Origin of the sequence: Rhodococcus sp. C3V, from assembly GCF_029269915.1 — a bacterium.
In the GTDB taxonomy this organism is placed as follows: domain Bacteria; phylum Actinomycetota; class Actinomycetes; order Mycobacteriales; family Mycobacteriaceae; genus Rhodococcus_F; species Rhodococcus_F qingshengii.
On the sequence record NZ_JARJBE010000002.1, the window covers coordinates 172,462 to 229,896 of the forward strand.

Annotated in this window: 56 protein-coding genes (2 of these 56 cut by a window edge); 26 read left to right on the forward strand and 30 right to left on the reverse strand. The window is 62.5% G+C overall.

Going from position 1 to position 57,435, the window contains the following annotated elements:
* Positions 1-870 carry the 5' portion of a DMT family transporter gene (locus P3G66_RS05785; protein ID WP_007735024.1) on the reverse strand. The gene continues 87 nt to the left of window position 1, outside the view, so only the first 870 of its 957 coding nucleotides appear in the window; it begins with the start codon at positions 868-870; the stop codon falls past the left edge of the window.
* Positions 871-961: 91 nt separating this feature from the next.
* Positions 962-2,197 (reverse strand): aromatic acid/H+ symport family MFS transporter, encoded by a 1,236-nt coding sequence (locus P3G66_RS05790; protein ID WP_276116404.1) that lies wholly within the window; start codon positions 2,195-2,197, stop codon positions 962-964.
* A 216-nt stretch (positions 2,198-2,413) separates the two neighbouring features.
* Between P3G66_RS05790 and P3G66_RS05795 the strand changes: the two genes are divergently transcribed.
* Complete coding sequence (locus tag P3G66_RS05795) at positions 2,414-2,839, forward strand: pyridoxamine 5'-phosphate oxidase family protein (RefSeq protein WP_003942732.1); 426 nt, start codon at positions 2,414-2,416, stop codon at positions 2,837-2,839.
* 75 nt (positions 2,840-2,914) lie between these two features.
* Here P3G66_RS05795 and P3G66_RS05800 read toward each other — a convergent pair whose 3' ends face one another.
* The 5 genes from P3G66_RS05800 to P3G66_RS05820 all read right to left on the reverse strand — a co-directional run bounded on the left by P3G66_RS05800 (position 2,915) and on the right by P3G66_RS05820 (position 8,658).
* The gene (locus P3G66_RS05800) at positions 2,915-3,694 is read right to left on the reverse strand and encodes a ketosteroid isomerase family protein (RefSeq protein ID WP_030535621.1); all 780 of its coding nucleotides are present in this window, start codon (positions 3,692-3,694) and stop codon (positions 2,915-2,917) included.
* On the reverse strand, positions 3,691-5,421 hold the full coding sequence (locus tag P3G66_RS05805; RefSeq protein WP_007735018.1) for an acyl-CoA dehydrogenase family protein: 1,731 nt from the start codon (positions 5,419-5,421) through the stop codon (positions 3,691-3,693). Before P3G66_RS05805 ends, P3G66_RS05800 begins: the two co-directional genes overlap by 4 nt.
* Before the next feature lie 58 nt (positions 5,422-5,479).
* Positions 5,480-6,139 (reverse strand): rhomboid-like protein, encoded by a 660-nt coding sequence (locus P3G66_RS05810; RefSeq protein ID WP_003942804.1) that lies wholly within the window; start codon positions 6,137-6,139, stop codon positions 5,480-5,482.
* A gap of 22 nt (positions 6,140-6,161) precedes the next feature.
* Positions 6,162-6,833, reverse strand: a complete 672-nt coding sequence (locus tag P3G66_RS05815) for an O-methyltransferase (RefSeq protein WP_276116305.1) — start codon at positions 6,831-6,833, stop codon at positions 6,162-6,164.
* Positions 6,834-6,912: 79 nt separating this feature from the next.
* Positions 6,913-8,658 (reverse strand): proline--tRNA ligase, encoded by a 1,746-nt coding sequence (locus tag P3G66_RS05820; RefSeq protein WP_054188575.1) that lies wholly within the window; start codon positions 8,656-8,658, stop codon positions 6,913-6,915.
* A gap of 55 nt (positions 8,659-8,713) precedes the next feature.
* Here P3G66_RS05820 and yaaA point away from each other — a divergent pair, with 55 nt between their 5' ends.
* The gene (gene yaaA / locus P3G66_RS05825) at positions 8,714-9,457 is read left to right on the forward strand and encodes a peroxide stress protein YaaA (RefSeq protein WP_007735009.1); all 744 of its coding nucleotides are present in this window, start codon (positions 8,714-8,716) and stop codon (positions 9,455-9,457) included.
* 12 nt (positions 9,458-9,469) lie between these two features.
* Here yaaA and P3G66_RS05830 read toward each other — a convergent pair whose 3' ends face one another.
* The 10 genes from P3G66_RS05830 to mqo form a co-directional block, all read right to left on the reverse strand.
* Positions 9,470-10,978 (reverse strand): protein adenylyltransferase SelO, encoded by a 1,509-nt coding sequence (locus P3G66_RS05830; RefSeq protein ID WP_165638318.1) that lies wholly within the window; start codon positions 10,976-10,978, stop codon positions 9,470-9,472.
* A gap of 35 nt (positions 10,979-11,013) precedes the next feature.
* Positions 11,014-11,442, reverse strand: a complete 429-nt coding sequence (locus P3G66_RS05835; RefSeq protein WP_007735005.1) for a CBS domain-containing protein — start codon at positions 11,440-11,442, stop codon at positions 11,014-11,016.
* A gap of 80 nt (positions 11,443-11,522) precedes the next feature.
* Positions 11,523-12,923: an MFS transporter gene (locus P3G66_RS05840; RefSeq protein ID WP_228402275.1), complete on the reverse strand. Its 1,401-nt coding sequence runs from the start codon at positions 12,921-12,923 to the stop codon at positions 11,523-11,525.
* Positions 12,924-13,030: 107 nt separating this feature from the next.
* Positions 13,031-14,257: a uroporphyrinogen-III C-methyltransferase gene (cobA, locus tag P3G66_RS05845; protein WP_007735001.1), complete on the reverse strand. Its 1,227-nt coding sequence runs from the start codon at positions 14,255-14,257 to the stop codon at positions 13,031-13,033.
* Positions 14,254-14,637: a cobalamin biosynthesis protein gene (locus tag P3G66_RS05850; RefSeq protein WP_082920707.1), complete on the reverse strand. Its 384-nt coding sequence runs from the start codon at positions 14,635-14,637 to the stop codon at positions 14,254-14,256. The genes cobA and P3G66_RS05850 overlap by 4 nt, the downstream gene beginning before the upstream one ends.
* 13 nt (positions 14,638-14,650) lie before the next feature.
* Positions 14,651-16,027 (reverse strand): cobyrinate a,c-diamide synthase, encoded by a 1,377-nt coding sequence (locus tag P3G66_RS05855; protein ID WP_064444481.1) that lies wholly within the window; start codon positions 16,025-16,027, stop codon positions 14,651-14,653.
* A complete protein-coding gene (gene cobO, locus P3G66_RS05860) occupies positions 16,021-16,635 on the reverse strand; it encodes a cob(I)yrinic acid a,c-diamide adenosyltransferase (RefSeq protein ID WP_003942784.1) in 615 nt (204 codons plus the stop codon). The genes P3G66_RS05855 and cobO overlap by 7 nt, the downstream gene beginning before the upstream one ends.
* Positions 16,636-16,656: 21 nt before the next feature.
* Positions 16,657-18,618: a magnesium chelatase subunit D family protein gene (locus P3G66_RS05865; protein ID WP_064444666.1), complete on the reverse strand. Its 1,962-nt coding sequence runs from the start codon at positions 18,616-18,618 to the stop codon at positions 16,657-16,659.
* 224 nt (positions 18,619-18,842) lie between these two features.
* Entirely contained in the window at positions 18,843-19,319 is a 477-nt protein-coding gene (locus tag P3G66_RS05870) for a GNAT family N-acetyltransferase (RefSeq protein WP_064444665.1), read from the reverse strand.
* Between the two features lie 11 nt (positions 19,320-19,330).
* Positions 19,331-20,869, reverse strand: coding sequence for a malate dehydrogenase (quinone) (gene mqo, locus P3G66_RS05875; RefSeq protein ID WP_003942820.1), 1,539 nt, complete (start codon positions 20,867-20,869; stop codon positions 19,331-19,333).
* A gap of 146 nt (positions 20,870-21,015) precedes the next feature.
* Between mqo and P3G66_RS05880 the strand changes: the two genes are divergently transcribed.
* Together P3G66_RS05880 and mtr are read left to right on the forward strand one after the other, a co-directional pair.
* On the forward strand, positions 21,016-22,065 hold the full coding sequence (locus P3G66_RS05880; protein ID WP_030535628.1) for an alpha/beta hydrolase: 1,050 nt from the start codon (positions 21,016-21,018) through the stop codon (positions 22,063-22,065).
* A complete protein-coding gene (gene mtr, locus P3G66_RS05885; protein WP_054828013.1) occupies positions 22,062-23,438 on the forward strand; it encodes a mycothione reductase in 1,377 nt (458 codons plus the stop codon). Before P3G66_RS05880 ends, mtr begins: the two co-directional genes overlap by 4 nt.
* A gap of 77 nt (positions 23,439-23,515) precedes the next feature.
* Here mtr and P3G66_RS05890 read toward each other — a convergent pair whose 3' ends face one another.
* Together P3G66_RS05890 and P3G66_RS05895 are read right to left on the reverse strand one after the other, a co-directional pair.
* Positions 23,516-24,061 (reverse strand): hypothetical protein, encoded by a 546-nt coding sequence (locus P3G66_RS05890; RefSeq protein WP_003942671.1) that lies wholly within the window; start codon positions 24,059-24,061, stop codon positions 23,516-23,518.
* A 209-nt stretch (positions 24,062-24,270) separates the two neighbouring features.
* Positions 24,271-24,732: a PPOX class F420-dependent oxidoreductase gene (locus P3G66_RS05895; RefSeq protein ID WP_073512279.1), complete on the reverse strand. Its 462-nt coding sequence runs from the start codon at positions 24,730-24,732 to the stop codon at positions 24,271-24,273.
* 121 nt (positions 24,733-24,853) lie between these two features.
* Here P3G66_RS05895 and P3G66_RS05900 point away from each other — a divergent pair, with 121 nt between their 5' ends.
* Positions 24,854-25,723, forward strand: a complete 870-nt coding sequence (locus tag P3G66_RS05900) for a PhzF family phenazine biosynthesis protein (protein WP_232319098.1) — start codon at positions 24,854-24,856, stop codon at positions 25,721-25,723.
* Positions 25,724-25,811: 88 nt separating this feature from the next.
* Complete coding sequence (locus tag P3G66_RS05905; RefSeq protein WP_054188580.1) at positions 25,812-26,237, forward strand: DUF6069 family protein; 426 nt, start codon at positions 25,812-25,814, stop codon at positions 26,235-26,237.
* Here the strand turns inward: P3G66_RS05905 and P3G66_RS05910 are convergent.
* The 5 genes from P3G66_RS05910 to P3G66_RS05930 all read right to left on the reverse strand — a co-directional run bounded on the left by P3G66_RS05910 (position 26,234) and on the right by P3G66_RS05930 (position 30,924).
* The gene (locus P3G66_RS05910; protein WP_054188597.1) at positions 26,234-27,067 is read right to left on the reverse strand and encodes a GAF and ANTAR domain-containing protein; all 834 of its coding nucleotides are present in this window, start codon (positions 27,065-27,067) and stop codon (positions 26,234-26,236) included. The genes P3G66_RS05905 and P3G66_RS05910 overlap by 4 nt on opposite strands.
* A 76-nt stretch (positions 27,068-27,143) precedes the next feature.
* On the reverse strand, positions 27,144-27,713 hold the full coding sequence (locus P3G66_RS05915; RefSeq protein ID WP_007734974.1) for a sigma-70 family RNA polymerase sigma factor: 570 nt from the start codon (positions 27,711-27,713) through the stop codon (positions 27,144-27,146).
* A gap of 84 nt (positions 27,714-27,797) precedes the next feature.
* Entirely contained in the window at positions 27,798-29,309 is a 1,512-nt protein-coding gene (locus tag P3G66_RS05920; RefSeq protein WP_276116306.1) for a cobyric acid synthase, read from the reverse strand.
* Positions 29,310-29,317: 8 nt separating this feature from the next.
* Positions 29,318-30,175 (reverse strand): type I methionyl aminopeptidase, encoded by an 858-nt coding sequence (gene map, locus P3G66_RS05925; RefSeq protein WP_007734970.1) that lies wholly within the window; start codon positions 30,173-30,175, stop codon positions 29,318-29,320.
* 29 nt (positions 30,176-30,204) lie between these two features.
* A complete protein-coding gene (locus P3G66_RS05930) occupies positions 30,205-30,924 on the reverse strand; it encodes a transglutaminase domain-containing protein (RefSeq protein ID WP_065455632.1) in 720 nt (239 codons plus the stop codon).
* A 53-nt stretch (positions 30,925-30,977) separates the two neighbouring features.
* Between P3G66_RS05930 and P3G66_RS05935 the strand changes: the two genes are divergently transcribed.
* From P3G66_RS05935 to P3G66_RS05950, 4 genes are all read left to right on the forward strand, one after another.
* Entirely contained in the window at positions 30,978-31,328 is a 351-nt protein-coding gene (locus P3G66_RS05935) for an SMR family transporter (RefSeq protein ID WP_003942817.1), read from the forward strand.
* Positions 31,325-31,651, forward strand: coding sequence for an SMR family transporter (locus P3G66_RS05940; protein ID WP_003942819.1), 327 nt, complete (start codon positions 31,325-31,327; stop codon positions 31,649-31,651). Before P3G66_RS05935 ends, P3G66_RS05940 begins: the two co-directional genes overlap by 4 nt.
* Before the next feature lie 55 nt (positions 31,652-31,706).
* On the forward strand, positions 31,707-32,543 hold the full coding sequence (locus P3G66_RS05945) for an AraC family transcriptional regulator (RefSeq protein WP_058038643.1): 837 nt from the start codon (positions 31,707-31,709) through the stop codon (positions 32,541-32,543).
* A gap of 142 nt (positions 32,544-32,685) precedes the next feature.
* On the forward strand, positions 32,686-33,762 hold the full coding sequence (locus P3G66_RS05950) for an iron-siderophore ABC transporter substrate-binding protein (protein WP_223304443.1): 1,077 nt from the start codon (positions 32,686-32,688) through the stop codon (positions 33,760-33,762).
* Positions 33,763-33,779: 17 nt separating this feature from the next.
* On the opposite strand, the gene P3G66_RS05955 is transcribed toward P3G66_RS05950, so the two are convergent.
* The gene (locus P3G66_RS05955) at positions 33,780-34,373 is read right to left on the reverse strand and encodes a GNAT family protein (protein ID WP_050656477.1); all 594 of its coding nucleotides are present in this window, start codon (positions 34,371-34,373) and stop codon (positions 33,780-33,782) included.
* Positions 34,374-34,535: 162 nt separating this feature from the next.
* Between P3G66_RS05955 and P3G66_RS05960 the strand changes: the two genes are divergently transcribed.
* Both P3G66_RS05960 and P3G66_RS05965 read left to right on the forward strand, forming a co-directional pair.
* Positions 34,536-34,934, forward strand: coding sequence for a hypothetical protein (locus tag P3G66_RS05960; RefSeq protein WP_007734954.1), 399 nt, complete (start codon positions 34,536-34,538; stop codon positions 34,932-34,934).
* A gap of 75 nt (positions 34,935-35,009) precedes the next feature.
* Complete coding sequence (locus P3G66_RS05965) at positions 35,010-36,455, forward strand: hypothetical protein (protein ID WP_276116307.1); 1,446 nt, start codon at positions 35,010-35,012, stop codon at positions 36,453-36,455.
* Here P3G66_RS05965 and P3G66_RS05970 read toward each other — a convergent pair.
* A complete protein-coding gene (locus P3G66_RS05970; RefSeq protein ID WP_003942794.1) occupies positions 36,433-36,810 on the reverse strand; it encodes an SHOCT domain-containing protein in 378 nt (125 codons plus the stop codon). The two genes, P3G66_RS05965 and P3G66_RS05970, sit on opposite strands and share 23 nt — an antisense overlap.
* 133 nt (positions 36,811-36,943) lie before the next feature.
* Complete coding sequence (locus P3G66_RS05975) at positions 36,944-37,195, reverse strand: hypothetical protein (RefSeq protein ID WP_007734945.1); 252 nt, start codon at positions 37,193-37,195, stop codon at positions 36,944-36,946.
* A 191-nt stretch (positions 37,196-37,386) separates the two neighbouring features.
* On the opposite strand from P3G66_RS05975, the gene ppk2 reads away from it, so the two are divergent.
* From ppk2 to P3G66_RS05995, 4 genes are read left to right on the forward strand one after another with little or no spacing between them, the layout of a single operon-like run.
* Entirely contained in the window at positions 37,387-38,217 is an 831-nt protein-coding gene (gene ppk2, locus P3G66_RS05980; protein WP_228402274.1) for a polyphosphate kinase 2, read from the forward strand.
* Between the two features lie 27 nt (positions 38,218-38,244).
* Complete coding sequence (locus tag P3G66_RS05985) at positions 38,245-40,986, forward strand: cation-translocating P-type ATPase (RefSeq protein WP_276116309.1); 2,742 nt, start codon at positions 38,245-38,247, stop codon at positions 40,984-40,986.
* Positions 40,987-41,003: 17 nt separating this feature from the next.
* Positions 41,004-42,698, forward strand: a complete 1,695-nt coding sequence (locus P3G66_RS05990) for a SulP family inorganic anion transporter (RefSeq protein ID WP_162113629.1) — start codon at positions 41,004-41,006, stop codon at positions 42,696-42,698.
* 48 nt (positions 42,699-42,746) lie between these two features.
* Positions 42,747-43,712 (forward strand): endonuclease/exonuclease/phosphatase family protein, encoded by a 966-nt coding sequence (locus tag P3G66_RS05995; RefSeq protein ID WP_047271332.1) that lies wholly within the window; start codon positions 42,747-42,749, stop codon positions 43,710-43,712.
* 36 nt (positions 43,713-43,748) lie between these two features.
* Here P3G66_RS05995 and P3G66_RS06000 read toward each other — a convergent pair whose 3' ends face one another.
* A complete protein-coding gene (locus P3G66_RS06000; protein ID WP_270922995.1) occupies positions 43,749-44,747 on the reverse strand; it encodes an Lrp/AsnC family transcriptional regulator in 999 nt (332 codons plus the stop codon).
* Between the two features lie 214 nt (positions 44,748-44,961).
* Here P3G66_RS06000 and P3G66_RS06005 point away from each other — a divergent pair, with 214 nt between their 5' ends.
* From P3G66_RS06005 to P3G66_RS06035, 7 genes are all read left to right on the forward strand, one after another.
* Positions 44,962-46,227: a DUF3100 domain-containing protein gene (locus P3G66_RS06005; RefSeq protein WP_276116310.1), complete on the forward strand. Its 1,266-nt coding sequence runs from the start codon at positions 44,962-44,964 to the stop codon at positions 46,225-46,227.
* 52 nt (positions 46,228-46,279) lie between these two features.
* Positions 46,280-47,494, forward strand: coding sequence for an amidohydrolase (locus tag P3G66_RS06010; RefSeq protein ID WP_047271326.1), 1,215 nt, complete (start codon positions 46,280-46,282; stop codon positions 47,492-47,494).
* On the forward strand, positions 47,491-48,849 hold the full coding sequence (locus tag P3G66_RS06015) for an L-serine ammonia-lyase (protein ID WP_276116311.1): 1,359 nt from the start codon (positions 47,491-47,493) through the stop codon (positions 48,847-48,849). Before P3G66_RS06010 ends, P3G66_RS06015 begins: the two co-directional genes overlap by 4 nt.
* A 126-nt stretch (positions 48,850-48,975) precedes the next feature.
* On the forward strand, positions 48,976-49,881 hold the full coding sequence (locus tag P3G66_RS06020; protein ID WP_207623864.1) for a hypothetical protein: 906 nt from the start codon (positions 48,976-48,978) through the stop codon (positions 49,879-49,881).
* Between the two features lie 126 nt (positions 49,882-50,007).
* Positions 50,008-51,153, forward strand: coding sequence for a serine hydrolase domain-containing protein (locus tag P3G66_RS06025; protein WP_047271320.1), 1,146 nt, complete (start codon positions 50,008-50,010; stop codon positions 51,151-51,153).
* A 306-nt stretch (positions 51,154-51,459) separates the two neighbouring features.
* The gene (locus P3G66_RS06030) at positions 51,460-52,146 is read left to right on the forward strand and encodes a TetR/AcrR family transcriptional regulator C-terminal domain-containing protein (RefSeq protein ID WP_276116312.1); all 687 of its coding nucleotides are present in this window, start codon (positions 51,460-51,462) and stop codon (positions 52,144-52,146) included.
* A gap of 9 nt (positions 52,147-52,155) precedes the next feature.
* Positions 52,156-53,283 carry an NAD(P)/FAD-dependent oxidoreductase gene (locus P3G66_RS06035; protein ID WP_228402198.1) on the forward strand — a complete coding sequence of 376 codons (1,128 nt, stop codon included), beginning with the start codon at positions 52,156-52,158 and terminating at the stop codon, positions 53,281-53,283.
* A gap of 15 nt (positions 53,284-53,298) precedes the next feature.
* Here P3G66_RS06035 and P3G66_RS06040 read toward each other — a convergent pair whose 3' ends face one another.
* Positions 53,299-54,150: an SDR family oxidoreductase gene (locus P3G66_RS06040; protein WP_058226315.1), complete on the reverse strand. Its 852-nt coding sequence runs from the start codon at positions 54,148-54,150 to the stop codon at positions 53,299-53,301.
* A gap of 102 nt (positions 54,151-54,252) precedes the next feature.
* Entirely contained in the window at positions 54,253-54,996 is a 744-nt protein-coding gene (locus P3G66_RS06045; protein WP_007734901.1) for a GntR family transcriptional regulator, read from the reverse strand.
* A gap of 96 nt (positions 54,997-55,092) precedes the next feature.
* Between P3G66_RS06045 and P3G66_RS06050 the strand changes: the two genes are divergently transcribed.
* The 3 genes in view from P3G66_RS06050 to P3G66_RS06060 are tightly spaced (at most 25 nt apart) and all read left to right on the forward strand, a layout consistent with a single transcriptional unit that may run on beyond the window.
* The gene (locus P3G66_RS06050) at positions 55,093-56,220 is read left to right on the forward strand and encodes a TIGR03364 family FAD-dependent oxidoreductase (RefSeq protein WP_007734899.1); all 1,128 of its coding nucleotides are present in this window, start codon (positions 55,093-55,095) and stop codon (positions 56,218-56,220) included.
* A 25-nt stretch (positions 56,221-56,245) separates the two neighbouring features.
* The gene (locus P3G66_RS06055; protein ID WP_020907384.1) at positions 56,246-56,923 is read left to right on the forward strand and encodes a phosphonatase-like hydrolase; all 678 of its coding nucleotides are present in this window, start codon (positions 56,246-56,248) and stop codon (positions 56,921-56,923) included.
* Positions 56,924-56,948: 25 nt separating this feature from the next.
* Positions 56,949-57,435, forward strand: partial view of a 2-aminoethylphosphonate ABC transporter substrate-binding protein gene (locus P3G66_RS06060; RefSeq protein ID WP_003942754.1) — the start only. Its footprint extends 563 nt past the window's final position; only the first 487 of its 1,050 coding nucleotides appear in the window; it begins with the start codon at positions 56,949-56,951; its stop codon lies beyond the right edge, outside the window.

Consider the following 57,435-nt stretch of genomic DNA (forward strand, 5'->3'; position numbering starts at 1 on the left):
TGCCACTCGCGCCTTCAGGGCAAGCCAGGCACACCCGATGACGACGACACCGCCGGCCACGATCGAGGGTGACAACGTCTCACCGAGTATCAGCGCCGACCAGGCAATGCTGAGCACCGGTTGAACCAACTGTGTTTGGCTCACAGTGGAAATGGGACCGATCGCCAGACCCCGGTACCAAGGAAAGAACCCGAGAAACATACTCACGCATCCCAGGTAGGCAAACGAAAGCCACGAATTCACATCGGCAGAGACCGGAGCCTGGGCCATGGACGCCACCGTCAACGCAATCGTGACCGGCAGTCCGAGAATCAATGCCCAGGCAATCGTCTGCCACGACCCGATCTCGCGGGCCAGCAACGCACCTTCCGAATATGCCAGCGCTGCACACACCACCGCGGCGAACAGAAGAAGATCAGCGAGATGAAACGAGCCGAGTCCGCCGTTTGCAATCGCCACGAACCCTACGACCGATACCGCGCCGGCGGCGCTTGCCCACCAGAATCCCTTACTGGGACGCTCTTTTCCTCGGACGACCGCAAATACCGCGGTCGCAGCGGGAAGTAGCCCGATCACGACTGCCGCGTGACTCGCCGGCGATGTCTGCAACGCAAACGTGGTGAACAGTGAAAACCCCAGTACCGCACCAACAGTCACGAGTGCGATGCGCAACCACTGCCGAAGCGTCGGAAGCGTCGCGCGAGTAACCGACAGCATCACAATCGCAAGGGCCCCGGCAACGACGGCGCGGCCCGCACCGACGAACAGGGGGTCGAGATCCGCGACGGCGACCCTCGTGAGCGGAACGGTGAACGAGAACGCCAGCACACCGAGCAAGCCCCACCACAAACCGGATCGAGACGATGGCATCGGTAGCGGTTCCTGCGGCGCGACGATAGCGCTACTCTTCATTCTCATGTTTTACGATAGCAGTAGCACGCCAACCAGCGAAACTGGTATTTCAGGTGCGCACCCGTGTGCAGGAGATAGAAATTGCTCCGAGCAGTCCGACGAGCGCGAAAGCGTAGAAGCCCCACGGCACGGCGTAACCCGCACCCAGGAGGACTCCGCCCAGGATCGGGCCACAGATCGCACCGACCCGGCCGACACCTGCCGACCATCCGAGCGCGGTCGCGCGAATCTGAGGTGGGTGATTGGCGCTCGTGAAGGCGTAGACCAGTACCTGCGCACTGAACACGAAGCATCCGGCGAGGAAGACCATCACGTAGATTCCGAACGACACCTTCATACTCAGAAGCGCCAGGAACAGTGCAGCTCCGGCGAACCACACGATGGCTGCAGTCCGCGGGCCGATCTTGTTCGCGACGCCCCCGGCGATCAACAGCCCGACGACGGCGCCGGCATTGAGGATCAGAAGGAACGTCAACGACGCCCCGAGGTTGTAACCGGCCTCACGCATGATCGTCGGAAGCCACGTGTTCAATCCGTAGACGAGCAGCAAGCCCATGAAACTGGTGATCCAGATGGCGATGCTGTTGCGCAAGAACTTCGAAGAGAACAGTGCGCGAACGGGATTGGCGGCTTCGGCGCGCTCAACTTCGGACGTGGGCGCAATCTCGAGTTCGACTCCGTAACGGGCAGCGATTTCCTCGGCTTCGGCACGCTTTCCGTGAGCGAGAAGGTACGACGGGGATTCCGGCAGATACCGCAACATGAGTGGAATCAGGGCGACGGCAGGAAGTGCGCCCACAACGAACATCGCTCGCCAACCGAAAGGTTCGATCACGACGAGCGCCAGCGCGGCGGTGGCAACGGCGCCGACGTGGTAGCCGGTCATCAGCATGGTCGACGCAGATCCACCGCCTTGTTTCTTCGAGAATTCGTTGACCAGAGCCAATGCCGTCGGTAGGGCGCCACCCAGCCCCACACCGGCAAGGAAGCGCAGCAGCCCGAAGATGAACGGATTGGGCGCAATTGCGCACAACAGAGTCAGAATCGAGAATGCGGCAACGGCGTACAGCAGCGCGCGGCGTCGACCGATGACGTCAGTGAGAGTGCCGATGACGAGGGCGCCGATGGTCATGCCGATGAGCCCGAAGGTCGAGATCATCGTAATCGTGCCGGTACTCAAACCCCACGCGTCGTAGTCGAGAAGCGAAGGAATGACCGCGCCGAGTACGACCAGGTCGAATCCGTCCAGAAGCACAGCGATCCAACACAACGGTGCTACCCACATTGCGGCACGCGCCCCAGGCGAACCGGTGATTGAACTCGACTGCGTATGTGCGGTCATCGGATCCTCGACATTCACTGCTTGTGGGCGTTCGCGACCGGTTGGGATCCAGTAGTTCGGATCGAAACGTGTTCGCATTGCGAACGCCTGTTCATAATGAGCACATCGATTGTGTACGGAGTCACAACGCCATGTCAAACGTCGCGGTAATCTCGAGGAATGGCACTCTCCGAAAATGAGCGTGAACAGTTCCTGGCCGAACCCCACATCGGGGCGCTGTCCGTGGCGGACGGCACCGAGCGCGGTCCGTTGACCGTCCCGATCTGGTACCTGTACTCACCCGGTGGCAAACCATGGATCCTCACGGGCAAGGATTCGCGAAAGGCACGACTCATCGAGTCGGCCGGGCATTTCTCGTTGATGGCCGAAAGGCTCGATCCGACAATCCGTTACGTCAGCGTCAGCGGATCCGTCGACAAGATCGTTCCGGGCACCGACGAGATGCTGGTCGAAGTCTCGCGGCGTTACCTGGCCCCGGACAAGGTCGACGGGTATCTCGAATTCGCGCGATCGCAGTTGGGCGAACAGGTAGCGATCTACATGAATCCGCAGCACTGGCTGTCTGCCGATCTCGGGGCGATCTGACAATTCTCAGAAAAGCGAAGGCTCGGCGCGCCGGAGTGGCGCGCCGAGCCTGACCTGCATGTGGAGGGCTCTATGTCAGCTCTCGGTGAAGAAACGCACCCGATTGAGTCGATGACCGCTCGCCTCGAAGCCGAACAATGCGATGGCCGGTTCCCCGCACACGATGACGCTCGCCGTCACGGTGCGACCGGCAACCAGCATCTTGCTCTTCGTCACGCCGGTGAGCAGAGCGTTGACATCAGCGTTGGACAACTGCGTCCCCGCCGGAAGCTCGACGGGTACCGGCGGCGTTCGGCCGACAGCGGCCGCATCGAGGAACCGCGACGCTGCCTTCTTGCCTTTGTCTCCGACGCCGAAGATGCCGCGCGAGAACCCGAGCGCCCCGCCGATCCCCTGGTTCGAGAGCAACTGCGGCGTCAACTTCGCGGCCGCCTTCACCCCCGCCACACCAGCAGTCGCGAGCTGGCTCAACATCGTCGCCAATTCCCAATGCGCGTAGAGGGTTCCGATCCGCAAGGAATCGGGCTCCCCCACCAAGTCGTAGCGCAAGTGCATCGGAACGTCGAGAACGACTCCGGTCGACATCTCGGTAGCGAGGCTCAGATCGCGCCACACCGTCCGGCCGCACACGATGTCGCGCTCGACATGGAAGGTGATCGAATTGGGGGCGATGAACGTGTCGTAGAAACTCTCGATCGCCGCCTGACCGTTGTGCGGACGTGAACCTACAGGGTCGTTGACCTGTCCGTCGCCGGCAAACAGGGCCACCCAGGTCGAGCGGTCATGCGCGCCGACGGCTTTCGGGGATCCCTCCACGACGGCCATCAACTGCTCGCGCGTCACCGGCGCGGTCATGCGCGCATCTCGTATGCACCGTCGTACGCCTTGACCTGCTGCCACACCCGGTCGAAGCGTTCACTGTCGACAACAGGCTTTCGCACCGCGGCCAGGGCCCACTTCTGCTGCTCGGGTGTCGACGACGGCTTTCCGTGCAGTGCGATCGCGTATCCCGAGAAGTCACGAATCTGGAAGTCGAAGATCTGATCGACAACGTCGGCGTCGAGCCCGCTGATCTCGGCCTGTTCGAGAATCAGATGACCGTAGACGACGAGAGAGAACAGGTGCCCGACGTTGAGCATGAAATCGAGATCCTTCTGCTGCTGCGCGTCCGGCGCTGCAGCAGTGAGCAATTCGGTGAGCGCGATCGCCTGCTCGTAAAAACGGGCGACGTTCGGAATCGAAGAGTGCTTCTCGTAGACGGGCTTCCACTCGTGGAACTGGATCTTCGCAGCGCCGCGGGTAGGCCCCTGGTTCCAGAAGAACTCGTCGTCGGCGGCGTCGTCGCGCGTGACGATCTCCGGGAACTGCGCCGAGTTGAACAGATAGTTCGGCAAGAACTTGAGAATCAGGCCGACGTTGACGTGGACGGTGCCCTCGAGCTTGGGCAGCGTGCCGATCATCTGCGCTGCTTCGCGGAAGTACGTGGACTTCTCGTATCCCTTGGCTGCGATCACATCGTGCAGCAACCCGACCACCTTCTCACCTTCGGAGGTGACCTTGGCCTTGGTCATGGGATTGAACAGCAGGTAGCGACGGTCCTCGAGGCTGGCGCTGCGGAAGTAGTCGACCGCCCGCGCACTGAACTGCTTCATCGCGATCAGACGTGAGTACGCGTCGACGAAGGCGGCGCGAACGTGGGCGAAGTCCGTGACGGGATTGCCGTACAGAATTCGATTCTGCGCGTGAGTGATTGCCTCGAAGAACGCATGCTCGGTGATGCCGATGGAGCCGGTGCAGAGGTTGAACTTTCCGACGTTGACCGTGTTGAGCGCGGCCTCGAATGCGGCGACGCCGGTGTGCAGAATGTCTTCCTCGCGCACCGGGTAATCGTCGAGGCGGAAATTGCTGACATACATCTGCCCGCGCAGGACGTTGTCCACGAGCTGATAGTTCGGATGTGCACTGTCGGCGACAAAGAACACGTAGCCTTCGGGGCCCTCGACGTCGGTACGACGCCCGAACACAGACACCATTCCGGCTACGTTGCCGTTTCCGATGTAGTACTTCTCGCCGCTCGCGCGGAAGGCGACGTCGCCGTCGGTGGGAGTGAGGAGCATGTCGGTGGAGTACACGTCGGCGCCGTGGTCGCGCTCGGACAGCCCGAACGCCATGACACCACCGTCGGCAAGTTCCTGCGCTGCACGCTTCTTCGCAGCGTCGTTGTCACTCATCCAGATCGGTCCGAGTCCGAGGATCGTGACCTGCCACGCGTACCAGTACGCCAGCCCGTAGAAACCGAAGATCTCGCTCAGAGCTGCGTTGCGGGCACCGTCCCAACGACGGTTCTCGTCACCGTCGGCGAATGCCGCCGGAGTCTGGAACGTCGCGAACAACTTCTCCTTGCCGACGAATTCGAGAAAGTCGGAGACCCACACGGCGTCGAGGTCGTCCTGAAGAAGTTGCTTCTTGCCGCGGCTCTCGAACCATTCGATGGTGGCTCGCAGCAAACGGCGGGTCTCCGGATCGAACTGAGCGGGGTCGTAAGTATGGGGGTTGAAGAGCAATCCATCGGTGCCAGACACGTCATTACCTTTCGTCGATGACGCTAAACTACCAGCGGGTAACTTTCCGCGGTGCGATTCATGGAAGACCTGCGATTCTTCGCGAATGCCACAGGTCCATCGGATTCCACGTGCCGGCCCGAGCGCGCGTGATCGGGTAGCACGCCAACCCGAGCAACAACGCAGACATGTGGCCGATGGCGGTGAAATTGGTGGCGAAAATCAGAGGTACACCATAGAAGAGCAGCAACCCCGCGAGATAGACGTATCGCCACGGATCGACGATTCGATATACCAGAATCCCCATGACGCCGGCCAGACCGTAACTCACACCCACGTCGAGAGTGTTGACCGCCGACTCCGCCACGTATCCGTGCCGAATACCTTCGTACAGAACACCTTCGCTGATGTACGTGGCTCCGACGTGGGCAATGACGACAACACACAACCACCGCCACGTCCCGAGCCAACGCTCAGCCGTTGCATGAAAGATGGTGAAGAGAACCAGGTATCCCAACCAACCGCCACCTTCGAGCCAGAAGGCACTCGAGAACAGGACTCGTAGCGGGTCTTCGGCCAGGTGATGCAGATTGGTCGAGCGCTTGCCGAGAAAACGCTCCTCGACATTGTCAGGCAGATGCCGCAGGAACAGTGTGGTGAACAGCAGGGCCAGCAACCAGACGTAGGTACCGGGAGCACTGCGCACCCATCGCCATGCCGCCTTTGCTGCCCCCAGCATCCTCACCGCTTCGAGTCTGCGCTCACTCGTTCACTACTGCAACGGCAAACCCGTCCCATCCCTTCGAACCCACGGTTTGAATGGCGGTGCCGTCGAGTTTCGGCTCGGCCGCGATCATCTCCAACACCGCTCGACTCGCTTTGACGCGCTCGTCGTCGATATCCGGGTTGGACACGTGTCCCCCACGCACCACGTTGTCCACGATGATGACGGTTCCGGGATGCGAAAGGGCCAACGCCCACCGCACGTACTCGGTGTTGTTCTCCTTGTCGGCGTCGATGAAGACCAAGTCGAAAGGTCCCAACTCTTCTTTCGCGATCAACGGGAGACTGTCGAGCGCAGCGCCGACGCGGATGTCGACACGGTCAGCCAAGCCGGCGCGCTCGATATTCGCCCGAGCGACATCCGCATGGGTGGGATCGAATTCCAGCGTGATGACCTGGCCCGAGGGGCCGACCGCGCGAGCGAGCCAGATCGTGCTGTATCCGCCGAGCGTTCCGATCTCGAGAACATTGCGCGCCAGGCACATTCGCGCCAGAAGATTGAGGAGCTTGCCCTGGTTCGGCGCCACGTCGATGGGCGGGAGACCGGCCTCGGAGTTGGCGGCGAGTGCCGCGTCGAGAACCGGATCTTCACCTACCAACGTGGAGACAAGGTAACCGTCGACTTCTGCCCAATCCGGTTCGCGTTCCATAGCCACGATTGTGGCAGAAAAGAAGGGCCGCCGCAGACACCTCGGAAGGTGGCTGCGGCGGCCCAGACGACTATTCGAATCAGCCGCGAACTGCGCTGATGATCTCCTCGATCGCCGAGTCGGCGTCGATCTCACGGCTCTCGCCGGTGAAGCGGTCGCGAATTTCGACCTTGCCGTCGGCCCAACCGCGTCCGACGACAACGATCAGTGGAACGCCGATCAGCTCGGAGTCCTTGAACTTCACGCCCGGCGATGCCTTGCGGTCGTCGAGGATTACTTCGAGTCCGGCACGGTCGAGTTGCGCGGCGAGGCCTTCGGCGCCTTCGCGCGCGGTCTCGTCCTTGTTCGCGATGACGAGGTAGACGTCGGCCGGTGAAACCTCGGCAGGCCAGCGCAGGCCCTTTTCGTCGTGATGCTGCTCGGCAATGACGGCCACCAGACGCGAGACGCCGACGCCGTACGAACCCATGGTCGGGCGGACGGGCTTGCCGTTCTCGGCGAGGACGTCGACGGTGAAGACGTCGGTGTACTTGCGGCCGAGCTGGAAAACGTGCCCGATCTCGATACCGCGAGCCGAGACCAGCGTGCCGGCTCCATCGGGAGAGGCGTCGCCGTCACGAACCTCGGCGGCTTCGATGGTTCCGTCAGGGGTGAAGTCGCGACCGGCAACGAGGCCGACCACGTGCTTGCCGTCTTCGTCGGCGCCGGTAATCCAGCTGGTGCCGTCGACGACGCGCGGATCGACAAGATAGCGAACGCCGTTGGCCTGCAGAGCCTTCGGGCCGATGTAACCCTTGGCCAGGAACGGGTTGTTCTTGAAGTCGGTCTCGGTGATCATCACGAACTCGGCCGGCTCGAGCGAAGCTTCGAGGCGCTTTTCGTCGACCTCACGGTCGCCGGGGATGCCGATACCGAGCAGTTCCCACTCGCCGCCGGGCAGGCGGGTCTTGACCATGATGTTCTTGAGTGTGTCGGCGGCGGTGACGGTACGGCCGAGATCAGCGCCGTTCGCCCAGTCCACCAGGGTGTCGATGGTGGGTGTGTTCGCGGTGTCGTACACCTTGGCTTCGGGCAGCCCGTCGAACGGAATCGAATCGGGAACAACAGTCTTGACGGCCTCGACGTTGGCGGCGTAGCCGGATTCGAGGCAGCGGACGTAGGTGTCTTCGCCGATCTCGCTCTCGGCAAGGAACTCCTCGGACGCGCTGCCGCCCATCGCACCGGAGGTGGCCGAGACGATGACGTACTTGACGCCCAGACGCGTGAAGATCTTCTCGTAGGCGCCGCGATGCGCCTGGTACGACTCCGTCAGGCCTTCGTCGGTCAGGTCGAAGGAGTAGGAATCCTTCATCAAGAACTCGCGGCCGCGCAGAATGCCGGCACGCGGACGCTCTTCGTCGCGGTACTTGGTCTGCACCTGGTACAGGGTGACCGGGAAGTCCTTGTAGGAGTTGTACTCACCCTTGACCGTCAGAGCAAAGAGCTCCTCGTGGGTCGGGCCGAGCATGTAGTCGTTGCCCTTGCGGTCCTTGAGGCGGAACAGGTTGGGGCCGTACTCGGTCCAGCGGTTCGACGCTTCGTAGGGATCGCGCGGGAGCAGCGCAGGCAGCAGGATTTCCTGTCCGCCAATTGCATTCATTTCTTCACGGACGACACGCTCTACCTCGCGCAGCACCCGCAATCCCAGCGGCAACCACGAGTAGACGCCTGGAGCGATACGACGCACGTAGCCGGCACGAACCAGCAGTTTGTGGCTGGCAACTTCGGCGTCCGAGGGATCGTCACGCAGGGTACGCAGGAACAGGTGGGACAGACGGGTAATCACGAGGTGTAAGGATAGTCGCCGCAGTCGGCCGAGCGGGCCTCGGTACGGTTACAGCGTGCTTGTACTGCTGCCTCCCTCAGAAACCAAGTCCGACGGCGGCAAGGATGCGCCCCTCGATCTGGCCGAACTGTCGATGCCCCAGTTGACCGAAACGCGCGAATTGCTGGTTCAGACGCTGGTCGATCTGGCCGCTGACGTCGAGGCGTCATGCGAAGCGCTCGGGCTCGGCCCGACGCAAGCAGACGAAGTGGAGCGCAATGCCAAGCTGTGGGTGTCCGCGACGCGGCCCGCACTGCAGCGCTACACCGGCGTGCTCTTCGACGCCCTCGACGCAAAGTCGTTCACTCGCGCCCAGAAGGCCAAGGCTCTCGATCGGATCGCGATCGGCTCCGCTCTGTTCGGTGCAGTCCGTGCGGGAGATCTGATCCCCGCCTACCGCCTTTCCGGCGGGTCCAAGCTGCCCGGGATGGGCACGCTCCGCTCACTATGGAAGCCGGAGTTGCCGAAGGCCTTGGCGGCCGAAGCCGACGGCCTTGTCATCGATCTACGGTCCGGCACCTACCAAGACCTCGGACCGGTTCCAGACGCACTGATCGCAACGGTCCTCACCGAGAAGCCGGACGGCACCCGCACTGTCGTCAGTCACTTCAACAAGCACCACAAGGGTCTGCTCGCCCGTGCGCTGGTGGTCTCGCGTGCCGAACCGACCGACATCAAGGGTGTCGCGCGGGTGGCGTCGAAGGCCGGCCTGCGGGTGGAAATCGCGTCGGAGCGTGAACTGATCATCCTGACGGATTGATGGCTTCGTCTGTCAAGTGCCGCAGAAGGTTTGGAACGTCTCGCTGAAAGACCGCGGAGCCGCCTCGGTGTAGTCAGCCCACTCGTCGCGTCGGTCGAATGGATGCGTGACAACCTCCAGCAGCTTCTCGAATGGAGCGAGGTCGCCGTCGGTCGCGGCGCGCAGGGCAGCGTCGAGCCGATGATTACGCGGAATGTACAGCGGGTTGACGCGATCCATCGCGCTCGCGGTCTCCGCGGCCCCTTGTCCGTTTTCGGTCAGGGCTCCCTGCCACCGCTGCAACCAGGGCGCGATGTGCTCCCGTGGCACGAGTTGGTCGAGAGGCGCCGAATTTCCGCGCAATTCGTCTGCGAGTGCGCGGAAACTGCCTGTCCAATCAGCTCCGTGTTCCGCCAACAACGTCAGCAGATCGTCGACGAGCGCCCGATCGACAAACGGCTGGGCCAGACCGATCTTTGCCGCGAGACCGGCCGCATAGTGTCCCTCGTAGCGCTCGTCGAAGGTCTCGAGAACTGCCGACGCCGCGGAAATCGCATTGTCGGGTGCGGAATCGATCAGCGGCAACAGTGTTTCTGCCAAGCGCGCCAGATTCCACTTCAGTACAGCGGGCTGATTGCCGAACGCATAGCGGCCCCCGTGGTCGATCGAGCTGAACACTGCCGCCGGATCGAATGCGTCGAGGAAGGCGCACGGACCGTAATCGATGGTCTCTCCCGAAATTGTCGTGTTGTCGGTGTTCATGACCCCGTGCACGAAACCGATGAGCATCCACCTCGCCACCAGTGACGCCTGCGCCTCGACGACCGCCTCGAGGAACCTCAGATAGCGATTGTGTGTACCCGTTGACGGAAGTTCGGTCAGCTCCGGGTAGTGCCGGGCGATCGCGTAGTCGGTGAGCGGCTGCAAGACCTCGCCCTGCCGGGCCGCGAACTCGAAGGTCCCAACGCGTAGGTGACTCGACGCGATCCGTGCAAGCACGGCACCGGGTTCTGCGCCGTTGCGGCGAACGTCTCGGCCCGTCGCCACCACCGACAGCGCGCGCGTAGTGGGGACACCGAGGGCATTCATCGCCTCGCTGACGAGATATTCGCGCAGCATCGGCCCTACGACCGCATACCCGTCGCCGCCCCGAGAGAACGGTGTGCGCCCGGAGCCTTTCAGATGCAAGTCCACTCGCTGCCCGGCACTGCTGACGAGTTCGCCGAGTAACAACGCCCGACCGTCTCCGAGAATTGGTGCATACCCACCGAACTGATGACCCGCATACGCCATCGCCACCGGTGTGGCCCCGTCCGGCACCGTCGACCCGGACAGGACGCCGATCCCGTCCACACTTCGCAGCGCTGCTACGTCCAATCTCAACGACGCAGCCAGCTGCTCGTTCACCACGAGCAACTGCGGGTCAGGGGCGGCAGCACCTTGCCACGGCACCGTCAGAGCGCCGAGTTCGTCGGCGAACGTGCTCTCGAGGCCGGCCACGATGGTGACCGTGTCTGCTGTGGATTCCTGGAATGCGGCCATCACACGAGAGTAGTCACCGTGCGACAACCTATCGATCAGCCCTGATCGATGTACGACTCGAGCTGATCGCGTTCGCTCTTGAGCTCGTCGATGCGGCTCTTCACCACGTCACCGATACTGACGATGCCGAGGAGGTTGCCGTCCTCGATCACCGGCAGATGCCGGATTCGACGCTCGGTCATGATCGCGGCAATGCTGTCCACTGCGTCTGCCGGAACGCACGTGTACATCAGAGCGGTCATGACCTCGGAAACCTGGATCCCGAGAAGGTCCGGGCCACGCTCGTGCAGGCGTCGAACGACATCGCGTTCGGAAATGATGCCGACCACCGCATCGTCGTCGACCACCACCATGGCTCCGATGTTGTGGCGGGCAAGATCGCACAGCAGCCCGTTGACCGTCGTGTGGGCGTCGATCGTGACGATGCTGTTGCCCTTGTTTCGCAATATGTCCGCGATCCGCATCACGGCACCCCGATCCGTCGAGACTCTCGGCACGTCCTGCAACGATCGTATCGGCTAGCGAAGCGGAAAAACAGGACTGATCAGGCGATTCCCTGAGCTGCCTTCTCCGCAGCCTGAGCCTGGGCTACCTGAGAAGGTGTGAACCTGATGCACAGCGCCGCGATACCGGCGAACACGGCGCAGACCGCGCAGCCCACAAGTGCGAAGGTGTACCCCTCTCCGAGTGCGATCAATTGCGCCGGATTCATGTCCGCTGCCTTGCCCGAAGTGCCGCCGAGCGAGAGCGTCTTGGACGTCGCCATTGCACCGATCACCGACAGCGCCAATGGTCCACCGAGCGTCTGGGCAACTTGGGAGATTGCGGTCAGCGGGCCGATCTCGGTCTCCGGGACACCGGCGATCGCGCACAGTGGCAAGGGCACCATCGCGAGGCCGATACCGAATCCGATCCCGATCACGGGCACGAACAAGTTGGCCAGGTAGGTGGAGTCGGAATCGAGAGTAGAGCCGTAGAGGAGTCCGACGATCATGATCACGACGCCGGTGAGGACCAGCCAGCGGGGTTGAACCTTCACGGCGAGCTTGGAAGCAACCGACGCGGCGGCGCCCAATCCGAACGCGAACGGAATGAACGCGATACCGGCACGCAACGGCGAATACTGCATGATGTCCTGCACGAACAGTGCGACGAAGGCCGTCATGCTGAACATCGCGCCACCGACGAAGAAGATGGCGAGGAACGTCGCGACACGGTTGCGATCGGCGAACAACGAGAAGGGCAAGAGCGGGTTGTCTGCAGTTCGCTCGACAAAGAGGAAGGCGGCGAGGGCGACCAATCCGGCCGCCAATGCACCGATGACGGCGATGCTCCCCCATCCCATTTCCGGGCCTTCGGTGAGAGCAAAAACAACACCGGTACAACCGAGGGTCGCGAGGATCGCGCCGGGGACATCCAAAGCCAGACGCGTCTGATTCGTCTCGCGAAGGGCGCGGAACGCCATGCCGACGAGCGCGATGCCGATCGGGACGTTGATGAGGAAGATCAGACGCCACGACACCTCGGTCAATGCGCCGCCGATGATCAGACCGGCGATCGATCCGACGCCCGTCATGGCGGCAAAAATCGCGATGGCCTGATTACGAGCCGGACCCGCGGCGAAAGTCGTGGCAACAAGGGCGAAGGCAGTGGGCGACGCCACGGCTGCGCCGACACCTTGAAGCGCCCGCGCTGCGATCAACATGCCCTCGTTCAGGGCGAGTCCACAGAGCAACGACGCCACCGTGAACAGCGAGACTCCCGCGATGAACATCTTCTTGCGTCCGAACGCGTCGCCGAGCCGACCACCGAGGAGCATGAGCCCACCAAACGCAAGCGCGTAGGAGGTCAACACCCAGTTGCGGCCGCTGTCGCTCAGCCCGAGGTCGGCCTGCAATGGCGCCAGAGCGAGGTTCGCGACAGTACCGTCGAGCACCACCATCATCTGCAAACCACTCAGGACGATGATGGCAAGCCCGATGACTCGAGTCGCTACCGGGGCATTCGCCGAAGCGGTTTCAGATGTTGGGGAGTCAGACACAAGACTTCACGTTACCCAGCGTCGACGGAAAAGCCCGCGACCGGCCCGATCACGATGATCGCCGGAGGCTTGATCTCCTCGTCCTTGACGCGCTGAGCAACGGTCGCCAGATCGGCCCGAAGTTCACGCTGAGTGCGCAGCGTGCCCTCTTGGATGACGGTGACCGGCGTGGTTGCCGGGCGTCCACCGTCGACGAGTGCCTTCGCGAACTGATCGATGCGCTCGACCGCCATGAGCAGCACGATCGTGCCGCGCAACTTGGCCAGCGCCGACCAGTCGACCAGCGAATCCGGATGATCCGGAGCCACGTGCCCACTGACGACGACGAACTCGTGGGTGACGCCGCGGTGGGTGACCGGGATGCCTGCGGCCGACGGGACCGAGATCGCGCTCGTGATTCCGGGCACTACGGTCACCGGAACGCCGGCAGCGGCACACGCTTCGAGTTCTTCGTATCCCCGTCCGAAGACGTACGGGTCCCCGCCCTTGAGGCGGACCACGAACTTGCCTGCCTTCGCGTTGTCGATCAGCGCGGCGTTGATGGCCTCCTGAGCCATGGCACGGCCGTACGGGATCTTCGCGGCGTCGATCACCTCTACGTCCGGACCCAGTTCGGCGAGCAACTCCGGCGGAGCCAATCGGTCGGCCACGACGACGTCGGCGCGGGCGAGCAAACGGCGTCCGCGCACGGTGATCAGATCGGGATCACCGGGGCCACCACCGACGAGAGCAACACCCGCAGCGGCAGGCTCGGCCGTATCGGCGAGCACGCCCGACTGAAGACCCTCGACGACGGCGGTGCGGACCGCTGCCGAACGACGGTGATCGCCGCCCGCCAGAATTCCGATGCTCATACCGTCGTACTCGGCGCTCGCGGGAGTGACGGCGGTGCCGTGCTTCGCGTTGTCGGCGCGCACGCAGAAGATGTGGCGACGCTCCGCTTCGGCGACGATCGCCGCATTGGTTTCCGGCTCGTCGGTCGAGGCGATGGCGTACCACGCACCTTCGAGGTCGCCGTCGGCGTACGGACGCTCTTCGACCGTGATCTGACCGGCAGTGGCCATACCTTCGACGGCTGGAGTGAACGCGCGACTGATGACGTGAACGCGGGCACCAGAGGCGACCAGCAGTCCGAGTCGGCGCTGAGCCACAGTGCCGCCACCGAACACGACCACGCGTCGATCGGTCAGGTTGAGGCCGACCAGGTAGTTGGTCTCGTCTGCGGTGGACTCGCTCACTCGCACTCCGTTTCGTTGTCAGAATTGGTCAAGCTGGAGGGAACTTTACGGGCCGCGGCCACGGTCACTCCATCCCTGGCAGTCTTGGCCAGCACAAGTCGGCCGCCCCCGGACGCGAGGATCGCAGCCGCTTCCGCGACGCTTGCCGTTCCGACGGCGTTCTCGACGCGAGGCGATGGTGACGGAACTTGAACTCGCGCAAGTACGTCCGGGGCGAAACTCACAATCGGGACGTTCAGTTCAAGGGCCGCTGTCAGAAGAGCCGAAGACTCAGCTTTTGCCGCCACAGTGGCGAGTACCACGATCTTCCCTTGCGCCGCGGGCACAGCCTTCACCGCAGCGACGATGTCCTTCGCGGTGACACTCGTCGTGAATCCCACGCCTATACAGAGGTCATCGCCGTGCGGCATCGACGAACTTCGCGATCGATTCGGGCTGCCCCACCGGATGAGTGTGCAGATACGACGCGTGGACGCCACCGCGAACAAACCCTTCGCGGACACTGCCGCCGTCCCAGGGCCGCCACCCCCACGCACTTCCGCAACCGTCCGCGTCTGCCGAGACGAGAGACGTTCGGTGGAACTCGTGACCGGTGACGCGGGAGCCTGCGTCGAAGAGGCTGGAGTCGCTGATCGCGACTGCTTCGCGATACCCGAGGGTCAGGCGTTTCCCGAACGTCGCATCCACTCCGACCACACCGGCCATGCTGTGACCGTCCAAGCTGCGAGCGAGGTAGAGCAGGCCCGCACACTCTGCATGAATCGGTGCACCGCCGTCCGCCAGATCGCGAACCTGCTGCAGCAGAACGGTATTGGCCGCAAGGTCTACCGCGTGTTCTTCCGGGAAGCCACCGGGAAGGACCAGAGCGGCAGTTCCCGCAGGAAGCTCGTCCCGCAACGGGTCGAACACCTGCACGTCCGCGCCGGCGGCAGTCAACAGCTCCCGGTGCTCGGCATAGCCGAAGGTGAAGGCCGGGCCACCCGCCATGGCAACCACAGGCCGAGACTCTGCGTGTGCGCCGACCTCGGCAACCGGATCCCATGCAGCTGCACTCACGTTCGAGGCGGCCAGTGCGCGAACAGCACCCAGATCGACGTGCGAGGCAATCAAGTCGGACATCGCGTCCACTGCGGCCACAGCGGCGGCGCCGTGCTCGGCCGCCGGAATCAGGCCGAGGTGCCGGGAGGGAACTTCGAGTTCCGTCAACCGTGGCACAACTCCGAGCACTGCGACGCCGACCTTGTCGCACGCATGACGCAACACCTGCTCGTGACGAGCGCTCCCGACGCGATTGAGAATGACGCCGCCGATGCGCACACCTGCGTCGTAGGTCGCGAAGCCGTGGAGTACGGCGGCCAGACTCTGACTGTGCCCACGGGCGTCGATCACGAGGACTACCGGCGAACCGAGGATCGACGCGACCTGCGCCGTCGATCCCTCCGCCGACGGCTGCGAGTTTGCCTCGTCGATCTTCCCGTCGAACAGACCCATGACGCCTTCGACCACGGCGATGTCGCAACCAGCGGTTCCATGCCGGTAGAGCGGTCCGATGCGATCCGGGCCCACCAGAACAGTGTCGAGGTTGCGTCCGGGCCGCCCTGCCGCGAGTCCGTGATAACCCGGGTCGATGTAGTCCGGCCCCACCTTGAAGGGCGCAACGCTGCTACCGGACCGTCGCAGCGCGCCGATCAATCCCGTTGCCACCGTAGTCTTTCCGCTACCCGAGGCAGGAGCGGCGATCACCACGGCCGGAGTGGAAGGACTTACCATTCGATGCCCCGTTGGCCCTTTCGGCCGGCATCCATCGGGTGCTTGATCTTGGTCATCTCGGTCACGAGGTCGGCGGCGTCGATCAACGCCTGCGGGGCGTCGCGTCCCGTGATGACAACGTGCTGGTTGCCCGGACGATCACGCAGTGTCTGCACGACCTCGTCGACGTCGACCCAGCCCCACTTGAGCGGATAGGTGAACTCGTCGAGGACATAGAATCGATGTTCCTCGCTCGCAAGCCTTCTCGCGATCTCCTGCCAACCCTCCGCAGCGGCAGCAGCATGATCTTCCTCGCTACCGGCCTTGCGTGTCCATGACCAACCTTCGCCCATCTTGTGCCACTGCACCGGCCCACCGACGCCGGTTTCGTCGTGCAGGTTTCCGAGCGCGCGGAACGCGGCTTCCTCTCCGACCTTCCACTTGGCACTCTTCACGAACTGGAACACGCCGATGTCGAACCCCTGATTCCAGGCACGCAGCGCCATGCCGAAAGCGGCGGTGGACTTACCCTTTCCCGGGCCGGTGTGCACGGCAAGTACCGGCGCGTTACGACGCTGACGCGTGGTCAGACCGTCGTCGGGAACTGTCTCGGGAACACCCTTGGGCATCGTGAACTCCTGAACTGGGATCTAGGCTGCGGCGCGGACGACACCCGCGACCTGCTGCGCTGACAATTCGGCGAGGCGGACGTATCCGCCACGTAGTTCTCGCGCCAACTCCGCCGCCAGCCCCAGACGCACGAGGCCGGTCTCGCAGTCGACGACGATGGACGCGACGGACGCGTCGGCGAGAAGATGCGCGGCGACGCGGGCGCGGTGCAGCGCGTCCTTGCCGCCGGTTGCCCGGCCGTCGGTGAGTGTGACGACGAGGGCGCGACGCTGCGGGTCACGAAGTCGTTCACGCAGAACCACTTCGCGAGCACGCAGGAATCCCTCTGCGAGTGGGGATTTGCCGCCGGTACGCATCGACTGCAAGCGACGGACAGCGATGTCCACCGAAGATGTCGGCGGCAGTACGAGCTCCGCTTCACGACCACGGACAGTGATGACGGCGACCTTGTCGCGGCGCTGATAGGCGTCGCGGAGCAACGAGACAACCGCACCGGTGACCGCGGAGAGGCGGTCGCGTGCTGCCATCGACCCCGACGCGTCGACAACGAAAACGATCAGATTGCCTTCTCGCCCTTCACGTATCGCGCCGCGGAGGTCAGCCGGTGCCAGCCGCAACCGTCCAGCAGTGCGACCACGGGCAACTTGAGACTCGGCTGCGGCAAAGACCGTGCTCGTCAGATGCAATCCGTGCCCACGCTCCCGCGTGGACCGCACAACTCGTCCACGGGACGACATGGACCGCGAGCGTCGTCCCGGTGCACCTTCACCGACTCCCGGAACTTCGAGGAGCTTGGCCTTGAATTCGCCGGCCGGTGGAGCCGAGGGACGATCGGTGGCGCGCACTCCCCCACCAGGTCCGTCAGGGTCGTCCGGGCCGTCGTCGTCAGGCCCGTCGTCGTCCGGCCCTTCGTCTCCGGGACCGCCGTCATCGGAGCCGCCATCTTCCGGGCCACGGTCTTCGGGATTCTCGGGAGGTTCGGGCTCTCCGTCGCGCGCGTCGTCCTCTACCTGCGACTGAGCATCCTGATCGGCCTGCTCGAGCGCATCGTCCAACTGCTGCTGATCCAAGCCGGGCTCGTCGAACGGATCGCGGCGGCGGCGATGCGGCAGCGTCAGTTCCGCCGCTACTCGTACGTCCTCCGCAGTGACTTCACTGTCGCCGCGCCAGGCAGCGTGGGCCGTCGCGGTGCGCGCCAGCACCAAGTCCGCGCGCATACCGTCGACGTCGAACGACGCACACAGCGAGGCGATACGACGCAGTTCGCGGTTGCTCAGCTCGACCGAGTCCAATTTCTCACGCGCCGTGAGGATTTCGGACGCCAACTCCTCATCGGCGGATACGTACCGAGCGACAAATGCATCGGGGTCACGCTCGTAGTCGAGTCGGCGACGCACCACTTCCATGCGAATGTCGACGTCGCGGGAAGCGGCGACGTCGACAGCCAGACCGAAACGGTCCAGAAGTTGCGGACGCAGTTCTCCCTCTTCGGGATTCATCGTGCCGACGAGTACGAACTTGGCCGGATGCGAATGGGAGATGCCGTCACGCTCGATGTGAACCCGGCCCATCGCCGCGGCGTCGAGAAGCACGTCGACCAGGTGGTCGTGAAGCAGATTCACCTCGTCGACGTACAGAACACCCTGGTGAGCAGCGGCGAGCAGTCCAGGTTGGAATGCGCGCTCACCGTCACGCAGAACCTTCTCCAGGTCGATCGAACCGATCACCCGGTCTTCGGTGGCGCCCACGGGCAGTTCGACCAAGCGGGCCGGTCGTCTCGTTCCGGCGTCGTCGACCGCGGGCAGCAGCGCAGTCAGCGCGCGCACGACCGTCGACTTGGCAGTTCCCTTCTCACCGCGGACCAGGACCCCACCGATCCCTGGATGCACCGCACACAGGATCAGCGCCAATCGCAATTGATCCTGGCCGACCACAGCACTGAACGGGAAGCCCGCCACTGGTCGATCTTCTTCACTTCGCACGTCGATATCCCTCCACCTCTCGGTTTCCTCGCCGAGAATTTGGCTGCACTCGAATGTCGCGGCAACCTGGCTGAGATCTCCCGGTTTATCGGTAGAGGAGAGATCTTTCACAGTGGCGGGACCGCGCCTGGATCGAACAGGACTTCCCCGCGAACATTCGGTATCGAAAAAACCCTAGTCGGCTCGCTTTCCCACGAGCCGACCAGGGTCAATTCTCCGACAAACTAGCTGACGGCCACGAAAGGCTCTCCCCCACCACGACGCATCGGGGTGTGCGGGATGCCGTCTTCGATGAACTCTTCGCCGTCAGCCTTGAATCCGTGCTTGGCGTACATCTCGACCAAGTAGGTCTGGGCGTTGATCCGACACGGCGCTTCGCCGACCTCGGCCAGTGAGGCCTGCAGGAGGCGGGTCGTGTGGCCCTGGCCGCGAGCCTGACGCGACGTGCACAGGCGTCCGATTCGGAAGCTCTTGTTTCCGTCGTCGTGCTCTTCGAGCAGCCGGAGCGTGCACACCACCTGGCCGTCCTGCTCGAGCCAGAAGTGGCGTGTTTCCGTCAGCAGGTCCCGCCCGTCCAACTCGGGATACGGGCAAGCCTGCTCGACGACAAAGACCTCCACTCGAAGCTTCAACAACTCGTAGAACGTCTTGTTGTCGAGATCGAGTGCCCATGAACGCTTCAAAGCTGCTGTTGCCGTCATGGGTTGGACTATCACACAGTCGCGGCGGTATCCGCGACCGGAGCCGATTCGGAAGCACCGGCGGAATCGAGCTCGAGAACCTTCGAGGACCAATCCCAGACCTGGTTGAACAGGCCTTCGTTGTCGGTGAGCTTGACGCCGATGGACGGAACCATCTCGCGGAGCTTGCCCTTCCAACCCTGGAACTCGGTCGGGAAGCAGCGCTCGAGTACGTCCAGCATCGCCGGGACGGCCGTGGACGCACCGGGCGAAGCACCGAGCAGGCCGGCGATGGAACCGTCCTCAGCGGCGACCACAGCGGTACCGAATTCGAGGACACCACCCTTGCCCTTGGCACGGCGGATCACCTGGACGCGCTGGCCCGCGGTGATGAGTTCCCAGTCCTGGGCCTGCGCCTTGGGCGCGAACTCACGCAGATCCCAGATGCGACCGGCTTCGTTCTTGGCAAGCTCGCTGACCAGGTACTTGACCAGGCCGAGCTCGCTGACACCGACACCGAGCATCGAGAGGATGTTGTTCGGCTTGACCGAGCCGGGCAGGTCCGTGACGCGACCCTGCTTGAGGAACTTCGGCGACCAACCAGCGTAGGGACCGAACAGCAGACCCGGCTTGTTGCCGATGACACGGGTGTCCAGGTGAGGCACCGACATGGGCGGGGCGCCAACGGCAGCCTTGCCGTAGACCTTGGCGCTGTGCTGGTCGATGAGTTCGGGGTTGGTGCATCGCAGGAAGGCACCGCTGACCGGGAAGCCACCGAAGCCCTTGGCTTCCTTGATGCCCGACTTCTGCAGCAGGTGCAGGGCGCCGCCACCGGCACCGACGAACACGAAGCGCGAGCGAACGGTGCGCTTTTCACCGGTGCGACGGTTGGTGACCTTGACGGTCCAGGACTTGTCCGAGTTCTGGGTCAGGTTGGTGACCTCGTGGCCGAAGTACATCTTGCCGCCGGTCTTGCCGATGTAGCCGATGAGCTGCTTGGTGAGCGCTCCGAAATCGACGTCGGTGCCGTCCTGGCTCCAGTTCAGGGCGATGGGATCGGAGAAGTCGCGTCCCTTGGCCATGAGCGGCAAACGCTTGCTGAACTCGGCCGGATCGTCGATGTACTCCATACCGCGGAAGAGCGTGTGGCCGGCAAGTGCGTCGTAACGAGCACGGAGGTACTTGGCGTTGGCCTCACCGTGAACGAAGCTCACGTGCGCGATGGGGTTGATGAATTCCTTGGGCTGTGTCAGGACGCCCTGCTCTACCGCGTGTGCCCAGAACTGGCGTGACACCTGGAACTGCTCGTTGACGTTGACGGCCTTCTTGATGTCGACCGTGCCGTCCGAGTTCTCAGGTGTGTAATTGAGCTCACACAGGGCTGAGTGGCCGGTTCCCGCGTTGTTCCAGGGGTCGCTGCTCTCGGCTGCGACGGCATCGAGCCGCTCGAAGGTCGAGATCGACCAGTCGGGCTGCAGCTGGCGCAGCAATGCACCCAGCGTGGCGCTCATGATGCCTGCGCCCACGAGCACTACATCCGTCTTCGTCTCTACCGCGTTCTGATTCGACACTGGAGAATCGACTTCCTTGTCATTAGCCGTGCGCGCATCCGCCTGCTGTGTTACGCCGAATAGGTTACCCGTGCGTACACGCGCGGTTCACCACCCCCAATTGTGCTCTACAACGCGCACTCGAAACGACGATTAGATTGTGATTTGTGACTACTTGGGTTCCAGACGTCCTCGGTGACGGATATCAGCAGCTGACGATCCCGCTCGGAACGGATCCGGACGGCGAAGGCGAGGTGGACGCAACACTGGTCCGCTACCAACCGCAGAAGGAGGCGGTGAAGACACACCGTGCCGTTTTGTACGTGCACGGCTTCACCGATTACTTCTTCCAGAAGCACCTCGCCGAGCACTTTGCCGAGCAGGGTTACGCCTTCTTCGCACTCGACCTGCGTAAGTGCGGCCGCTCCCTCAAACCGGGGCACACAGCTCATTACGTCTCCGACCTTGCGCTCTACGACGCCGAACTGAACGAAGCGCTGCGCATCGTCCGCAGCGAGACCGAGGGCAGCGAGGTGCTGCTCATGGCGCACTCCACCGGCGGTCTGATCGTTCCGCTCTGGCTGAACCGTTTGCAGCGCAAGCCCGGTGGCAGCGACGGCGCCGGAATCTGCGGGCTGGTACTCAACAGCCCCTGGTTCGACCTTCAGGGTCCCTCAGTGGTGCGCAACGTCGGTACTACGGCGATCGATGCGCTCGGACGGGTATCGGCGAAGACGGTGATCCCGGGAACTGGATTACCGACTTACGGTTCCAGTCTTCATGTTTCGGCCAACGGCGTCTGGGATTACAACCTCGACTGGAAGCCACTGGCCGGCTGCCCCGTTACCTTCGGCTGGATGCGGGCCGTCCGAGCGGGTCACGCAAAACTTCACCGCGGCCTCGACATCGGAGTGCCCGCGCTGATTCTGCGCTCGAAGAAGTCACAGTTCGCGAAGGCGTACAACCCGAGCGTCGACCTCGCCGATTCCGTGCTCGACGTCAAGCAGATCGCACGTTGGGCCGGTTGCCTCGGCGATCGCACCACCATCGTCCCGATCGACGGCGCCCGTCACGACGTGTTCCTTTCGACCGAGAAGCCCTTGGCCACAGCCTTTTCCGAACTCGACCTGTGGTTGGAGTGGCTCGACGGCCACCTCACGCCGGCCGCAGAAAATTCGGCAAGCACAGCAAGCAACACACAGGAGATCGCGCAGTGACGCACTACGACCTTGCAATCATCGGCAGCGGATCCGGAAACTCGCTGCCAGACGAGCGGTTCGACGGCAAGAAGATCGCAATCCTCGAAGAGGGCACCTTCGGCGGAACGTGCCTCAATGTCGGGTGTATCCCGACCAAGATGTTCGTCTACGCCGCCGAGGTGGCACGCACCGTCACCACTGCCGAGAAGTACGGCGTCGACGCCACGCTCGACGGCGTTCGTTGGTCCGACATCGTCAAGCGTGTCTTCGGCCGCATCGATCCCATTTCTGCAGGTGGTGAGCGGTACCGCAGCGAAGACAGTCCCAACACCACCGTCTACCGCGGCCACGCCACGTTCACCGGCGACAAGACGATCGACACCGGAACCGGCGAGACGATCACCGCTGACCAGGTGGTCATCGCAGCCGGTTCGCGTCCGATCATCCCGGACGAGATCGCGTCGAGTGGTGTGAAGTACTACACCAACGAAGACATCATGCGACTGCCCGAACTTCCCGAGCACCTCGTGATCGTCGGCTCCGGATTCATCGCCACCGAGTTCGCACACGTGTTCTCCGCGTTGGGTTCTCGCGTGTCGATCATCGGTCGCAGCCAGCGACTGCTGCGGCACCTCGACGACGAGATCTCCGAGCGCTTCACCGAGTTGGCCGAACAGAAGTGGGACGTCCATCTGGGCTCCCCCCTCACGTCGGTAGGCGGCGACGGCGACAACATCGCCGTCGAACTGGCAAACGGCACAGTCGTTTCCGGTGACGTTCTCCTCGTCGCGGTCGGTCGTCAGCCGAACGGTGACCTACTCGGTCTCGACAAGGCCGGCGTCGAACTCGACGACAAGGGCTCGATCGTGGTCGACGAATACCAACGCACCACCGCCGAGGGCGTCTTCGCACTCGGTGACGTCTCCTCGCCGTACCAGCTCAAGCACGTCGCCAACCATGAAGCGCGCGTTGTTCAACACAACCTGCTCCAGGACGCGTGGAAGGACACGTCCGGGCTTCGCAGCACCGATCACCGCTTCGTGCCGGCAGCCGTATTCACCGACCCGCAGATCGCCGACGTCGGAATGACGGAGAAGCAGGCTCGCGACGCCGGACTCGACATCACCGTCAAGGTGCAGGCTTACGGCGACGTCGCTTACGGCTGGGCGATGGAGGATCAGGAGGGCATCTGCAAGGTGATCGCCGAGCGCGGCACCGGACGCATCCTCGGCGCCCACGTCATGGGTACGCAGGCTCCGACCGTCATCCAGCCGCTCATTCAGGCGATGAGCTTCGGTTTGTCAGCTCAGGACATGGCGCGCGGCCAGTACTGGATCCACCCGGCCCTGGCCGAAGTGGTCGAGAACGCGCTGCTCGGCCTCGACATCTGAGCCCCGCAGCCCTTATGACGCCGAAAAAGCGGGCACTCCTCGCAATGGGAGCGCCCGCCTTTTCGTAGGTCAGAGTTTCACCAGGGGCTGGTACGCAGCACGATCTCGGTTGCGAGTTCGGCCGGTGCCGACTTGACGACGTCGTCGACACCCGGAAGTTCCGTCACGCGGAAGTCGGAGTACACGAAACGACCGCTGGCGTCGGCGATGGCCCGACCTCCACTGCCTACGACTACGGTGGTCGGAACCTCGACCGGCGGTACGCCGGCAATATCGCTGGCCGACGGATGTCCACGGTCCACGGCGATCAAACTCGCGAAGCGGCCGAACTGACGTGCAGCCAACAGCCACGCGAGATCGGCGCCCTCCCGGTGACCGACCAGGTTCACCCAGGCGATGTTCAACTCGTCCAGAAGTACCACTGCCGAGGTCTCGTCGAGATTCTCGATCGATTCCACCGCGACGGTCCGCAGATCCGAATGGTGCAGTCGCTCGCACACATCGTCGTACAAGTCGACGGGGTCGCCCTTGCCGGGAAGCAGGAGTACCGCATGCTTGCTGACCGGCCCGTCGATCCGAACGGTGCACGAACCACTGCCCACCGCTACTCGAGTCAATTCCATGTCTGGAAACGGTACGCGATCCACACAGTGGAGGACCCTGGAGTCGACAGAAGTATGACCACTCATACATTCACGCGCCGCTACGAGCCCGAATTGTTCGCTCTGTACCGCCTCCACTCGGAGCGAAAGTGGCTTTCGGCGCATCTGAGGCGACGGGCGTACCGTTCGCTCGAAAGTGGGGGTGGGCCGAACTCCAGTGGGGCGCGGGTCTAGGTACCGGACGGTTTGGGGAGCCTCGTCATTCCGTAGACGTGATCAGCGCGCACCGTGAGGATCTGTCGACGCTCTGCCACCATCGCTTCGCGGTACTCCTCCCAATCGGGATGCTCCTGGCCGCTGATGTCCCGGTACAGCTCGACCAGGGCGTCCGACACTTCGTCGTGAGGATCGGCCGCTGCGGGTGTCACCACAGCAAGTCCTTCGATCACGGCGTAGCTCCAGAAGTCGGGCGCGCTGACGTGGAGGGAAACCCGCGGATCACGGATCGCATTTTTACTCTTGGCGCGATCGGCTGTGATGGACACGGAAGCCGTCTTCGACTCGTCATCCCAGCGGTAAATGATGTTGGACAACTGTGGGCGGCCGTCACGCTTGACGGTTGCCAACACACCTTGTTTTCCCTCGGCCACGAGTGCGAACAACGCGTCGTCGGTGTCTGTGTCATTGCTCATGTCTGCACCAACGACGCCGTGCGGCCGGTTTGTTCCGGAGGCAGTCCAGTTCGAAGATCGCGGACCGCAATCGCGCAATGTCTCTTCCCCCGATGGACGACAGCGGACAAAGATGGTCGACATGGCAACTTCTCGCGACATCCTCCGGCTGACTGCGTTCAGTTCGGATCCGGCCGGCGGTAATCCGGCCGGCGTAGTGCTCGACGCGCGCGGACTCGACGACTCCGAATTACAATCTGTTGCAGCCGAAATCGGGTATGCCGAGACGGCGTTCCTCATCGAACCGGTGCTCGGAGGCAACCCGCGCCACAGCCGGATCCGGTACTTCTCCCCTATCGCCGAAGTACCGTTCTGCGGTCATGCCACTATTGCGACGGCCATCGCTCTCACCGAGCGAGACGGTGAGGGAACCTTCACATTCGAAACACCGATCGGACCGGTATCCATCGACACGGCGACCGACGAGGACGGAAGGTCCACCGCGACCTTCACCAGCGTCGAACCGTCGGTCTCGCCGATCGATCACGCCGTGCTGACAGCGCTGCTCGGGCTCATCGGCGTCGATTCGTCTGCGCTCGACGCGCGGTATCCCGCAATGCTTTCGTACGCCGGCAACACTCACCCGATCGTCGTACTTCGTGATCAGTCGACATTCGACGAGTTCACCTTCGATCCATCCGCAATGCGAATTCTGATGGACGCGCAGGGGTGGGCCGGCACGGTGACGATCCTGCATCCCCTCGACGACAACACCTTCGAAGCCCGAAATCTGTTTCCGGTGGGAAACATCGTCGAGGATCCCGCAACCGGGTCCGCAGCGGCATCGACCGGCGGTTACCTGCGCAAACTCGAACCCGCGGCCACTCCGCGGCGGATCACCATCCACCAGGGCCGACACGTCGGGCGTCCCAGTGTGCTCGAAGTCGACATCCCAGTCGACGGCGGTATCTCGGTCACCGGCACCGCAGTGCCCGTCGTCGACGGGCAATAGTCAACCTCAGCGATGAGTTTCTCCCCGCCGGCGGGTCTATTCACCAGAGCGACGTCACAAGACCATCGCATCGAGCCGGGAGAACACCATGTCTGCAATCACGTCAACCGCACACAACCTCCACCTCACCAAGCCACGTGCCGTACTCGGCGCCACGGTAATTGCTCTCGTCGTCAATCTGATCCTGTGGTTGATCGGCCTCGCATTGGGCGGATCCTTCGAGATGACAGATCAGGGAAAGCCGGCGAGCGTCGCGCCTGGTGGGGTCATCACATTGACGGTGGTGCCACTGCTGGTCGGTTTGTCGCTCGCAATGTTGATCTCACTGAAGTGGGAGCCGATCATCCGCATCGCCCAGATCGTGGGTGCAGTCGTGGCGCTCGGCACCATCGCTTTGACCATTGCCGCGGACTTCGACGCCGCCAGCACGGTCACGCTCGCGCTGATGCACGTGGTTGTCGCCGCGAGCGTGGTCGTCGCGCTCGAGGCCGTACGTCGGTCTCCGTCGAACTAGACCGCGGTGGGCGGCGCGGAATACGTCTCGACGATCTCGGCTGCCACGTCACGCAACTTGGTGTTCGTGGTCTGAGACTGCCTGCGCAGCATGTGAAATGCGGTGTCGGCATCGATCCGATGGATGGCCATCAGCATGCCTTTGGCCTGTTCGATCGGCGCCCGAGTCTCGAGCGCGCGTTGCAAGGCGTCAGCTACCGCCTTGGCAGATTTGAAACGGGAGAAGTCTCCGATCGCGCGTGAGACTGTTGTCGTGAGAATCTCCATGACTTCCGCATCGACGCTGTCGAAGGCCGCTGGGGCACGTCCGTACAGGTTGAACGAACCGAGTCGCTGATCCGGCGTGAAGAGCGGCGCCGCGAGAAAGGACTTGATCCCTTCGTCCTTCGCGGCAGCCGCGAACCGCGGCCAGCGTTCTGCGCTGGTCTCGGCATCAACGACTACGGTTTCACCGGTTCGAGCCGCGTGCAGACATGGTCCGTCGCCGGCGTCGTATTGCTCGATGTCGACGCGCAGGGTCCGCGAATCGGTATGAACGGCGGTGTAGGTCTGCCCGGCAAGATCGATGGTGACGCCGATGCTGTCGGCGCCGTCGATGGCGTCGTTCGCGATTTCGACGGCGCGCTGGAGCAGAACCACGAGTTCGTCCTCGTCGCCGATACTTCCCCCGAGCGCTGCCAGCAACTCTCTGACTGCACGTGCCGTCAGCCGAGTTTCCGCAGCCTCGACGGCGACGTCAGCACCCGTTGCCGTCGCATCGTCCGGCAGTACCGACGGCACCGAATCCTCGGTTCTCGGGTCGAAGCCTCTGGGGTCGAAAGCGGTATCCACGACGAAGCATTCTTCCAGCTTCACGAGCACCAAGGAGAGTGAGTTCGGTGACAGAACCCGGCAAACCGCCGAGTCGTCATCGCCATCGATCGAGTGCGACACCGAGATTCCGCCTCGCCCGAGTGTGCTGGCCACGAACCGCGTCCGGACTCAGTTCCAGGACAACAGCGATCTGTGGATACGTCATGCCCTCCACTTCTCGCAAGACCCAGGCAGCACGCTGACGCAGTGGCAGGCGATCGAGTTCGGATTCCAGGGCGTCGAGAAATGCTGTGCCGCAGACTTCTTCGCTCGGATCACGCAAACGGGGATCAGCTTCTTCCCGGAGTTCGTCCATATCGGCGGCGCAGGAGCCGACTTTTCGATAGAAATCCGAGATCTTGCGAGAACAGATCGCGAACAACCAGGTCTTGGTGCTCGAGCGCCGCTGAAACCCCGGAAGTTGGCGCCACGCAGCGACGCAGGTTTCCTGGACGATGTCGTCGACGTCACTCTCGCTCGCGAGCAGTCGACGGGCAAATCGATACAAGTGCGGGCCGTATCGGCGGACGATGACGTCGAAGGCCGCGTGATCGCCGAGCATTGCCGAGTCGACCAGCACCTCGTCACTGAAGTCGGTCAGCAAGCCGTCGAATTGATCTGTCACCGCGCACACTCCTACTAGGGAGCCGTCGCGGGAGTGAGGCCTGGCTATTCTACCGCGTCCACGTCGACACCCGCAGGAGCGCTCTCAGGCTTCGAGTGCGGAAGCAATGACGGGGAGCCCGATAGGCGCCCCACCGTTGATCAGTTTCTCGAGTAGATCCTGATCGAGGTGCTGCTCGACGAGATCAGCGAGAAGGTCGAGTTGTTGTTCTCGCACCGCGGCAACCGCGGTGTCGGGTGCAGCAACAAAACCGGGAACCGCGAGCTCACGCAGCAGGCTGCGCCGAAAGTCGTCACTTTCCAGGAGACCGTGCCAGTGTGTCCCTCGAACAGGCCCTCGCACACTGCCTTCCGGCATACCGCTCGAGTCCGCCAGCAATGGGTGGTCCCCGTTGCGCACGACGCGTCCGTGATGAATCTCGTACCCGGACACCGAGATACCGTCTGCCGTACCGGTCATCTGCGCCAGCACCTTGTCCGGAGCGAACTCGACATCGAGGTCCAGCAGACCCAGTCCCGCGGTGGTCCCTGATCCTGATTCGACGTCGTCGACGATGGAATTACCCAGCATCTGGTAACCGCCGCAGATTCCCAGGACTGCTTGCCCGCGACCTGCTCGCGCGACGATCTCGTCGGCCAGGCCGGTACTTCGCAACCACTCGAGGTCACTCACGGTGGACTTACTACCGGGGATCACCACGAGGTCCGCGTCGCGAATTCGCGACGGATCGGTCACCCACGAAACTGCCACGCCCGGTTCACATGCCAGTGCCTCGACGTCCGTGGAGTTGGAGATGCGCGGGAGCCGAACCGCAGCAACGGTGAGCCAGGCCGAACCGACGGGTGGGCCCGGGCGCCCTACCGGGGCATTGCCGGTGACGCCAAGCGAATCCTCGGCGTCGAGCCAAAGATCGTCGGCAAACGGGATCACTCCGAGAGTGGGTCGACCGGTGAGGGCGCGCAGTTGTTCCAGTCCGGGTTCCAACAGTGCAACGTCACCGCGGAATTTGTTGATCACAAATCCCGCGATCAATGCCTGGTCGCTCGGCGAGAGCACAGCAACGGTCCCGAACAGATGGGCCAGGACGCCGCCGCGATCGATGTCACCGACGACGACGACCGGAATCCGCGCAGCCTCAGCCAATCCCATGTTGGCAAGATCCGTTGCGCGCAAGTTGATTTCGGCCGGTGAACCGGCGCCTTCACAGATCACGACGTCGAACTCGGATCGAAGCGATTCGAGATCTTCGGCCACGACGGCGCGAAGCCACTGCCGATGCTGCATGTAGTCGCGAGCACCCACTGTGGTCATCGCCTTGCCCCGAACGACCAGTTGCGAAGTGCGGTCACTTCCAGGCTTGAGCAGCACGGGATTGAATCGAACACTCGGCTCCAGACCGCATGCCCGCGCCTGAAGTGCCTGCGCACGGCCGATCTCTCCGCCGTCCAGCGTGACCACGGAGTTGTTCGACATGTTCTGCGCCTTGAACGGCGCCACTCGGACGCCTCGACGCGCCAACATGCGACACAATCCGGCCACCAGAACGCTCTTGCCTGCGTCGGACGTTGTGCCGGCTACCAGCAGAGCGCCGCGCATCTCCGAACTCAAGGCAGGGTGAGAATCTCTGCACCGGTCTCGGTGACCACCAAGGTGTGCTCGAACTGCGCCGTCCACTTACGGTCCTTGGTGACGACGGTCCAGCCGTCCTCCCAGATCTCGTAGTCGATACCACCGAGGTTGATCATCGGTTCGATCGTGAAGACCATGCCCGGTTCGATGATCGTCTCGACCGCGGGCTCGTCGTAGTGCAGGATCACGAGGCCGTTGTGGAAGGTCTCGCCGATTCCGTGTCCGGTGAAGTCCCGGACGACGCCGTACCCGAACCGATGGGCGTAGGACTCGATGACACGTCCGATCACGTTGAGCGCGCGGCCGGGCTTGACGGCTTTGATGGCCCGCATCGTTGCCTCGTGTGTGCGCTCGACGAGCAAGCGGTTCTCTTCGGACACGTCACCGGCGAGGAATGTCGCATTGGTGTCGCCGTGTACCCCGTTGATGTACGCGGTGACGTCGATATTGACGATGTCGCCGTCCTGGATCACAGTCGAGTCGGGGATTCCGTGGCAGATCACCTCATTGAGAGACGTGCAGCACGACTTGGGAAAGCTCTTGTAGCCCAACGTCGACGGGTATGCACCGTGGTCGAGCATGAACTCGTGTGCGATGCGGTCGAGTTCGTCGGTCGTGACACCGGGAGCGACAGCCTTGCCGGCTTCCTGCAGCGCGCCTGCAGCGATCTTGCTGGCGATGCGCATCGCCTCGATCGTTTCCGGCGTCTGAACCCAGGGCTCGTTGCCCTCTTTGGCGGTCGGCTTCCACGCGTACTCGGGCCGCTCGATCTTCGAGGGCACAGCGAGGACGGGAGAGACGGTTCCAGGGACCAATGGGGTACGCACAGACATGCAGAACAGCCTAGACCTCGCGTCGCGCGTCAGCCGGATGTACTCCAGTTCCGGAAAACCGGGTCGACGAGAATTCTGACGGGGGTCGACATCGTCTGTCCGAATTCCTCGAAGAGCACGTCGCGAGATTCGAAGGTGCCCAGATCGCGGTCGACGAATTCGGAGAAGTCCAAGCAATCACACGAAACAGACTTGCCCCAACTGATCGGAGCGCGTCCGATCGCGTCGAACAGTGTCTCCTCGCCGGTATTCGTGAACGGTTCGAGCGCTGAGACCACCGCAGGTGAAACGATCTCGGAGATGTCCTGCCAGCGTCCGTCGACCAGAAATTCCGGCCACGCCAGCAGCACTGACTTCGGAATCACCGCATGTAGACGCCGAAATCTCGGGTACCAGAATTCCCCGCGTAGTACGAGACCGCGTACTCGGGTGGCGATACCTCGGCGGCGAGCCAACGCTTCGACGATAGCCAGTCTCTGACTGCAGGATCCGCGCTCTCGACTCAATGTCACCGAGACGGGTTGCCGGTCGTCGAGGCCGTACACCGGCCGAATATTTGCAACGACGCTGCGATGCGCCGACACCAGGAACTCCTGCGCCGACTGGATCGCACCTTCTGCAATGTCCTCGTAGAGGCGGGCCACGTCGTCGTGGCCCCAGTCGAGGATCGGAGTTGCGGCCACATCGCCACCCGACGCGTCGTGGCGGATGTCACCTTTGCGGATTCCACCGAGCAGTACGCACGTCATGTCTCAACCGTAGTGCGCGACCGGAATCGGTGGAGCCTGACAGAATCCCAACCGTGAAGAAATGGCTGTTGTTGATCACCGCGATCCTCACCGAGGTGTCTGCGACGCTGTCGTTGCGCGCCGCCCTCGATCACCCGGCTTGGTACATCGTGGTCGTCGGCGGATATCTCGCAGCATTCACCGCCTTGTCGTTCGTCCTGCGGGAGGGCATGGGACTCGGTGTTGCATACGGAATCTGGGGCGCAACCGGAGTTGTCCTGACCGCAGTATTCGCAACGGCCCTTTTCGGAGATCCTCTGACGGCCACCATGGGCGTCGGGATTGCACTGGTCATCGGCGGAGTGCTGTGCGTCGAACTCGGCTCCCAGGCTGCCGCCGACAGCGGGCCGGCGGACCCAGCATGACCTTCGTATTTCTGATCGCTGCAATTATTTCCGAGGTCACCGCGACGTTGTCACTACGGATGGCGTCGCAGGACGGCAGCGACAAACGATGGCTCGCGGTTGTCACCGTGGGGTATCTCGCCGCGTTCGCCTTCCTGACCCTCGCGCTCGACGCGGGCCTCACCATCGGCGTCGCCTACGGAATCTGGACCGCATGTGGAGTGGCGTTGACGGCAATCGCATCCCGCATTCTCTTTCGCGAACCGCTGACCAGGCTCATGATGGTCGGGATCGGCCTCATCGCGGCAGGCGTGCTTCTCATCGAACTCGGTGCGAGTCACTGATCGCTGCACACATCAGTGTAAGGTTTACCTAACTTTGCTCTGGAGGTAGTCCACGGTGCTGATCCCTGCCCTTCGTGAAATCGCCGACGGTCCACAGCTGGACGACGATTCCCACTTACGGGAATCCGACCGCCACACTCCGATGGCGCGCGCTGTCCCGGCGCCGTTCCAACTCACGACGTACATCGTCGAGACCGACCACATCACCCGGTGGCCAGAGCACGCTCACATCGAGCACGAACTGATCTGGTCCGACCGCGGTGTCGTCAACATGATCATCGACAATCAACTCTGGACCGTCACGCCCGGCGTCGGCCTGTGGATCCCCCGCGGGGTCCTCCACGAAGGTCAGGCAAATCCCCACGTCGCATTCCGCGCCACGCTCTTCACCCCCGAGCTGTGGACTCCCGCCTGGAACGAACCGTGCATCGTGACACTGAGTGAGGCAGCCCGGGCACTGCTGATACACCTCGCCCACACCGGAATGCCTGCAGAACAACGCCTTCGGGCACAGCAGGTTTGTGTCGATCTCCTCACCCCGGCATCGGCACCTCACTTCGACGTACCGATCCCCCGAGATCCGCGGCTACGGATGCTCGTCGACAAAGTGCTGTCGGATCCCGCCGACGATCGATCACTCGATCAGTGGGCTCACGTTCTCAATCTCAGCCGACGTACGGTCACCCGGATTTTTGCCGCGGAACTCGCCTTGAGCTTTGCGCAGTGGCGCACTCTGGTTCGTATGAGCACGGCCCTCGGCATGCTCGGAACCGGAATGAGTGTGAACGCCGTCAGCCGCCGTGTCGGTTACGGGACGTCGAGTTCCTTCATCGCCGCTTTTCGCAAGACGGTCGGCTACACCCCCGGCAATGCGCTCGCCGCTGTCAACTGACTCGAGCCTGACCTGTTGTCGACATCGGCTGGCCCCTTCGCTACACGCACGCGCCCTACATTCACTTAGGTAAGCCTGCTCTCACGTGCGTACTGCGCTGAGTCGTGCAAGCACTTCCCTGATCAATCCCGAGGAGTTTCGCGTGTTCAGATCTGCCCGTCAGAGAATTCGTCCCCAGCGGAGGCGACGAATCGTTGTTGCGCTCATGCTGGCGGCGGCACTGCCTCTGACCGCCTGCACACAGTCGTCATCGGACGCCCAGGAAAACAATTCATCGGCATCCGCCGTCGAGGACGGCGCCTATCCCGTGACGATCAAGCACGCTTTCGGCGGGACCACCATCGACAAGGAGCCGACACGGATCCTCACCCTCGATTCCGCAGCGGCAGACACGGTCATCGCCCTGGGTGTCACTCCGATCGCGATGCAGAAGGACTCTTGGGCCGGCGACGCCGACGGGTTCCTGCCGTGGACCCGCGCCGAACTCGAAAAGTCGGGCCAGACGCTGCCCACGCCTGCGCCGTACTACTCCGACAGCGGCGAGCTACTGTTCGAGCAGATTCTCAATGCCGCGCCTGATCTGATTCTTGCCCCGTACTCGGGCTTCTCCGAGCAGGATTACCAGCGCCTGAGCTCGATCGCCCCGACCCTCCCGTACGACACCAAGCCGTATCAGCCCAGCTCGTGGCAAAACCTCGCCACCGATGTCGGCAAGGCACTCGGGCGTCCCGCTCAGACCGCGGCGCTGATCAAGTCGGTTGAGGAATCGGTCCAGGAATCGAAGGCGAGTCATCCCGAATTCAACGGAGTCACTTTCGCCTTCGGTTCCTACATCCGTGAAGGAGAAACCGAAACCGCCATCTACGGTCCGGACGATCCGCGCGTCAAGTTTGTCGAAAACCTCGGGCTCACAGTCGCTCCCGACGTGGTGAACGGCGCCAAGAACTTTGCCGGCGACTCGTTCCTTTTCGGCATCAGTATGGAAAAGCTCGACACGATCGACACCGACGTGTATCTCGGTTGGGCAAGCGATCAGTCGGAAGTCGACAGCACATTGGCCAACACTCTGTTCTCGCGGTGGCCGGTCATCGCCAACGGCAAGGACCTGTGGATCACCGACAATCGCCTGACTGCAGCGACAATGTACGTCAGCCTTCTGAGTGTTCCGTGGGCGACCGACGAACTCGTGCCACAGTTGACCGAACTGGTCGCAAAATAGCAGCCCGCTCGGTCTGATCAAGCAACTGAAGGCCACTCACCGCGAAGTGTCGCGAAAACCACGGTGTCGGTCCACTCGTTCTTGATCCACGCGTTCTGCCGAAAATGTCCCTCTCGCCTCATACCGATCCGCTGCGCGAGTCGCGCCGAGGATTCGTTTCTCGAATCCATTCGCGCGACCACGCGGCGCAATCGGGGTGTCGCGAACGCGAGGTCGATCAGAGCGGTCACTGCTTCCGTCGCGAATCCTCGGCCGCCGAACTCGGGCGAAAATGCCCACCCGAGTTCGGCGGTGTGCTCGACTTCGGCTGTGCAATCAGATTCTTCGACTCGCCAAGCACTCACGCTTCCGACAACCCGGCCCCCGTACTCGACAACAAGTGCCACCGCGCCCGATGCCAGGTCGCGGCGAGACATTCTGGTCTGCACGGCCTCTCGAGCCTCCGCGAGACTCCAGGGTTCGTTGAGCAAATACCGGCATACGTCGCTGCGCCCGTAGAAGGTGAGAAGATCCCGGTGATCGCCTGGGCGGTAGGTACGGAGCACCAGCCGGTCCGTCCGGATCACACCCGGTGCAGGCCTCATCGCCACACCTACGTCCGCCATATCCATGCCGTTACGGTAGGTTCTTTCGAATTCGTAGGCGAATGAATATCGCAATGCTGTGCAGCGCTCAATGTTTGATTTGCCCTCCGACGGGCTACTTCACCACCGTAAAAGGTCGGGACAGGGAAATATGCCAGGCTATTTCGCGCTTGAAATCTAGGGGCGGTCATGTCCGAGGATTCACTGGTAAAGCAGGGTGTGGCAAAAGGAAGCGCGCTGGGCGGAGCCGTTCTCCTCATCACAGTCGGCGTGCTCGAAATCCTCCAAGGCATCTCGGCGATATCGGAGGACGACGTGACAGTCGTCGGCCCGGAATACACGTACCAATTCGACCTCACTTCGTGGGGATGGATCCACCTCGTACTCGGTGTGCTCGTCACCGCTGTCGGAATCATGCTCTTCACCGGCGCGACGTGGGCACGGGTAGGCGCGATAGTCATCTGTTCTCTGTCGATCCTCGCGAATTTCCTGTGGCTACCCCACTCGCCGTGGTGGTCGATCATCATCATCGCGCTCGACGTATTCGTCATCTGGGCCGTCGCGACCTGGAATCCCGAGGTCATCTGAGGTCACCCGCCGAATCATCTTCGCAGTTCAGCATTTCAACTGTGCGCCAGTAGTTTCCGTCCCGGGAGGACCATCATGGCAAACGGCACGAGCGACGGACCACTCCAGGAGGACGAACGTGCCGAACTAGCCCGGTTGCGCGAAGAGGTAGCAACACTTCGCGAGCAGACTCCCAGCGCCCGCGAAACGACCGTCGAGAAAGTCTCCCGACCACCTCGACATGGGCTGCGGTGGACCGCGGTGACAATCCTGCTGGTGCTGGTCGCACTGCTCGCAGTCTTGTCGGTAACCACCCGCTTCGTACGTAGTCAGATCCTCGACACGGACCGCTACGTCAGCACGGTAGCGCCACTGGGTGAGAATCCAGCCGTGCAAGCGGAGATCACGAATCAAGTCACGGACGAGATCTTCGATCGCGTCGACGTCGAAGGGCTCACCACCGAGGCACTCACAGCATTGACGGACGTGTCGAATCTCGAAGCCAACGCCCCTCGCGTGGACCAGGCGTTGGTGGGTTTGGCACCGGTGATCGCCGGCCAGGCGAAGAGTTTCGTCCACGACACAGTGGCCTCGCTCGTTCGGACGCAGCAGTTCGAAGACCTTTGGATTCAGGCGAACCGAGCGGCGCACAACTCCCTCGTCGCCGTCATGACCGGAAACTACGGACCCGACTCGGTCGAGGTCGACCAGAGCGGAACGGTCAGCATTTCACTGAGCACGATCATCGACCGGGTGAAAACGGCGCTGACCGACCGCGGCTTCGCTTTCGCAGACAAAATCCCGTCCGTGGACAAGGAGTTTGTTCTCTTCCAGTCCCCCGAGCTGGTGAAGGCGCAGCGAGCCGTCTCGGCACTCGACAAGGTCTCGGCGGTGCTGCCGTGGTTGGGAATCGCTTGCGCAGCAGCCGCTGTCGCCGTTGCGCCAACCGGTCGCAGGCTTCGTACGCTGTCCCTGGTCGGTCTGTCGATTGCGTTGGGAATGCTTGTTCTTGCGATCGGAATTCTGATCGGACGTGCAATCTACCTCGACAGTGTCCCTACCGATATCCTCTCGCCAGACGCCGCCACCGCTGTCATCGACACAGTTCTGGTTCCGCTTCGGACGAGCCTTCGCGCGGTTGCGCTCCTCGGTGTGGTGGTGGGGCTCGGCGCCTACCTGATCGGTGGGTCGTCGTCGGCGATCGCCGTTCGTCGAGGCTACGGGCAGGCGTTGGACTTCGTCCGGCATTCTGCAAGCGGCCGAACGCCGAATCAGGTGGAGCGGTGGGCCAATCAGCTTCGTATCCCACTGCGCTGTGCCATCATCGGCATCGCCGCACTGTTGCTGCTCTGCTGGCGCTACCCCACCGGATTGGTCGTTGGTTGGATCGTCGTCATTGCGCTCGTTGCTCTCGTCGCACTGGAAGTATTGGTTCGTCCCGCACGCGCCGCCGCGCAGGACGCCGCGCCTGACGACGGCGGAACCGACGACGCCAGGCCCGGGGCAGAAGATACGAAAACTACGCCAGCGCCTTTGCCTTGATGGCCTGGAATTCCTCTTCGTTGATCGCGCCTGAGTCGAGAAGCTCTCTGGCGTCGGCGATCTGCTGAGTCGGCGATTTCCCGGCGACCTTTCGAATGTAATCACTCTGCGCGTGTATGTGCTGTTGAGCGGCTTCCATCGACCGCCTCGTCATTCCGTCATTCTTGACGACCACGTAGATCATCGCGGACAGGAATGGAATGACGAAGAGGAATATCATCCACAACGCCTTGGCCCAGCCCGAAGTCTCGTGATCACGGAACAAGTCGGTGATGATCGAGAACAACACGCTCAAGTACGCCACAAAGGCAAAGCAGACGAAGATGAACCAGAAGAATTCCCAGAAGCCTTCCATGTCAACGCTCCCTGTACTCGGTTTTACACATCAGGAGTTCGGGAGGCTGACGTTCCGCGCCTGAGCTCCTGCATTCGGCCAGAACTCCCTGGTCCAAGGTCATTTCAGTATGCGCCGACGATCCCCGTTCCGGCTACAGCTCGAGAGAGTTCAGACTCGCCGACCGCTCATCCATTATCGGAATCACGATTCTCCGATCCGAGATCTCTTGTCTGGCCGCCTTTTCGACCAGAAGAGGCACGAAGTCGCGGATCCGACATCCCGCAAAACGCTGGTGAATTGTTCGCACTCTGTTTTCGATCTCCGGTGGAGGAACGGCGGGATAGCGGGAAATCAGGCGAGTGATCACCCGCTCGACGTGGAGCAACTCTTCGTCGCCAGTCATCCATTAATGGTCGTCCGTCCAGCCGAGCACGTCAAGACTCGGAAAGGGTTCGAAAACAACACGATTCGGGTCTCGATTGCGAAGAGAATAGGTTCACCGAATATGGGGCATACACATAAGGGCGGACGGTTCCCCGCGCGCTCGCGTTGCGCTCATGATGCCAGGGAGTGGAAGTGGGAAAGAACGCTCGGATTCTTCACGACGACACCCCGTCGACCCTTACCGACGACGCGCCGCCCGTGGCAGAAAAGCCGATGAAGAACAAGGTGTACCGCCGCAAACTCAAGCCGTTGCACGGCGAACTCGTGGCTTTGCAGGAGTGGGTCAAATCGTCTGGAGCCAAGGTCTGCATCGTATTCGAAGGTCGAGATACCGCGGGGAAGGGCGGTGTCATCAAAGCCATCACCGAGCGAGTGAGTCCGCGAGTGTTCCGGGTCGTTGCGTTACCCGCCCCGACCGAGCGAGAGCATTCGCAGATGTACGTCCAGCGCTACGTCCCGCATCTTCCGGCTGCCGGTGAGATCGTCATCTTCGACCGAAGTTGGTACAACCGTGCCGGTGTAGAACGAGTAATGGGCTTTTGCACCGAAGAACAAGCACATCAATTTCTCCAGCTCATTCCGACCGTCGAACGCGCGATCGTCGAATCGGGAGTCATTCTGCTCAAGTACTGGCTCGAGGTCAGCGAAGAACAGCAGCTCTTACGTCTGCAGAGCCGGATCGACGACCCTCGAAAGATCTGGAAGCTGTCGAATCTCGATCTGAAGTCGTTCAGTCATTGGTACGACTACTCGCGTGCCCGCGACGAGATGTTTCGCTTCACCGACACCGGCTGGGCGCCATGGTATGTCGCAAACAACAATGACAAGAAACGCGGACGACTCAACATCATCAGCCACATTCTGAGTCAGATCCCCTACGAGCCCGTGCAATCCACGGACATCACCCTGCCGAAACGGCAGAAGGCTCACGGCTACCAGACGCCCAAACAACCGCTGCACTGGATTCCGACCCGGTATTGACGATCGCCAAGGAAAGGATGTGCGGTCATGAGCCCCACGCCGTGGCATGCGCAGAGTGGCGAATCAGTCGTGTCCGTACTGCAGTCGGACCCGGAGCGCGGACTGCAGTCGGATGAGGCCGACCAACGGCGACGACGCTACGGGTCGAACGAAATCACCTCGACGCCACCGCCGTCGACGTGGTCGATCGCGCTGTTGCAGCTGAAAGATCCGATGAACTTGATGCTCGTCGCCGTGGCCGCGGTCAGCATCGCCATCGGTGAAGTGCCGACAGCAATCGTGGTGGCGGTGCTCGTCGTGCTCAACATCGTCCTCGGAACTCGACAGGAGTTGAAGGCACGGGCCAGCGTCGACGCCCTCGCCAAGATGCAGACGCCCCAAGCACGGGTCATTCGTGACGGGAACCTGATTCAACTCGACGCTACCGAACTGGTGCCGGGTGACATCGTCCAAGTCGAGGCAGGAGACATCATCGCTGCCGACGGACGGTTGCTCGCCACCACCACCCTGGAGACGCAGGAAGCCGCATTGACCGGGGAAAGCGCGCCGATACCGAAGGACCCGAATACGCTGAACAACGCGGATATTCCGCTCGGAGACCGCAGCAATCTGGTCTTCCAGAACACCTCGGTCACCCGCGGCACGGCGACCATGGTGGTCACCGAGACCGGGATGCAGACGCAGATAGGCCAGATCGCGTCGATGTTGTCGGCGGTCGCCCCTGGCAAGTCGCCACTTCAACGTGAATTGGACTCTCTCACCAAACTTCTCGGAATCATCGCGTGGACGGCAGTGATCGTCATCGTCGTCATCGGGCTCCTTCGTGGGCAGGACCTGACTACGCTTCTGCTCCTTGGTATCGCAATGGGAGTGTCCGCGATTCCGACCGGCCTGCCAACATTCGTCCAGGCGATGCTGGCCTACGGTGCCCGTCAACTGGCCGACGCCAAGGCCGTCGTGAAGAACCTGACCGACGTCGAAACACTCGGCGCGACCAGTGCAATCAACTCGGACAAGACCGGCACGCTGACCATGAACCAGATGACCGTCCGATCGCTGTACGTCCACGGCCGTTGGTACACGGTCGACGGCGAAGGCTACGCCAAAGCGGGAAGGATCACGCATGTTGCCGGCGAGGCACCACCCGACTTCACCCTTCTCGCATACGGACTGTGTCTCGACAGCGATGCAACGGTTTCCGATTCCGGGGAAGTTGTCGGCGACCCGACCGAGGCCGCGCTCGTGGTGCTCGCGGCAAAGATCGGTGCCGACGCCCCACTCACCAGACGGACCTACCCGCGGGTGGCGACGGTTCCGTTCGATTCCGCGTACAAGTTCATGGCCACGTACCACCACCTCGAAGTCGACGGCGTAAGTCAGTTCGTCGGATTGGTCAAAGGCGGACCCGATGTCGTCCTCACTCGGTGTTCTTCGGCCTTTCTCCCCGGCCGTCGGCAGGTCCCGATCGAGGAAGTCCGAGACGAACTCACGGCAGCAAATCAGTCCATGTCCGAAAAGGGTCTTCGGGTGCTGGCATTCGCGGTCAGACGCCTCGACGGACGGGAAGACGCTGTCGTGGCCGACCCCATGTCCTTTGTCGAGGACCTGACGTTTGTCGGTATGGCAGGCATCATCGACCCGCTGCGTCCGGAGGCGGTCGATTCGGTGCGAACCGCACACCGGGCCGGCATCGAGGTCCGCATGATCACCGGCGACCATGCCATCACCGCCGCAGCGATCGGTGCCGAACTCGGACTCGGCCCGGGCTCGGTGGGCGGCGGCGAGTTGCAAGCGATGACCGATGAAGAACTGTCGACCGCGTTGCCGAACCTGCACGTGTTCGGCCGCGTCACTCCGCAGGACAAACTTCGCTTGGTCGATGTCATGCAGAGCGGTGGCGCCGTCGTCGCGATGACCGGAGACGCGGTCAACGACGCCGCCGCGTTGAAGAAGGCAGACATCGGCGTCGCCATGGGCTCGGGCAGTGAGGTGACCAAACAGGCGGGCAAGATGGTGCTCACCGACGACAACTTCGGTACCCTCATCACCGCGATCACTTTGGGCCGCAACATCTACGGAAAAATCGTCTCATACATCCGGTACCAGATGTCGAAACTCTTCTCCTTGGTTCTCCTCTTCCTCGCTGCGAGCATCTTCAACATCAACGAGGGTGTGGCACTGACGCCACTGATGGTGCTGTTCCAGCACTTCTTCATCACACTGTTCCCCGTCGCCGTGATCATGCTCGACCCGCCGCCACCGGATCTGATGAACAAGCCTCCGCGCGATCCCAAGATGCCGATCGCACATCGAAGCGCAGTCGCTCAGTGGCTCGCGTACGGTGTCCTGCAATTTGCCGTGACACTCGCGGCGATGCTTCTCGCACCCGGTGAAATGAGTACTTCCGAGGCGAATGTTCCCATGACCACAGCATTCGTAGTGCTCTCTCTCGGTTCGATTCTCGCGGGGCTGACTATGCGGCGTGATCCCGAGTCCGGCGTGGTTCCACCGGTGCTCGGTGCCATCAAGATCTTGACGATCCCCACGGTCGTGACCGTATTCGCCGTCGAGGCGGGCGTCCTCCAGGACCTCCTCATGACAACCTCACTGACCGGCGCCCAGTGGCTCGCCTGCCTGGGTTGGTCGCTGATCATCCCGGTTGTCGTCGAGTTGGACAAGGCAATTCGACGCCGCCGCCTCGCACAGGCACCTGCGCCCCTCCCTGCGACCACCGCGGTTGCCCCCGAGCGCGCCCGTTCGCTCCACTGAGGGAGGACAATCAAACGATGATGTGGGCGGAGAGTCTAGGTCGGCTACCGGGCGTCGCGACTGCCCGTGGGTATCGCCGCGAGTGGTTGCGAACAGACGTCACTGCCGGACTCGTCTTGACTGCCCTGCTCATCCCGGCAGGCATGGGCTACGCCGAGGCCGCCGGGTTGCCTGCGTACGCCGGGCTGTACGCCACCATCGTGCCTTTGCTCGCGTACGCGGTAGTCGGGCCCTCGAAAATCCTTGTACTCGGACCTGATTCGTCACTGGCGCCGCTGATTGCCGCCGCGGTCATACCGCTGGCAGTGGTCGGCGATTCGGAGAATGCGCTTGCACTAGCCGGTGTTCTCGCCATTCTTGTCGGACTCATCCTCGTGATCGGCGGATTCCTTCGTCTCGGCTTCGTGACCGAACTCCTCTCGAAACCGATCCGTCTCGGCTACCTCAATGCCATTGCACTCGTCGTCGTAGTTGGTCAGATTCCCAAGCTGCTCGGATTCTCCGTCGACGCGTCCGGTCTACTCGGTGAAATCGGCGGGATCTCAAAGGCCCTGGTGGGTGGCGACGTCGACCCCCTCGCTGCCGCCATCGGTGTCGGTTCGCTAGTCGTCATAGTCGCCTTCCGGCTCTGGGTACCTGTTGTTCCCGGCGTTCTGGTGGCCGTTGTCGCGGCCATAGTCTTGTCCGCTGCCGCCGGTCTCACCGATGACATCGGCATGGTCGGCGCACTGCCGGAAGGACTCCCCATCCCTTCCGTCGGTGGAGTCACGTGGCAGGACGTCGGCCATCTGATCGGGCCCGCCGCCGGTATCGCATTGATTGCCTTCGCCGACACCGGCGTTCTCTCGCGCACCTTCGCCGCCCGCCACGGCGAGGACGTGAACGGCAGTACCGAAATGAAGGCGATCGGTGTCGCGAACGTGGCCGGCGGGCTGTTCGGCGGGTTCCCGATCTCGGCGAGCGGGTCACGAACTCCGGTAGCCGAACAGAGTGGGGCGCACACACAATTGGCCGGCGTCGTCGGGGCGCTCGCGGTCCTGGTGTTCGTCCTCGTCGCTCCCGGACTCACGGCATATCTGCCCGATGCAACACTGGCCGCCGTCGTCATCGTCGCCGCGTGTGCACTGATCGACGTGGGCGGCATGGTCCGCATGTGGCGCATGAGCACCGTGGAATTCGGCCTCGCCGTCGCGGCGTTTCTGGGCGTCGCCCTGGTCGGTGTGCTACAAGGCATCCTTGTTGCGATCGGACTGTCCTTCGCAGCGGTCATCGCGCAGGTATGGCAGCCACATCGAACCGAACTCGTCGAGACGGGCGAACCCGCCGGATTCCACGACATCGAACGCCATCCAGATGGGCATCGCATCGCCGGCCTGGTGTTGGTGAGGTTTGACGCGCCACTGTTTTTCGCGAACGGCGAGATCTTCGACGAGTACGTTCGCTCCGTCGTCGCCAAGGCGCCAGATCCGGTCGACTGGGTGGTTATAGCCGCCGAACCGATCACCGGACTCGACACAACGGCAGTCGACGAACTCGTCGATCTGGATACATTCCTCGAAGGCAAAGGAATTCGGTTGGCATTCGCAGAGATGAAAGGTCCGATCAAGGATCGACTCATCCGATTCGGAGTCGGGGATCGATTCGATTCGACGCACTTCTACCCGACCGTCGAAGCCGCCGTGAACGCATTCCGCACCCGAACCGACGACTGACAAACGCCAGGCAGTCGGGAGCCGTGGCTGCATTGGGTACCGTTTGGTATGGGATTCACGACGGACAATGTTCCGGCACGCCGTATCGCTCAGGTCGCCGGCGTGGGCGGTATCGCCGTCGGCGTTGTCTCGCTGATCGCGTTGTACTCCACCAAGCCGATCAACCCGTTGATCGCCGTGGCCTCCTTCGTCCCGATACTGCTTACGGTCACACTCGCAGCGTCCCTGATATGCCTGGTCTTTCGCCGCTGGATCCTGCTGGCGATCTCGGTGGTACTGATTGCGGTGGGCGCGTCGGTGATCAGTCCACTGTATGTGGCAAACAGTTCCGAAATCGACGGGCCGACTCTGCGCGTAATGCAAGCAAACCTTCTCTTCGGGCAGGCAGATCCCGCCAGTTTGACTGCGACGGTGCGCGAGAAGGCAGTCGACGTCCTGACGGTTCAGGAACTGACCACATCACTCGAAGGCTCTCTCAGAGATCAAGGACTCGAGCAACTGCTGCCGCATCACTACTTGGTACCGGACGAGGCCGGCGGGGGTGGCGCCGGTATTTACAGCCGTTATCCGCTGACGGAAACTCGGGAATTGAACGGATTCGGACCGACCAATCTTGTTGCCGAAGTGGGCTTCTCGACCCCGTTCACCCTTCTGGCGGTTCACCCCGGACCGGCGTACGTGACCCCGCCCGACGTGTGGACTGCCGAGCTGAGCACTTTGCGAAACGCGCTCGACGCTGCTGCCGCCGAGGAAACCGTCATCGTCAGTGGCGACTTCAACACCACATTCACGCACAAGCAATTCCGTGACCTCCTCGATGTCGGCTACTCCGATGCCGCAGACCAATTGGGAGTAGGCATCGTGCGCACCTATCCGGCGGACAAGAAATTTCCCGCGATCGTCGGCATCGACCATGTACTTCTGCGGGGCGGACAGGCGAAGTCACTCGACCGGATCGAGATCGAAGGTTCCGATCACTTCGGCTTGATCGTCGACGTGGCGATCCCCAACTAGTCGGAGAGCACCCGACCCGAGCGAACGCGTTGCGGATCACCCGTGCTTCGGCATGCTTCGACCCGACACATCGATCGTCCGATGCAGGTGATGCGGCGTACGCAGGACGATCGACCGGTCCACCACGGATACGCCCGGAAACTGGTCGGCGAGATAACCTTCCAGACGCTGCACGTCGTCGATCGAGCGCAGCCACACCGCCAATGCGATGTCGTAGCTGCCGATCGTAGAAGCAACAAGCCTCGCCTCACGCAGGTGCGAAAGGCGCTGAGCAATTGCCTCCTTTCGCCCGTCGAGACGTAAGAAGTACCAGGCGTAGACCGGCCAGCCGGAGTAGGGCCGAGCAATCTCCGTGCGGACGACCAGTCGCCCCGTCGACAGCTCGTGAGATAGGAGCGCCCCAGCGCGAGCCGGCGTGACTCCGAGGGCCGCAGCGAGTGCCGAGACGGTGACACGTGGTTCGCGAGAAAGAATGTCGAACAGCTGCGACTGTTCCTCTTCGCCGGCGCGTACACCACGAATCTTTCCCGCCGGGGCCGACTCGAGCGCGGCAATTTCATCCGCATCGAGAGCACGTAGACGCCAGTTCCTCGCGTCGGAGTTCGCCGAGGACACGATCTGAGTTCGCATCGCGGTGATCATCGGCAGGGATTGTGTTCGCTCCAACACGTACCTGGACAATTGATCGAGGTCAGTGCAGGTGAGCGTGACGAGCAGATCCCGATTGCCGGTTGTGAGATCGACTGTGAGAACTTCGGGATCGTGCGCGATCTGTTCGGCAACGCTCATGGTCTGTGCCGGTGCGCATTCGATCTCGAGAAGTGCGGTCGCCGACACGATGGGTCCACCACGGTACGCAGCGATCCACGCTATGCCTTGCGAGTGCAGACGCTCCCAACGCCTGGTCAGGGTGACCGGGTCGGAACCGATCGCGCGTGAAAGCTCGGACCACGACGCTCGCGGCCTGATCTGCAGTGCGTTCAACAGCCGAAGATCGTCGTCCTTGAGCATCTGATCCTGCACCGAGGACCTCACTTTCAAAAGAATGCTGCACCGAAACAGGATCGAAACGCGTCGATCCTAACTTCATCACATCAATAGTCCACCAAATCCTGAGCCTCGAGAACCCTTACTTCTTGCGTTCGTTCGCCCCCTCGAGAAAGACACCGACATGACCGAAGCATTCCCTGTCTCGCATGACGATTCCCCAGTCAGCGATCAAACCGCGACGCAAAAAGTCGTTTTTGCCATGCGGTCGCCACGCCTGTGGATCGTGGTGATTCTGCTCCTCGGGCTTGCGGCAGGCGCGCAACTGGTCGGCCCCGCAGTGATTCCCGTCGGCGCTGCCGCCATCACGATCCTGCCCATGGTGTGGGGACTGATTGTCGGCGGTGTCGTCTCGAGCCAGAAGTGGAAACCACTCGGCCTCGACCTTCAGGCTGCAGCCTCGGCAATCATGGGCCTGGCTGTTCTCTTGCTTTGTGCAAGGTTGTCTTTCACCATCGGCCCGAACATCCAATTGTTGTTCGAGGCGGGCCCCGCACTGCTACTGCAGGAATTGGGGCACTTGTTCGGCACTATCGCTCTCGCACTCCCGCTGGCGGTACTCCTTCGGATGGGGCCGGCCACCGTCGGAGCAACCTTCTCCATCGACCGCGAGGGTTCCTTCGCGATGGTCAGCGAACGCTACGGCCCCGATTCCGACCAGTACCGTGGAGTCCTGTCGATGTACGTCTTCGGCACTCTATTCGGTGCCGTGCTGATCAGCCTGATTGCGTCACTGGCTACATCCTTCAACATCTTCGACCCCCTCGCGTTGGCGATGGGTGCCGGCGTCGGATCCGGCTCGATGATGGCTGCCGCTGCCGCCAGCGTCGTTTCGGCGCACCCCGAGATGGCCGACCAGGTACTCGCCGTGGCGGCCACATCCAACATCATCACCGGCCTCCTCGGCGTGTATGTCGGCATGTATGTCGCACTCCCCCTTGCTGATCGAATCTACGGCGCACTCACCAAGCGCTCGAAGACGACCAGCGAACGGAAAGCCGACACTGCCCCACGAGCGGTTGCGCCGAGCGTCACCGTGCCGCTGACCACCATCGTTCCGATTCTGTTCGTCGGTGGGGTCATCGTCTCTTCGATCGCAGCGGGTGGCGTATCTCGATCGATCATCGTCGGTTACTTGATCCTCACCGGATTGTTGCTCCTGGGCGTCGGCGTGGCCCGCCTGACCCGCGGCAAGATCGCGGCGATGATCGCCATCATCACCATCGGCGCCTTGGCGACAACACCGTGGTCCCCCATCGGTGATTTCGTCTCGAGCACCGTCGGGACTGTCGACTTTCTCTCGATCTGCACCCTCACCTTGACTGTCGCAGGTCTCAGCCTCGGCAAGGACCTTCCCTTGCTCAAGACGATCGGCTGGAAGATCGTGCCCGTCGGAATCGTCGCGATCCTCGCCTCTTACCTACTTTCCGTGGTCGTCGCGGAGTTCGCGCTGGGCCTCTGGCACTAGAACTGCACCCGAAAACGCTGAGAACCAAAGATGTTGAAAGGAACCAATACCCATGTCCATCGCTGACACCCGCACCCGCACAGACTCGGTTTCGAGCACGATCGAGAAGTGGGCATCACGCCTCATCGATGTCAGCCACACGATCCATGCTCACCCAGAGCTGGCATTCGAAGAGCATCGGGCATCCGCCCTCTTGGCGGACGCCGCACAGGAAGCCGGCTTCACGGTTACTCGCGCCGCCTACGGCCTCGAGACGGCATTCGAAGCGGTGCGGGGCTCCGGCCCCTTCCGCGTCGTCGTCTGCGCCGAGTACGACGCCCTTCCCGACATCGGTCATGCGTGTGGACACAATGTCATCGCCGCTGCCGGACTGGGAGCAGCGATCGCGCTCGGAGAGGTCGCGGAGGAACACGGTCTGACCGTCGTCCTTCTCGGTACGCCGGCCGAAGAACATGGCGGCGGGAAAGTCTTGCTGCTCGAACGTGGCGCATGGGAGGGCGCGGCGATGTCGATCATGGTCCACGGCGCTGCAGGTGAAGACGTCAGCTGCACCGTCACCGGAACGCAGGCAGTCGACCGGTTCGACGTGACCTACACCGGAAGAGCCGCACACGCGGCCGCTGCGCCACACAAGGGCATCAACGCAGGCGACGCCGCCACGATCGCCTTGGTCGCCATCGGACTTCTCCGTCAACAACTTCCGTCCGACGTCAGGCTCAACGCCTATGTCGAGCACGGCGGCGAAGCAACAAACATCATTCCGGCCTCGACGTTGGTGCGAGCGGAAGTTCGGGCCGCAGAACTCGACGTGCTGTTGGACGCCAAGCGTCGTATGCTCTCCTGCTTCGAGGGCGCAGCTGTGGCCAGCGACTGCTCCTGGTCGACCGAACGCGCCGAACCGCGCTACGAGGAGCTTGTTCAACATCGCGTGCTGGCGACGATCTGGGACGAGGAGATCGCGAGCCTGGGCCGCACCGCGGCCGCCCGAACTCCCCTGACCGGCGGCTCGACAGACATGGGCAATGTGTCGAAGGTGGTTCCCTCGATCCACCCGATGATCGCGTTACGCGGCGTTACCGGAGTTCCTCACACGATCGAGTTTGCCGCTGATGCCCGCTCCGCAGCGGGCGACGAAGCTGTTCTGCACGGAGCAATTGCAATGGCACGCACTGTGATCCGAGCCGCCACCGGGGACTCGCGCTCCAACCTCCTGACGATTGCGGCCCAGCGCGAGTCAGGAGCGACTACCGTCACGAGCGCCGAATGAGCACCACCGGCGTCTATGTTTCCGCGCTCGAATTCTTCTCCATCGGCATCGGGCCCTCCAGTTCACACACGGTCGGTCCGATGCGAGCCGCCCGCACTTTTGTCGGCGAGCTCTCCGACGCCGGCTTGACCGCGTCGGTCGACCGAATTCGCTGCAATCTGCACGGCTCTCTCGCCGCCACCGGAATAGGGCACTGCACTCCCGACGCGGTGATCGCGGGACTTCGTGGGTTGGATCCTGAAACGTGCGAGCCGAACGACGTTCACGGGCGTTGGGCCGAGCTCTCGGACGGCGGATCGGTGAAGCTCGTCGGCGGCTCACTCGGGCACGTTGTGTTCACTCACGAGGACATGGTGTTCGAGCCGCTCGTTCGCCGTCACGGGCACCCCAACTCGATGACACTGACCGCCTTCAGCGGTCGCGAAATCGTCTGTACGAGTACATATCTGTCGATCGGTGGCGGATTCGTACTGCGTGCCGGAACGGAGACGCAAGCAAGCGCGCATTCGATCAACTCACGCTATCGAACCGCGAAAGAGCTACTGGCGGAATGCGGCTCCGGAACTATCGCCGAACTGGCACTGTCGGACGAAATCGCGATACACGGCCAGGATCGGGCATTCACCGGCATCGACGCGATCTGGTCCGCGATGCGCGCATGCATCGAACGCGGCACCCAGACCGAAGGTGTATTGCCCGGGCGTCTCGGAGTTCGCCGAAGAGCACGGTCTGCGAACATTCAACTGGAACAACGTAACTGCGCACCCTCCTCACGCGAGTGGCTGACCGTCTACGCCATGGCGGTCAACGAAGAAAATGCAGCAGGTGGCCGCGTGGTAACGGCTCCGACGAACGGTGCCGCAGGCATCGTGCCGGCAGTGCTATACCACCACATACGTGCGGCGGGCGCCGGTGTTCACGACGTTCGAACCTTTCTCCTCACCGCTGCCGCAATCGGATCGATCATCAAGGCGAATGCCTCGATCTCGGGCGCGGAGGCGGGGTGCCAAGGCGAGGTCGGAGCTGCCTGCGTGATGGCGGCAGCCGGCTTGTGCGCTGTCATGGGCGGATCGCCACGACAAATCGAGAATGCCGCTGAGATTGCCATGGAACACCATCTGGGGCTGACCTGCGATCCGGTTGGTGGCCTGGTCCAAATCCCATGCATCGAACGAAATGCCGTAGCCGCCTCGACTGCAGTCACCGCAGCTCAGCTCGCATACCTCGGCGACGGGACGCATGTGGTGAGCCTCGATACCGTCATCGAAACCATGCGCCAAACCGGAAACGACATGTCCGTGCGTTACAAGGAAACCAGTGAAGGCGGGCTCGCCGTCAATGTCGTCGAGTGCTGAGGAGGATGTCGACGGCAGCGGCGAGGGCGGGCGGACGCCGTCGCCGGAAATATCATCCTCTCGAACGATGAAGTCCGGTGTACCGATTTCTACACTCGGTGACATGACTTTGTGGACGGTGACCAGATGATCGCTCATCACGCTGGAGGAATCCCACTGCACAATTCTTCACGGCACAACACTGCGGGGCCGTCGCGCTCGACGCAGTCCTCAGGTCGCAAGATCGCCGCGTTGATCGCGCTGGTCGCCGGTTTCTCCGCTGCCTTCGTTCTCGCCCCGGGCATGCTGACGAGTAGGCCGGGTGATGGGTACGCAGACCAGGGAGAACTCGTCGAGACGGTCCGCGCCGCGTTCGTCGAATACTGGAGTTCCGGTGTCCAAGCCTTCTCGCCGAGCTTGGAGTCCGCTGTCGACTACTGGCTGCGGTACCACGTGGCCAAGGCCGTGATCGCGGTAATCCTGCTGACGGTTCTGCTCGCACTCGGCCGGATGCTCAAGGCGTCGTTCGTGAACGCCGGCCCCCTGACGGCTGGAAAGAAGCTCGCATTCGTCTCGGCGGGAGGGCTGGTCACGCTCCTCGCGATGTTTTCCTCGGTACTCGTGATGGCAAATATCCAAGGTGTCGTTGCACCCTTCTCTTCGCTGATCTCGATGTTGCCCGTGGCCCAGGCGGATGGGGCACCTGGCGACACTGTCGGGCAGGTCCGCCAACAGCTCGCTCAGTCGACGGGCACCGGAAACCAGCAAAGCCCTGTCCTCGAACTGATAATCAGCGACTTCGCGCGGTATCACTTGGCCATGGCGGTGATCGCGCTGATCGCGGCAGCAATATCACTGGCCGTGACTGTGGTCGTGTGGGCACGCTTCGCGAGAACGGCGCGATCCGAGCGACGGACGAGATTCGTGTCGGGGTCGATCGGTCTTCTCGCTGCACTGTTCACGCTGGGATTGATCGTTGTCGGCGTAGCAAATATGGGCACCGCGGCAGACCCGGCACCCGCGCTGGCGGCGTTCTTCGACGGCGGACTCTGACCCAAGTCAAGGGTTCAGGCCAGGGTTCCGTAGTCCCCCGGTACCGGTTGAGGAGGTACCTGGGGACTGCGTCTGCCGTACCCGGGGTCGATGTGTGAGTGCCCTCGGGCAGGCAGAGTTCGACTCATGAAAACCGGAGCAAGACGCATCCTGCTTGTCGGCCTGTGCAGCGCCATGGTTGGAGCTGTAATCAGCTGCAGCACGGACAAATCCACAGACACATCCGACAAGATCATGGACTCGACCATCACCGACCAGCTCGATTCGATCGTCGACGCAGCGGTGAATTCGACCGGGATTCCCGGTGCGATGGTGGGCATTTGGGGGCCCGACGGCAACTACGTCAAGGTTGCAGGAGTCTCGGATACGGCAACCAAAGCGCCGATGGAAACCGACTTCTACCACCGGATCGGTAGCGTCACCAAAACATTTACCGTGACCGCCCTGCTGCAATTGGTCGACGAGGGAAAGATCGGTCTCGATGATCCGATCTCCAAGTACGTCGACGGCGTCATGGAAGGCGATGCGATCAGCCTGCGCCAGCTGGCGGGGATGCGCAGCGGCCTCGTGGCCTACACGACGTCCGAACAGTTTGTCATGGATGTTCTTTCCGACCCTCGCCGATCATTCACATCCGAAGAGCTCTTCGGATACGTCAAGGACCTCCCACTCCAAATTCGACCAGGAACCACTGTCGACTACTCGAATACCAACACCCTTCTGCTCGGCATGGTCATCGAGAAGGTCACCGGCTCAACACTGTCGGACGTCATCGACACCAAGATCACCACACCACTCGGAATGGAGCACACCAGCTTTCCCACCACCAACGCGTTCCCGAACCCCCACGCACAGGGATACACCAACCAAACACTCGACGAATCCGTGACCGCAGCAACGGACTGGAACCCGTCGTGGGGAGGCGCCGCGGGCGCAATGATCTCGTCGTTGGACGACATGCGCATCTGGGTTCCGGCCTTGGCCAAGGGCGATCTCCTCGCCGACGACACTCAGAAGCAGCGCCTGCACACCGAGCCCCTGGGCGAAGGAGACGACAACTCCGGGTACGGACTCGGATTGTTCAACAGCGGCGGCTGGATCGGTCACAACGGAAGCCTGCCCGGCTACAAGACAGTCTCGGTCTACTTGCCCGAGAAGGACACAACCCTGGTCGTCTTCATCAACACCGACATCGACGGAGAGACCGACCTGACCAGTGCTTTGATGGTGCCGATCACCAAGTTGATCAGCCCGGGCAACGTCTACGGCTGATCACCTCGGGTCCGATCCACAATTCGGACGAAAGTGACATCTCGGGTTTCGATCTGTCGATAGGCTCGACCGTCGACAGATCGAAACCCGAAAGAGGCACTCATGGGATCGTTGAACGACTGGCTTCTCGACAGCGATAGCCCGCTCGTGGGCATAGTCGGCGGCATCCTGCTGACGATCGCAATGCTCTCCGGCGGTACAGGCATGTAACCCACCGCTCCCGATATGGCTCCGCACAGCGGTGGACGTTCAGTGCGTGATCCAACGAACATGTTCGTTACGAACATGTTCGTGTACGGTGAAATCATGCCCACTCAGCCAGCAAGTCCGTCGAGCCGTCGCAATCGTCCGGCCAAACCCGCTCTGACACGCGAGGGCATCGTCAGTACCGCGGTGGAAATCTTGCGGTCGGAGGGCTTGCAGAAATTGACGATGCGTCGACTCGCCCTCGAACTCGACACCGGGCCGGCATCGATGTACGTGTACGTGCGCAATACCGCCGAATTGCACGCCGCCGTTCTGGACACACTTCTCGGAGTGGTTGACCTCGCCGAAAATTCCTCCGGCACTTGGCAAGCTCGCCTTGAACGGGTGTTGACCTCGTACACGGCCGTGCTGTTCGATCATCCCGGTCTCGCCCAGTCGGCTCTCGTTTCCCGGCCCAGCGGAGTTCACTACGTGCGCCTGCTCGAGCGCCTGCTGGCATTGCTCGACGAAGGCGAAGTCCCTCCAGGTCAGGCCGCGTGGGGCGTGGACTTGCTACTGCAGTACGCGACGTCCACTGCTGCCGAACACTCTGCGCCGAACAGTTCCGCCGACGCGGATGCCCGATGGAGCGCGTTGACCGACGCAATCCAGAACGCAAACCCGCAGACGCACCCACTCGTCGCAAGACATGCAACAGCTCTACTTGCCGGTGAACCCTCGGCGCGCCTCTCCTGGGGATTCCGCACGCTCATCACGGGCATCGAGAACACCCCACTCACTTCTTAGGAACCCACCATGAACCACTACCCCATCGCAATCATCGGCGCCGGCCTCGGTGGCCTCACCCTCGCCCGAGTCCTCCATCTCCGCGGAATCGATTCGGCGGTATTCGATCTCGAATCCGGACCGACAGCCAGAACTCAAGGCGGGATGCTCGACATCCACGAAGACTCGGGTCAGATCGCGCTTCGTGCCGCCGGCCTCTATGAGGAGTTCCGCGCCCTCGTTCATCAAGGCGGGGAAGAGACACGCGTCCTCGATCGAAATGCCGTCGTGCACCTGAGCGAGCAGGACACCGGAGACGGCGACCGCCCGGAAATCGACCGCGGCCAGCTCCGTGACCTACTGCTCAGCTCAATTCCGAAGGAAACAATCCACTGGGGAGCCAAGGTCCGCAGTGCTCATCCGTTGCCGGATGGTCGACACGAAGTTCACCTCGCGGATGGAACCCACTTCACCACCGATCTCCTGGTCGGCGCCGACGGTGCGTGGTCGAAAATCCGTCCATTGGTTTCAAACGACACTCCTGCGTACACCGGAATATCTTTCGTGGAGTTCGACCTTCACGACGCCGACAACCAGCACGTGGATGCCACTGAAACCGTCGGCGGCGGAATGATGTTCGCACTCAGTGCCGACAAGGGCTTCCTTGCCCACCGTGAGACCGACAACAGTCTGCACATCTATGCCGCCCTGCGAGTTCCCGAGAGCTGGGCAGCGAGTGTCGACTTCTCCGACGATCACATCGCGAAGAAGGTTCTGCTGGAACACTTCTCGGACTGGGACGAGTCACTGCGTTCACTGATCGTCGAAGCCGACAGCTCGCTGACCCCTCGCCCCATCCATGCCCTTCCCATCGGCCACAGTTGGAGCCGTACTCCCGGGGTCACTCTGCTCGGGGACGCGGCCCACGTCATGTCGCCGTTTGCCGGAGAGGGCGCGAACCTGGCAATGCTCGACGGCGCGGAACTCGGCCAGGCGATCGCGTCGCACAGCAGCACGGAGGAAGGGCTAGCTGTCTACGAAGAGCGCCTATTCCCACGCAGCGCCGCATCGGCACAACAGTCCGCTGATGGACTGGACATGTGCTTCGGCGAGAACGCACCCCAGGGGCTCGTGGACATGTTCACCTCACTCCCGTGACCTGACAAACTCGGATCAGGTCGTCACGTCCACGTGGGCAAGCGACGAGGACAAACCGCGATGGGCTTCAACTTGATCGAGTAGTTGGTGGGCTTTCTGCTCAACCACGGACACTGCATCGGCACCGGCGACCCAACGACGTGGGGGTAGCGGCGAATCGACAAGTGCCACAAGTGCCGCGGCAAGTTTCACCGGATCCCCGCCCTGGGCACCGTTCATACTCTTCCACGCTTCGACGGTCTCGCCAGTCCGAGCGTCGTAATCGTCTATCGACAATTCCGGCCAGACCGACGACGCACCCTCGACAAGCAGTTCGGTCCGGAAGAATCCCGGCTCCACGATCATCGTCCCGATTCCGTACGGTTCGACATCGAATTGCAATGATTCCATCCAACCCTCCAGCGCAAACTTCGACGCCGCGTAGGCTGCGCAAAACTCCTGACCAACCAGGCCCGCAAGCGAGCTGACAGTCACGACACGTCCACTCCGTTGCCTACGCATTACCGGCAACACCGCCCGTGTCACATTGATCGGCCCGAAAAAGTTGGTCTCCATCTGAGCGCGAAGTTGCGCCGGACTGACAACCTCGAAGAACCCGGCGTAGAAGTTTCCGGCGTTGTTCACCAGTACATCGATTCCACCAAATCGTGCAACTGCCGTGTCCACCGCAGCATATGCGGCTTGTTCGTCGGTGATGTCCAAGGCAATCACCAACAGGTCGTCATGCGCACCGATCGCTGCAGAAACACGGTCCGCATCACGCCCCGTTGCCACCACCGCGTGCCCGGCAGCAAGAGCAGCCTGAGCAATATCGACTCCCATCCCCCGGCCTGCGCCGGTTACGAACCAGACCTTCTTGTCACCCATGTTCACTGTCCTCCCGTTTGATGGAGTCCAGTACAGAACAAATTCCACGGGCCTGGGAGTGCCTATCGTTCCCGGTAACAGCAGACCCCCTCGACGCCCCTCCTACTCGCGAAGAGTCGTCAAGAAGGCAATACGGTCACCACGGTAGAGCGAACGAACGCGCTCGATCGGCACACCATCCGGGTCGACAGACGTCCGGTGTAATAGAAGCATCGGCATCGAGGTGGTGGACTCGACGAGGGTTGCCTCCCGCGGTGAAGCGAGCACCGTCTCGATCCGTTCGGTTGCGGAGGCAAAGACCACGCCGATGGAACGGATAGCCGCGTACAGGGACGTCGTCGCATCGAAAGCGTCGAGCATCTCACCGAACCTGCTGTCCGGCAGGAACGTTGATTCGAGTCCGATCTTCTCTCCGTCGGCGAAGAGAACACGCTCGAGGTGAACGACGCTGTCACCTGGTTCGATACCCAATTCCGTGGCGAGACCGTCGTCGGCCGACATTCGTTCGAAGGTCACAACCTTACGACTGGGTACTCGCCCAGCGCTCAGAGCACCTTCGGTATAGGAACGAATCGATAGCGGCTGAACCAACTTCGGACTCGCGACGACAGTGCCCCGCCCCCGCCGCTCGATTCGCCCTTCGACAAGAAGATCACGAAGCGCTTGACGGACCGTCTCGCGAGCGACTGTGAACCGCGCCGCCAATTCCCGCTCGGAGGGGACTGCGTCGCCCTCCTCGAGCCCACTGAGAATGGTCTCGATCTCGGTGCGCACCCGGTAGTACTTCAACTCCGGTTCGATCACGACGCTCGAGGTCCCCGGCCCGGTGGACGTCTGCTGATTCATGGCGCAAGCGTACAAGAATTCGGTCTATACCAATTGTTAACCTGGAGTTCGTCTCGATTCCCCCTATTGGTCTAGACCAAACGTCACTATCTCTACATGCGAATTTTGATTGTGGGCGGAGGGATCCTCGGAACTGCGCACGCCGACGAGGCAATCCGTCGGGGACACGACGTCATCCATCTCGAACGTGAGCCCGAAGCCCGCGGTGCCACGGTACGGAACTTCGGCCTCGTCTGGGTATCCGGGCGAGCCCCGCACGAACTCGAAGCTGCGCTGCGCTCGCGCGAACTGTGGGCAGACCTTGCCGCCCGTGTCCCCGGCGTCGGATACCGCCCAGCCGGCTCCATCACCCTCATGCGCACCGAGGAGGAGGTCGCGGTCGCGCAGGAAGCGTTCTCTCGGCCGGACGCCGACAACCGAGGGTTCGCGCTTCTGGATCCCGACGCCGTTCGCGTCGTCAACCCCGCGCTCCGGGGCAAGTTTCTCGGCGGACTGCACTGCACGCTGGACGCCGCTGTCGAGTCACGGCAAGCGCTCCCCGCCATCCGTTCTTACCTCGAATCCACCGGCCGTTACACTTTCCACGCCGGAACGGAAGCCCGCGAGATCACGACGACCACCTCCGGCGCACACATCCGCGACGACCACGGTCGCAGCTTCGACGCCGATCTCGTGATCGTCTGCCCCGGAGCAACACTCGGCGGATTGGCTCGCGATCTCGCCGGCGATCTCCCGTTGCGCCGTGTGCGCCTGCAGATGATGCAGAGCGCCCCACTCGGCGAAAAGCTCACCACCGCAATCGCTGACGGTGACAGCTTCCGCTACTACCCCGGTTTCGCCGGATCTGCCCTCGATCACCTCCGCACAGTGCAGCCGCAGGAACCGACTGCCGAGGAACACCGCATGCAACTCCTGTGCGTGCAGCGCTTGCACGGCGGGCTGACCATCGGCGACACCCACGAATACGAGGAACCCTTCGACTTCGATGTCGACGAGGCGCCCTATCGCCATCTGTCCGGAGTCGTGGAAACACTTCTGGGACGCGATCTTCCGCCAATCGTCAAGCGTTGGGCGGGCGTCTACAGCCAGTGCATCGACCCCTCACAACTTGTTCACCGCGCACAAGCCGCCGACAACGTCTGGGTGGTTGCCGGCCCCGGTGGCCGCGGTATGACGCTCGGCCCGGCACTGGCGGAACAAACCGCCGACCAGCTCGGTCTCTGAATCTCTCCGACAAGAAAGACTTCTCATGTCTCCGATCACCCTTGCCGTTCTCGACATGGCCGGCACCACCGTCGCCGACGACGGACTGGTTCTTCGCGCCTTCGCTGCCGCCGCTGAAGCCGGCGGACTGCCCGCCGAAGGCCCGGAAGCCGACGCCGCTCGCCAGTACGTCCTCGACACGATGGGCCAGTCGAAGATCGTCGTGTTCCGGGCGATCTTCGGTGACGAAGACCGCGCCCAGGCCGCGAACGCGGCCTTCGAAACCACGTACGACTCCCTCATCGACCAGGGCCTGGCCGAGCCTATCCCCGGCGCCGAGAAAGCCATCACCACTTTGCGCGAGGCCGGCATCAAAGTTGCCTTGACCACCGGGTTCAGCCGATCGACGCAGGACAAACTCCTCGTCGCGCTCGGCTGGGAAACCCTCGCCGATCTCACCCTCTCCCCCGCCGAGGCCGGTCGCGGTCGCCCGTACCCGGACCTGATTCTGACTGCCCTGCTCAAACTTTCGATCGACGACGTCCACCAGATCGCCGTACTCGGCGACACGTCCAACGACGTGCTCAGCGGCATTCGTTCCGGCGCATCCATCGTCGCCGGAACTCTGACCGGCGCACACGACGAGCAACAGCTTCGCGACGCCGGAGCCACCCACATCGTCCCGTCAGTGACGGAGTTCGCCGAACTCCTCACCCACTCCTGATCTCACCTCCGAAAAAGGAATCGTCATGCGTCTACGCCCGAGCATCGCTGCGGCCGCTCTCGCCGTGTCCGTCCTTTCGTTCACCACTGCCTGCGGTGGCACCGGCACTGCTGCCGGATCAGACACCGAGACCGTCACCGTATACAGCGCCGACGGCCTGTCCGGTTGGTACAAGGGAAGATTCGATGCCTTCACCGCGCAGACCGGTATCGCCGTCAACCTCGTGGAAGCCGGATCCGGCGAGGTCGTCTCCCGCGTCGAAAAGGAGCAGTCCAACCCACAGGCAGACGTGATCATCACGCTGCCCCCGTTCATCCAGAAGGCCGACGCCCAAGGTCTGCTCGAGCCCAGCGGAATCGACACCTCCGCCGTTCCTGCCGACGAGAAGGACGACGCCGGCAAGTACGTACCCGTCGTCGAGAATTACCTCTCGTTCATCGCCAATCCGACTGCATCACCCGCCCCACAATCTTGGGACGATCTGCTCACTGACCAGTTCAAGGGCAAGTTGC

Excerpts from the sequence above, each read along its gene's own strand:
- P3G66_RS06030 (WP_276116312.1), top strand. The coding sequence starts at position 51,460 with ATGCCCACTCAGCCAGCAAGTCCGTCGAGCCGTCGCAATCGTCCGGCC.
- P3G66_RS05800 (WP_030535621.1), bottom strand. The coding sequence starts at position 3,694 with ATGACCGCGCCGGTGACGCGCGAGCAGTTGATGGCCGTCGTGGAGGGA.
- P3G66_RS05835 (WP_007735005.1), bottom strand. The coding sequence starts at position 11,442 with ATGCGGATCGCGGACATATTGCGAAACAAGGGCAACAGCATCGTCACG.
- P3G66_RS05905 (WP_054188580.1), top strand. The coding sequence starts at position 25,812 with ATGTCTGCAATCACGTCAACCGCACACAACCTCCACCTCACCAAGCCA.
- P3G66_RS06045 (WP_007734901.1), bottom strand. The coding sequence starts at position 54,996 with ATGAATCAGCAGACGTCCACCGGGCCGGGGACCTCGAGCGTCGTGATC.
- P3G66_RS05965 (WP_276116307.1), top strand. The coding sequence starts at position 35,010 with ATGGCAAACGGCACGAGCGACGGACCACTCCAGGAGGACGAACGTGCC.
- P3G66_RS05890 (WP_003942671.1), bottom strand. The coding sequence starts at position 24,061 with ATGGAATTGACTCGAGTAGCGGTGGGCAGTGGTTCGTGCACCGTTCGG.
- P3G66_RS05975 (WP_007734945.1), bottom strand. The coding sequence starts at position 37,195 with ATGACTGGCGACGAAGAGTTGCTCCACGTCGAGCGGGTGATCACTCGC.
- P3G66_RS06055 (WP_020907384.1), top strand. The coding sequence starts at position 56,246 with ATGTCTCCGATCACCCTTGCCGTTCTCGACATGGCCGGCACCACCGTC.
- P3G66_RS05900 (WP_232319098.1), top strand. The coding sequence starts at position 24,854 with ATGGCAACTTCTCGCGACATCCTCCGGCTGACTGCGTTCAGTTCGGAT.
- P3G66_RS05840 (WP_228402275.1), bottom strand. The coding sequence starts at position 12,923 with ATGATGGTGGTGCTCGACGGTACTGTCGCGAACCTCGCTCTGGCGCCA.
- cobO (WP_003942784.1), bottom strand. The coding sequence starts at position 16,635 with ATGCCCAAGGGTGTTCCCGAGACAGTTCCCGACGACGGTCTGACCACG.
- P3G66_RS05790 (WP_276116404.1), bottom strand. The coding sequence starts at position 2,197 with ATGTGGGTAGCACCGTTGTGTTGGATCGCTGTGCTTCTGGACGGATTC.
- P3G66_RS05940 (WP_003942819.1), top strand. The coding sequence starts at position 31,325 with ATGACCTTCGTATTTCTGATCGCTGCAATTATTTCCGAGGTCACCGCG.
- P3G66_RS06040 (WP_058226315.1), bottom strand. The coding sequence starts at position 54,150 with ATGGGTGACAAGAAGGTCTGGTTCGTAACCGGCGCAGGCCGGGGGATG.
- P3G66_RS05795 (WP_003942732.1), top strand. The coding sequence starts at position 2,414 with ATGGCACTCTCCGAAAATGAGCGTGAACAGTTCCTGGCCGAACCCCAC.
- P3G66_RS06015 (WP_276116311.1), top strand. The coding sequence starts at position 47,491 with ATGAGCACCACCGGCGTCTATGTTTCCGCGCTCGAATTCTTCTCCATC.
- P3G66_RS05855 (WP_064444481.1), bottom strand. The coding sequence starts at position 16,027 with ATGGTAAGTCCTTCCACTCCGGCCGTGGTGATCGCCGCTCCTGCCTCG.
- P3G66_RS05810 (WP_003942804.1), bottom strand. The coding sequence starts at position 6,139 with ATGCTGGGGGCAGCAAAGGCGGCATGGCGATGGGTGCGCAGTGCTCCC.
- P3G66_RS06035 (WP_228402198.1), top strand. The coding sequence starts at position 52,156 with ATGAACCACTACCCCATCGCAATCATCGGCGCCGGCCTCGGTGGCCTC.
- P3G66_RS06005 (WP_276116310.1), top strand. The coding sequence starts at position 44,962 with ATGCGGTCGCCACGCCTGTGGATCGTGGTGATTCTGCTCCTCGGGCTT.
- P3G66_RS05955 (WP_050656477.1), bottom strand. The coding sequence starts at position 34,373 with ATGGATATGGCGGACGTAGGTGTGGCGATGAGGCCTGCACCGGGTGTG.
- P3G66_RS05970 (WP_003942794.1), bottom strand. The coding sequence starts at position 36,810 with ATGGAAGGCTTCTGGGAATTCTTCTGGTTCATCTTCGTCTGCTTTGCC.
- P3G66_RS05895 (WP_073512279.1), bottom strand. The coding sequence starts at position 24,732 with ATGAGCAATGACACAGACACCGACGACGCGTTGTTCGCACTCGTGGCC.
- P3G66_RS05960 (WP_007734954.1), top strand. The coding sequence starts at position 34,536 with ATGTCCGAGGATTCACTGGTAAAGCAGGGTGTGGCAAAAGGAAGCGCG.
- P3G66_RS05870 (WP_064444665.1), bottom strand. The coding sequence starts at position 19,319 with ATGACGGCAACAGCAGCTTTGAAGCGTTCATGGGCACTCGATCTCGAC.
- P3G66_RS06050 (WP_007734899.1), top strand. The coding sequence starts at position 55,093 with ATGCGAATTTTGATTGTGGGCGGAGGGATCCTCGGAACTGCGCACGCC.
- P3G66_RS06010 (WP_047271326.1), top strand. The coding sequence starts at position 46,280 with ATGTCCATCGCTGACACCCGCACCCGCACAGACTCGGTTTCGAGCACG.
- P3G66_RS05815 (WP_276116305.1), bottom strand. The coding sequence starts at position 6,833 with ATGGAACGCGAACCGGATTGGGCAGAAGTCGACGGTTACCTTGTCTCC.
- P3G66_RS05985 (WP_276116309.1), top strand. The coding sequence starts at position 38,245 with ATGAGCCCCACGCCGTGGCATGCGCAGAGTGGCGAATCAGTCGTGTCC.
- P3G66_RS05995 (WP_047271332.1), top strand. The coding sequence starts at position 42,747 with ATGGGATTCACGACGGACAATGTTCCGGCACGCCGTATCGCTCAGGTC.
- P3G66_RS06025 (WP_047271320.1), top strand. The coding sequence starts at position 50,008 with ATGAAAACCGGAGCAAGACGCATCCTGCTTGTCGGCCTGTGCAGCGCC.
- map (WP_007734970.1), bottom strand. The coding sequence starts at position 30,175 with ATGTCTGTGCGTACCCCATTGGTCCCTGGAACCGTCTCTCCCGTCCTC.
- P3G66_RS05830 (WP_165638318.1), bottom strand. The coding sequence starts at position 10,978 with ATGGCCGCATTCCAGGAATCCACAGCAGACACGGTCACCATCGTGGCC.
- P3G66_RS05930 (WP_065455632.1), bottom strand. The coding sequence starts at position 30,924 with ATGACGTGCGTACTGCTCGGTGGAATCCGCAAAGGTGACATCCGCCAC.
- P3G66_RS05990 (WP_162113629.1), top strand. The coding sequence starts at position 41,004 with ATGATGTGGGCGGAGAGTCTAGGTCGGCTACCGGGCGTCGCGACTGCC.
- P3G66_RS06020 (WP_207623864.1), top strand. The coding sequence starts at position 48,976 with ATGATCGCTCATCACGCTGGAGGAATCCCACTGCACAATTCTTCACGG.
- P3G66_RS05920 (WP_276116306.1), bottom strand. The coding sequence starts at position 29,309 with ATGCGCGGCGCTCTGCTGGTAGCCGGCACAACGTCCGACGCAGGCAAG.